The 57671-nt window shown below is 70.4% G+C and carries 40 protein-coding genes and 1 pseudogene (2 of these 41 only partly in view); 15 read left to right on the top strand and 26 right to left on the bottom strand.

Annotated features, from left to right (window positions below):
- The 3 genes and pseudogenes from nbrcactino_RS17265 to nbrcactino_RS17255 all read right to left on the bottom strand — a co-directional run.
- Nucleotides 1-13586: pseudogene (locus tag nbrcactino_RS17265) on the bottom strand (amino acid adenylation domain-containing protein) (its annotated part extends 3178 nt beyond the left edge of the window); the annotation flags it as partial.
- A gap of 44 nt (nucleotides 13587-13630) precedes the next feature.
- Nucleotides 13631-23644 carry a non-ribosomal peptide synthetase gene (locus tag nbrcactino_RS17260; RefSeq protein WP_161928686.1) on the bottom strand — a complete coding sequence of 3338 codons (10014 nt, stop codon included), beginning with the start codon at nucleotides 23642-23644 and terminating at the stop codon, nucleotides 13631-13633.
- A gap of 3 nt (nucleotides 23645-23647) precedes the next feature.
- Nucleotides 23648-28501, bottom strand: a complete 4854-nt coding sequence (locus tag nbrcactino_RS17255) for a non-ribosomal peptide synthetase (RefSeq protein ID WP_161928685.1) — start codon at nucleotides 28499-28501, stop codon at nucleotides 23648-23650.
- A gap of 224 nt (nucleotides 28502-28725) precedes the next feature.
- On the opposite strand from nbrcactino_RS17255, the gene nbrcactino_RS17250 reads away from it, so the two are divergent.
- The 4 genes from nbrcactino_RS17250 to nbrcactino_RS17235 all read left to right on the top strand — a co-directional run bounded on the left by nbrcactino_RS17250 (nucleotide 28726) and on the right by nbrcactino_RS17235 (nucleotide 31917).
- Nucleotides 28726-29109, top strand: coding sequence for a PPOX class F420-dependent oxidoreductase (locus nbrcactino_RS17250; protein WP_161928684.1), 384 nt, complete (start codon nucleotides 28726-28728; stop codon nucleotides 29107-29109).
- 46 nt (nucleotides 29110-29155) lie between these two features.
- Complete coding sequence (locus nbrcactino_RS17245) at nucleotides 29156-29755, top strand: TIGR00645 family protein (RefSeq protein ID WP_161928683.1); 600 nt, start codon at nucleotides 29156-29158, stop codon at nucleotides 29753-29755.
- A gap of 75 nt (nucleotides 29756-29830) precedes the next feature.
- A complete protein-coding gene (locus nbrcactino_RS17240; RefSeq protein ID WP_186343417.1) occupies nucleotides 29831-31030 on the top strand; it encodes a CaiB/BaiF CoA transferase family protein in 1200 nt (399 codons plus the stop codon).
- The gene (locus nbrcactino_RS17235) at nucleotides 31027-31917 is read left to right on the top strand and encodes a hydroxymethylglutaryl-CoA lyase (RefSeq protein ID WP_161928681.1); all 891 of its coding nucleotides are present in this window, start codon (nucleotides 31027-31029) and stop codon (nucleotides 31915-31917) included. Before nbrcactino_RS17240 ends, nbrcactino_RS17235 begins: the two co-directional genes overlap by 4 nt.
- A 100-nt stretch (nucleotides 31918-32017) precedes the next feature.
- On the opposite strand, the gene rpsQ is transcribed toward nbrcactino_RS17235, so the two are convergent.
- From rpsQ to rpsJ, 11 genes are read right to left on the bottom strand one after another with little or no spacing between them, the layout of a single operon-like run.
- Entirely contained in the window at nucleotides 32018-32305 is a 288-nt protein-coding gene (gene rpsQ / locus nbrcactino_RS17230; RefSeq protein ID WP_161928680.1) for a 30S ribosomal protein S17, read from the bottom strand.
- A complete protein-coding gene (rpmC, locus tag nbrcactino_RS17225; protein WP_161928679.1) occupies nucleotides 32302-32532 on the bottom strand; it encodes a 50S ribosomal protein L29 in 231 nt (76 codons plus the stop codon). Before rpmC ends, rpsQ begins: the two co-directional genes overlap by 4 nt.
- Nucleotides 32532-32948 (bottom strand): 50S ribosomal protein L16, encoded by a 417-nt coding sequence (gene rplP / locus nbrcactino_RS17220; RefSeq protein ID WP_007320503.1) that lies wholly within the window; start codon nucleotides 32946-32948, stop codon nucleotides 32532-32534. Before rplP ends, rpmC begins: the two co-directional genes overlap by 1 nt.
- A 2-nt stretch (nucleotides 32949-32950) precedes the next feature.
- Nucleotides 32951-33793: a 30S ribosomal protein S3 gene (gene rpsC / locus nbrcactino_RS17215; RefSeq protein WP_161928678.1), complete on the bottom strand. Its 843-nt coding sequence runs from the start codon at nucleotides 33791-33793 to the stop codon at nucleotides 32951-32953.
- Nucleotides 33793-34206: a 50S ribosomal protein L22 gene (gene rplV, locus nbrcactino_RS17210; RefSeq protein ID WP_161928677.1), complete on the bottom strand. Its 414-nt coding sequence runs from the start codon at nucleotides 34204-34206 to the stop codon at nucleotides 33793-33795. The genes rpsC and rplV overlap by 1 nt, the downstream gene beginning before the upstream one ends.
- A 2-nt stretch (nucleotides 34207-34208) precedes the next feature.
- Nucleotides 34209-34490 (bottom strand): 30S ribosomal protein S19, encoded by a 282-nt coding sequence (rpsS, locus tag nbrcactino_RS17205; RefSeq protein ID WP_006367915.1) that lies wholly within the window; start codon nucleotides 34488-34490, stop codon nucleotides 34209-34211.
- Between the two features lie 18 nt (nucleotides 34491-34508).
- Nucleotides 34509-35345: a 50S ribosomal protein L2 gene (rplB, locus tag nbrcactino_RS17200; RefSeq protein ID WP_161928676.1), complete on the bottom strand. Its 837-nt coding sequence runs from the start codon at nucleotides 35343-35345 to the stop codon at nucleotides 34509-34511.
- Nucleotides 35346-35381: 36 nt separating this feature from the next.
- Nucleotides 35382-35687, bottom strand: coding sequence for a 50S ribosomal protein L23 (gene rplW, locus nbrcactino_RS17195; protein ID WP_161928675.1), 306 nt, complete (start codon nucleotides 35685-35687; stop codon nucleotides 35382-35384).
- Between the two features lie 2 nt (nucleotides 35688-35689).
- Nucleotides 35690-36355, bottom strand: a complete 666-nt coding sequence (rplD, locus tag nbrcactino_RS17190; protein ID WP_161928674.1) for a 50S ribosomal protein L4 — start codon at nucleotides 36353-36355, stop codon at nucleotides 35690-35692.
- Nucleotides 36352-37011: a 50S ribosomal protein L3 gene (gene rplC / locus nbrcactino_RS17185; protein WP_161928673.1), complete on the bottom strand. Its 660-nt coding sequence runs from the start codon at nucleotides 37009-37011 to the stop codon at nucleotides 36352-36354. The genes rplD and rplC overlap by 4 nt, the downstream gene beginning before the upstream one ends.
- Nucleotides 37012-37028: 17 nt before the next feature.
- Nucleotides 37029-37334 (bottom strand): 30S ribosomal protein S10, encoded by a 306-nt coding sequence (gene rpsJ / locus nbrcactino_RS17180; protein WP_007318892.1) that lies wholly within the window; start codon nucleotides 37332-37334, stop codon nucleotides 37029-37031.
- Between the two features lie 540 nt (nucleotides 37335-37874).
- Between rpsJ and nbrcactino_RS17175 the strand changes: the two genes are divergently transcribed.
- From nbrcactino_RS17175 to nbrcactino_RS17165, 3 genes are all read left to right on the top strand, one after another.
- The gene (locus tag nbrcactino_RS17175) at nucleotides 37875-38558 is read left to right on the top strand and encodes a tyrosine-protein phosphatase (RefSeq protein ID WP_308470349.1); all 684 of its coding nucleotides are present in this window, start codon (nucleotides 37875-37877) and stop codon (nucleotides 38556-38558) included.
- A 409-nt stretch (nucleotides 38559-38967) separates the two neighbouring features.
- Nucleotides 38968-40413: a DUF4153 domain-containing protein gene (locus tag nbrcactino_RS17170; protein ID WP_161928672.1), complete on the top strand. Its 1446-nt coding sequence runs from the start codon at nucleotides 38968-38970 to the stop codon at nucleotides 40411-40413.
- An 81-nt stretch (nucleotides 40414-40494) separates the two neighbouring features.
- On the top strand, nucleotides 40495-40983 hold the full coding sequence (locus tag nbrcactino_RS17165) for a hotdog fold domain-containing protein (protein ID WP_161928671.1): 489 nt from the start codon (nucleotides 40495-40497) through the stop codon (nucleotides 40981-40983).
- 7 nt (nucleotides 40984-40990) lie between these two features.
- Here the strand turns inward: nbrcactino_RS17165 and mftG are convergent, their stop codons facing one another.
- From mftG to mftE, 3 genes are read right to left on the bottom strand one after another with little or no spacing between them, the layout of a single operon-like run.
- A complete protein-coding gene (mftG, locus tag nbrcactino_RS17160) occupies nucleotides 40991-42241 on the bottom strand; it encodes a mycofactocin system GMC family oxidoreductase MftG (protein ID WP_161928670.1) in 1251 nt (416 codons plus the stop codon).
- Nucleotides 42241-43677, bottom strand: a complete 1437-nt coding sequence (gene mftF / locus nbrcactino_RS17155) for a mycofactocin biosynthesis glycosyltransferase MftF (RefSeq protein WP_161928669.1) — start codon at nucleotides 43675-43677, stop codon at nucleotides 42241-42243. Before mftF ends, mftG begins: the two co-directional genes overlap by 1 nt.
- On the bottom strand, nucleotides 43674-44372 hold the full coding sequence (gene mftE / locus nbrcactino_RS17150) for a mycofactocin biosynthesis peptidyl-dipeptidase MftE (protein ID WP_161928668.1): 699 nt from the start codon (nucleotides 44370-44372) through the stop codon (nucleotides 43674-43676). The genes mftF and mftE overlap by 4 nt, the downstream gene beginning before the upstream one ends.
- A gap of 161 nt (nucleotides 44373-44533) precedes the next feature.
- On the opposite strand from mftE, the gene nbrcactino_RS17145 reads away from it, so the two are divergent.
- On the top strand, nucleotides 44534-45637 hold the full coding sequence (locus nbrcactino_RS17145; protein WP_161928667.1) for a CaiB/BaiF CoA transferase family protein: 1104 nt from the start codon (nucleotides 44534-44536) through the stop codon (nucleotides 45635-45637).
- On the opposite strand, the gene nbrcactino_RS17140 is transcribed toward nbrcactino_RS17145, so the two are convergent.
- Entirely contained in the window at nucleotides 45638-46234 is a 597-nt protein-coding gene (locus nbrcactino_RS17140; RefSeq protein ID WP_228460996.1) for a TetR/AcrR family transcriptional regulator, read from the bottom strand.
- 82 nt (nucleotides 46235-46316) lie between these two features.
- Between nbrcactino_RS17140 and nbrcactino_RS17135 the strand changes: the two genes are divergently transcribed.
- Nucleotides 46317-47237 carry an SMP-30/gluconolactonase/LRE family protein gene (locus nbrcactino_RS17135; protein WP_161928666.1) on the top strand — a complete coding sequence of 307 codons (921 nt, stop codon included), beginning with the start codon at nucleotides 46317-46319 and terminating at the stop codon, nucleotides 47235-47237.
- A gap of 35 nt (nucleotides 47238-47272) precedes the next feature.
- On the opposite strand, the gene nbrcactino_RS17130 is transcribed toward nbrcactino_RS17135, so the two are convergent.
- On the bottom strand, nucleotides 47273-47965 hold the full coding sequence (locus nbrcactino_RS17130) for a TetR/AcrR family transcriptional regulator (RefSeq protein WP_161928665.1): 693 nt from the start codon (nucleotides 47963-47965) through the stop codon (nucleotides 47273-47275).
- A gap of 63 nt (nucleotides 47966-48028) precedes the next feature.
- On the opposite strand from nbrcactino_RS17130, the gene nbrcactino_RS17125 reads away from it, so the two are divergent.
- The gene (locus nbrcactino_RS17125; RefSeq protein ID WP_161928664.1) at nucleotides 48029-48784 is read left to right on the top strand and encodes an SDR family oxidoreductase; all 756 of its coding nucleotides are present in this window, start codon (nucleotides 48029-48031) and stop codon (nucleotides 48782-48784) included.
- Between the two features lie 56 nt (nucleotides 48785-48840).
- Nucleotides 48841-49167: a nuclear transport factor 2 family protein gene (locus nbrcactino_RS17120; protein WP_161928663.1), complete on the top strand. Its 327-nt coding sequence runs from the start codon at nucleotides 48841-48843 to the stop codon at nucleotides 49165-49167.
- Between the two features lie 15 nt (nucleotides 49168-49182).
- On the opposite strand, the gene nbrcactino_RS17115 is transcribed toward nbrcactino_RS17120, so the two are convergent.
- Nucleotides 49183-49983 (bottom strand): mycofactocin-coupled SDR family oxidoreductase, encoded by an 801-nt coding sequence (locus nbrcactino_RS17115; protein ID WP_161928662.1) that lies wholly within the window; start codon nucleotides 49981-49983, stop codon nucleotides 49183-49185.
- Between the two features lie 168 nt (nucleotides 49984-50151).
- On the opposite strand from nbrcactino_RS17115, the gene nbrcactino_RS17110 reads away from it, so the two are divergent.
- Nucleotides 50152-50577: a hypothetical protein gene (locus nbrcactino_RS17110; protein WP_161928661.1), complete on the top strand. Its 426-nt coding sequence runs from the start codon at nucleotides 50152-50154 to the stop codon at nucleotides 50575-50577.
- A gap of 22 nt (nucleotides 50578-50599) precedes the next feature.
- Here nbrcactino_RS17110 and nbrcactino_RS17105 read toward each other — a convergent pair whose 3' ends face one another.
- From nbrcactino_RS17105 to mftA, 6 genes are all read right to left on the bottom strand, one after another.
- On the bottom strand, nucleotides 50600-51100 hold the full coding sequence (locus nbrcactino_RS17105) for an SRPBCC family protein (RefSeq protein WP_161928660.1): 501 nt from the start codon (nucleotides 51098-51100) through the stop codon (nucleotides 50600-50602).
- A gap of 229 nt (nucleotides 51101-51329) precedes the next feature.
- The gene (locus nbrcactino_RS17100) at nucleotides 51330-52712 is read right to left on the bottom strand and encodes an LLM class flavin-dependent oxidoreductase (protein ID WP_161928659.1); all 1383 of its coding nucleotides are present in this window, start codon (nucleotides 52710-52712) and stop codon (nucleotides 51330-51332) included.
- A gap of 96 nt (nucleotides 52713-52808) precedes the next feature.
- Nucleotides 52809-54026 carry a pre-mycofactocin synthase MftD gene (gene mftD / locus nbrcactino_RS17095; protein WP_161928658.1) on the bottom strand — a complete coding sequence of 406 codons (1218 nt, stop codon included), beginning with the start codon at nucleotides 54024-54026 and terminating at the stop codon, nucleotides 52809-52811.
- 56 nt (nucleotides 54027-54082) lie between these two features.
- The gene (mftC, locus tag nbrcactino_RS17090) at nucleotides 54083-55333 is read right to left on the bottom strand and encodes a mycofactocin radical SAM maturase (RefSeq protein WP_161928657.1); all 1251 of its coding nucleotides are present in this window, start codon (nucleotides 55331-55333) and stop codon (nucleotides 54083-54085) included.
- Nucleotides 55330-55722, bottom strand: a complete 393-nt coding sequence (gene mftB / locus nbrcactino_RS17085; RefSeq protein WP_161928656.1) for a mycofactocin biosynthesis chaperone MftB — start codon at nucleotides 55720-55722, stop codon at nucleotides 55330-55332. The genes mftC and mftB overlap by 4 nt, the downstream gene beginning before the upstream one ends.
- Nucleotides 55722-55814 carry a mycofactocin precursor MftA gene (gene mftA, locus nbrcactino_RS17080; protein WP_161928655.1) on the bottom strand — a complete coding sequence of 31 codons (93 nt, stop codon included), beginning with the start codon at nucleotides 55812-55814 and terminating at the stop codon, nucleotides 55722-55724. Before mftA ends, mftB begins: the two co-directional genes overlap by 1 nt.
- A 109-nt stretch (nucleotides 55815-55923) precedes the next feature.
- Here mftA and mftR point away from each other — a divergent pair, with 109 nt between their 5' ends.
- The 3 genes in view from mftR to nbrcactino_RS17065 are tightly spaced (at most 34 nt apart) and all read left to right on the top strand, a layout consistent with a single transcriptional unit that may run on beyond the window.
- A complete protein-coding gene (gene mftR, locus nbrcactino_RS17075; RefSeq protein ID WP_161928654.1) occupies nucleotides 55924-56538 on the top strand; it encodes a mycofactocin system transcriptional regulator MftR in 615 nt (204 codons plus the stop codon).
- 34 nt (nucleotides 56539-56572) lie between these two features.
- The gene (locus tag nbrcactino_RS17070) at nucleotides 56573-57631 is read left to right on the top strand and encodes a ferredoxin--NADP reductase (protein WP_161928653.1); all 1059 of its coding nucleotides are present in this window, start codon (nucleotides 56573-56575) and stop codon (nucleotides 57629-57631) included.
- Nucleotides 57632-57647: 16 nt separating this feature from the next.
- Nucleotides 57648-57671: the beginning of a DoxX family protein gene (locus nbrcactino_RS17065; protein ID WP_161928652.1), read on the top strand. It continues 342 nt past the right edge of the window; 24 of the gene's 366 nt are visible here — the first part of the coding sequence; it begins with the start codon at nucleotides 57648-57650; its stop codon lies beyond the right edge, outside the window.

Genomic DNA, 57671 nt, shown 5'->3' with positions numbered 1-57671 from the left:
GCCGCCTGCAGCAGAGTCGAGACGGTGACGCCGGCGGTGCGCGCGGCCCGGTCGACGGCCGCGGCGAGTGCGGCGGGCACCGGTACGCGCAGTGATGCGGGCAGGGCGTCGGCCTCAACCCGCGCACCGGGGGCGATGAGGGTGGGACCCGAGGCGGGATCCAACACGCGGCGCCAGACGTCCAGGCCGCGCCGGGTGTCGCGCCGCGCGATCGACCGCAGGTAGTCCTTGAACCCGGCCCGCCCGGCGCCGCTCGGAGTGAAGGTCGAACCCGTCGTGTAGAGCGCCAGCAGGTCGGCGAAGACCAGCGGCGTCGACCACCCGTCGAGGACGAGGTGGTGGGCGACGAACAGGACGTCGGTGGCCTCGCCGCGCCGCATGACGACGAAACGGAGCAGCGGCGCGTCGGCCAGATCGAAGGGATCGGCGAGTTCCCGGTCGACCAGGGCGTGGACCGCCTCGTCGTGGGCACCGGCACCGAGGTCGACGACCCGCCACGGCACGCCGACCCGCGGCGCCACGACCCCGACCTGCGCGCCCGAACCGGTGGTCACGAAAGCCGAGCGCAGCACCGGGTGCGCGTCGAGGAGGCCGGCCGCCGCCGCGTGCAACCGGTCCAGGTCGAGCTCCCCGGCCAGCCGCAGCAGCGCCGAGACCACGTACACGTCCGGCGCCCCGGTGGACGCCGCGACGACCGAATGGAAGTACAGGCCCCGCTGCAGGGGCGAGAGTCCCCACACGTCGGCGCCGGGGTGGCCGGCGGCGATCGCGTCGAGGTCGGCCTGGGTGACCAGGGCGCCGGGCACGTCCGACGGCGACAACCCCGGATCGGCTGCAGCCACCGCCTCGACCAGTTGCCGCAGTTCGGCGGTCCACCGCGCGACCAGGTCGCGCACCTCCTCGACGCCCAGCATCGACACCGGGTAGCGGATGTCGGCGGTCAGCATCGGCCCGTCCGCGCCCGCGCCGGCCACCGCGTTGATCGTGAGCGGGCTCATCATGTCCAGCTCGCCCGCGATGCTTCCCGGCAGCGCGGGGGCGTGCGGGTCGGGCATCATCGCCACCACGGTGTCGGCGTCGGCCGCCGCGGCGGTGCGGGCCCCGAGGTAGTTGAAAGTGATCGCCGGCAACGGCCGCTCGGCCAGCGGCGAGTCGTCGGCGTAGCGGAGCAGCCCGTAGCCCAGCCCATCTGCGGTCCGCCCGAGCCGCTCCTCCTTGGCCGTCTTGACCGCGTGGACGACGTCGCGGCCGGGGTCCAGCCGCAGCGGGGCGATGCTGGTGAACCACCCGACGGTGCGCGACAGGTCGGCGCGCCGCGGATCGGCACCAGTCTCCAGCACGTCCTCGTAACGTCCGTGCCCCTCGGAGAGCACGGTGATCGGCGCCTCGTCGTCGATCCCGCGCGCGGCCTGCCAGGAACGCACCGCCCGCGCCAACGCACCCAGGAGCACATCGGCGGTGTTGGCCTGCCCGAATGCGGCCGGAACGCTGGTGAGCAGCGGACCGACGAGGTCGCCCGGAAGGCTTGTTTCGAGTGCCGCGGTCGACCGCCAGCGGACCGTCCCGCCGTCGTCGCCGACGGCCAGGACGGTTCCGCGTTGCGGGGACCGCGCCAGCCAATAGTCGAGCTCGGCGGCCACCTCGTCGCGCCGCTCGTCGAGGGCGGTGAACCAGGACCGCGCCGAGGTGTGCTCCGCGGTGATCGGCACCGGCTGCCCGCTGGACACGCGCGCCCACTGTGCGGCCAGGTCGCCCACCAGCATCGGCCAGCTGACCGCGTCAACCGCGAGGTGGTGGGCCACGACCACGAGTCGGGCGCCGTCGAGGCCGCGCACGAGTGCGGTCTGCACCAGCGCCCCGCGGGCCGGCGCCAGGCGCCGCGCGGCCTGCGCATGCGCGTCGACCAGCGCCTGCTCGAAGGCCGGTGTCCCCACGGCGGCCTCGACCACGGTCTCCCCCGCCCGGTCGGGGACGGCGTCGGCACCGGTGGTGAGGCGCCAACCGCCCGCGGAATCGTCGAGCCGGGCGCTGAGCATGGGGTGTACCCGGATCAGCGCCGACACCATCTCGTCGAGGTGGTCCGGGGTCAGCGCATCCGGGGCGATCAGCACGATCGACTGGTTGAAGTCGTCGAAGGATCCATCGGCGGCGGCGTCGATCATCCACCGCACCACCGGTGGCAGCGGGGTGAGACCGGCCGGGCCGCCCGGCGGTTCGGCGAGCATCGGGGCGCGGTCGAGGCCGGCGTCGACCGCCCGGGCCATCGCCCGGACCGTCCGGTGCTCGAAGATGTCGCGCGGCGTCAGCACCACGCCGGCGCCACGCGCGGCCGAGGCCAGCTGGATGGACATGATCGAGTCGCCGCCGAGGGCGAAGAACGAATCGGTGACGCTGACCCGGTCGACGCCGAGAAGCCCGGCGATCGCCGCGGCCAGCGCCTGCTCGGTGGAGGTTTCCGGTGCCGCGTACTCGCCGCCGAGGGAGGTGAAGTCCGGTTCGGGGAGGGCCTTGCGGTCCAGCTTGCCCGCCGAGCCGAGGACCACGTCGTCGAGTGGGACCCACACACTGGGCCGCATGTACTCCGGGACGCGGGCGGCGACGACGGCGGCCACCTCGTCCAGGTCCACATCGGCCGGGGCCACATACCCGACGAGGAACTCGCCGCCGCCCGGCGCCGTCGCCACCGTCGCGGCGACGTGCACGACGCCCGGCGCGGCGCTCATCGCCGCCTCGATCTCGCCGAGTTCGACGCGCTGGCCGCGCAGCTTCACCTGGAAGTCGGTGCGCCCGAGGTATTCGACCTCGCCGTCGACGGTGCGCCGCACCAGGTCGCCGGTGCGGTACAACCGGGATCCCGGTTCGCCGAACGGGTCGGCAACGAAGCGTTCCGCGGTCAATCCGGGCCGATCGGCGTAGCCGCGGGCCACCTGCACGCCGCCCAGGTACAGCTCGCCGGGGACACCGACCGGGACCGGCCGCAGCCGGGCGTCGAGGACCATCAGCGTCGTGTTCCACACCGGCCGCCCGATGGTGACCGGGTCGGGGACGCGCGACACGTCGCTCCAACTGACCTCGACCGCGGCCTCGGTCGGTCCGAACAGGTTGTGGACCGAGGTCTGCGGGAGGGCGGTCCGGGCGGCCCGGACCTGCGCCGAGGTGAGGGCCTCACCGGAGGCGAACAGCCACTTCACCGACGTCAGCCGGGCGAGTTGCCGGTCGTCGATGACCTCGAGGAAGACCGACAGCATCGACGGCACGAAATGGACCGAGGTGGCCCGCGACGATTCGATGAGGTCGGCGATGTATTCCGGGTCGCGGTGGCCGTCGGGCCGGGCGATGACGACGGTGGCACCGCTCATCACCGGGCCCATCAGTTCGGGCACCGAGACGTCGAAGGTGTACGGGGTCTTGAGGATCACGCGGTCGCCGGCCGACCACGCGAAGGCGTCGAGTCCCCAGCGCAGCCGGTTGAGCACCGACCGGTGCGACACGGTCACGCCCTTCGGTTCCCCGGTCGATCCGGAGGTGAACAGCGTGTACGCGGCATTGTCGGGGTGCTGGCGGGCCCGTCGCCGCACGGCACCCGCCGATACCTCCGGAGCCTCGGCGGACTCGGACGCGGCGGACACATCGGGCGCGGCGGACGCGTCGACGGTGATCCGGCGTACCGCCGGGTCGAGGCCGGCCAACGGCGCGGGCGGATCGCCCACCGGCACCAGGAGCACCGCGACGCCTGCGGTCGCGACCATGGTCGCGGCGCGGTCGGCGGGTGCCGCGGTGTCGATCGGCACGTACTGTCCGCCGGCCGCCAGCACCGCGTGCACAGCGATCATCAGTTCGGGCCCCCGGGGCAGGCAGAGCCCGACGGCGCGTTCGGGTCCGACTCCGGCGTCGACGAGCCGGTCGGCCAGCTCGCCGATGCGGTCGCCGAACTCCCGATAGGTCATGTCGCGGCCCTCGTAGGCGAGCGCGACCGCGTCGGGGGTTGCCGCGATCTGTGCCGCCACCGCGTCGGCGATCGTCGCGTCGGCGACGGCCACCGCGGCTCCAGCCGAATCGGCCAGGATCGCGCTCTGCTCGGCCGGCGACGCCAGTGCGGCATCGCCGACCGCGGCCGTCAGATCGCCGGTCAACTCGCCGAGGGCGCGGACGAACCGCTGCGCGAACCGCGATGCGGTCGACTCGTCGAACAGGTCGGTGGCATACACCAATGAGCCGCTCCAGGCGCGGTCATCCGAGGTGGAGACGGCCAGCAACAGATCCTGCTGGGCCGGCGTCGAATCGACGTCGACCGGCTCGATCCCCAACCCGCCGGTCTCCAGCGCGGCCGTCCCCGCCGCCGGGTCGAAGGACAGCATGACCTGTGCCAACGGCGCGAAGGCCTCGCTGCGCACCGGGTCAACCGCGTCGACGACGGCTTCGAAGGGCACGTCGGCATGGGCAAAGGCGTCCAGATCGGTGTCGCGGATCTGGCGGACGAGGTCGCCGAAGGACATCGACGGTGACACTCGGGCGCGCAGCACCAGCGTGTTGACGAACATGCCGACGAGGGGTTCGAGGTCGCGCTGGCCGCGTCCAGCGACCGGCGTGGCGACGGCGATGTCGTCGGTGGCCGACAACCGTGCCAGGACGACGGCGAGCGCCGCGTGGGCGACTATGAACGGCGTTGCACCCAGCTGCGCGGCCACGTCGGCGACGCGCCGTCCGATCGCCGGGTCGATCTCGAAATCGAATCGTCGGCCGCGGCCGGAGGCGACCGGCGGACGGGGCCGGTCGCCGGGCAGGTCCAGCACGTCGGGCAACCCGGCCAGAGCCTTGGTCCAGTACTCGAGTTGGCGGCCGATGACCGTCTCGGGGGTGCCCGGGACGGGGGCGCCGGTGGCCGGGTCGAAGCCCGCCCCCAACGCGTCGTGCTGCCAGATCGCGAAGTCGGCGAACTGCACGGCCGGCGCGGCGGTGCCGGGTTCGGTGCCGGCGGCCCGGGCGTCGTAGGCGGTGAGGAGGTCGGTCAGCAGCGGCGCCATCGACTCGCCGTCGGCGGCGATGTGGTGCACCACGATCGCGACGAGGTGTTCGCGCGGGCCGACGGCCAGGACCCGCGCCCGGATCGGCCACTGCGCGGCCACGTCGAATCCGGCCATCGCGGCGGCGTCGAATTCGTCGCGAGAGGCGACAACCGCCCAGTCGAGGTTCCCCTCGACCGCACCCGCGTCGGCGATCCGCTGGTAGGGCGTACCGTTCTCGGCTTCGACCGTGGTGCGCAGCACCTCGTGGCGGCGCACCACGTCGGCGACCGCGGCCCTCAGCGCGGGCACGTCGAGATCACCGGTGAGCCGCAGCACCAGCGGGATGTTGTAGGCCGGCGAGGCGGGGTCGAGGGTGTTGATGAACCACATCCGCCGCTGCGCGAAGGAGAGCGGGATGCGCACCGGGCGCGGGGACACCGCGGCCACCGGCCGCACCGCTTGACCGCGGCCGCCGAGCGCGGCGGCGAGTTGGCGCACCGTCGGGGCCTCGAAGACGTCGCGGATCGACACCTCGACGCCGAGGTCGTCGGCAATCCGGTTGACCAGGCGCATCGCCGACAGCGAGTTGCCCCCGACGTCGAAGAAGGCGTCGTCGGCCCCGACGCGGTCCAGTCCGAGGATCTCGGCGACCGCGGCCGCGATCACCGTCTCCGCGCGTCCGCGGGGTTCGACATATTCGCCGGCGGTGGGCACCGGCACGGGTAGTGCCGCGACGTCGAGTTTTCCGACCGGGGTGCGCGGCAGGTGGTCGATGACGGTGAGGGTGGCGGGCACCATGAACGCCGGCAGCCGGGTCCCGGCGAAGGCCTTCAGTGCGGCTGTGTCCAGGCCGGGGTCGGCCACGACGAAACCGGCCAGGGCCGTCACCGGCTGCGACCCGAGGCCCTCGGCCCCGGTGCCGAACACCGCCGCCGATTCGACCCCCGGGTAGTCGGCGAGGACCGATTCGATCTCCCCGGTCTCGATGCGCAGGCCGCGCATCTTCACCTGGCCGTCGCCGCGTCCGGCATACTCCACGACGTAGTCGTCGCCGACGCGCACCCACCGCACCAGGTCGCCGGTGCGGTACATCCGGGCCCCCGGTGCGCCGAGCCCGCTCGGGGCGGCGACGAAGCGCGACGCCGTGAGTCCGGGGTCGCCGGTGTAGCCGCGCGAGAGGGCCGAACCCAGGACGTACAACTCGCCCAGCGCACCGACCGGGGCGGGGGCCAGGTTCGCGTCGAGGACGACCAGTCCGACGCCGCCGATCGGCGGACCCAGGCGCACCGGTTGTCCGGGCGCCATCGGCGCGCTGATCGTGATGCCGATGGTGGTCTCGGTCGGGCCGTACAGGTTGTGTACCGCGGTGTGCGGGGCCCAACGCTGCACCACCGACCCGGGGACGGCTTCGCCGCCGACGGCGAGTCCGGCCAGGTCGGGGACCGCCTCGGGGTCCAGGGTGGACAGCACCGTCGGGGTCAGGAACGTGTGGGTGACCCGGTGGGCCGCCATGAAGCCGGCGAGTCGGGTGCCGCCCACCGCGTCGACCGGCCGGTAGGCCAGCGTGCCCCCGTTGCGCACCGCCAGCAGGTATTCCAGCACCGAGGCGTCGAAGCTCGGCGAGGCGAAGCCGAGGACCACCGGCGCGTCGCCGGCGTCGAGGCGGGCCGACTCCTGGGCTGCGAAGTTCGCCAACCCCGTATGGGTGACCGCCACCCCCTTGGGCCGCCCGGTCGAGCCGGAGGTGAAGATCAGGTAGGCGAGGTTGTCCGCGGCCACCGGTACCGACTCGGCGGTGGTCAGCGGGGCCTCGTCGAGGGCGGCAAGCTCGTCGCCGAGCTCCGCCGGCACCGACCAGTCGACCACGCCGGCCGGCAGGCCCGGGCGCGCCGCACCGGTCGTCAGGCCCAGCATCGCGCCGCAGTCGGCGACCATGCCGGCCACCCGGTCGGCCGGGTAGTCGGGGTCGATGGGGACGTAGGCGGCGCCGGTCTTCGCCACCGCCCAGATTGCGACGAGCAACTCAGCCGACCGCGGCAGGGCCAGCGCGACCGCGGTCTCCGGCACGGCACCGCGCGCCGCCAACCACCGCGCCAGCCGGTTCGACCGGCGGTCGAGCTCGGCATAGGTCAGGGCCGTCCCGGTGCCGTCGACGACGGCGGTGCGGTCCGGCCAGCGCCGCGCCGCGTCGGCGAACACCTCGCGCAGCACCACCGGTTCGACGGCCGGTCCGCCGGTCGCGGGGACCAACCGGGCCGATTCGTCGGCGGTCAGCACACCGACCCGCGCCACCGGTGTGTCCGGCTCGTCGGCCAGCGCCGCGAGCAGGCGGATCAGCCCGTCGGCGAGGCGCTCGACGGTGGCCGGCTCGAACAGGTCGACGGCGTAGTCGATCCACCCGGACCAGCCGCCGGTCCCCGTACCGGCCGTTCCCGTGTCTTCGGTCCCCGCTTGCGTGACGCCGACGAGGAGGTCGACCTTGGCCGGGACGTCGCCGGTGTCAACGGGGGTCGCACTCACCCCGGCACCCAACGGCAGGGATCCGACCGCGCCGCCGGGGTCGGCGACGAAACTCAACCACACCTGGGTGAAGGGTTCGAAGGCCGTCGAACGCACCGGATCGAGCTCGTCGACAAGCATCTCGAACGGCACGTCGGCATGTGCGAAAGCGGCGGTGTCGACCTCGCGGACGTCGTCGAGGAGCTCGCCGAGGGTGGCACGGGCACGCACCGGCGTCCGCAGCACGAGGGTGTTGACGAACATCCCGACGAGGGGTTCGAGGACTTCCTGACCGCGGCCGGCGACCGGGGTGCCGATGGCGATGTCTGCGGTTCCCGACATCCGGGCCAGCAGGGCCGCCAACGCGGTGTGGACGACCATGAACGGGGTGGCCCCGCGGCTGCGGGCCAACCGCGCCACCGATGCGGCCACCGGCGCCGGAACGGTGAAGTCGATCCGCGCCCCCCGACCCGACGACGCCGCCGGCCGCGGGTGGTCGGTCGGCAGTTCGAGGAGTTCGGGGAGTCCTGCCAGTTGCTCGGACCAGTACGCCAGTTGGCGTCGGACCACCGACGTTTCATCCGACGGCGAACCGAGCACGCGGTGCTGCCAGATCGCGTAGTCGGCGAATTGGACGGGCAGCGGGCGCAACGGCGCCGATGCTCCCCCGGTGCGGGCGGTGTAGGCCGTGACGAGGTCGCCGACCAGCGGTGCAATCGATTCGCCGTCGGCGGCGATGTGGTGGAGGACGACGGCGAGCAGGTGCTCGTCGGCAGCCGCCGGGTCGCGCCACAGCCGGGCACGGATCGGCCACCCGGCGGCGAGGTCGAATCCCGTCGTCGCCGCGGCGATCACCTGGTCCTCGGTGTCGACGACGGCCCAGTCCAGGCGGTCGCCGACCTCTGCGGCGGCGTCGATGCGCTGGTAGGCCGTGCCGTCCACGTCGGGGAAGGTGGTGCGCAAGACTTCGTGCCGGGTCACGACGTCGACCAGCGCGCCGCGCAGCGCCTCGACGTCGAGCGGCCCGGTCAACCGGAGCACCGCGGGAATGTTGTAGGCCGGCGAATCCGCGTCGAGCCGGTTGATGAACCACATCCGCTGCTGGGCGAACGACAGCGGGATCCGCTGCGGCCGCGGCGACACGGCTTCGATCGCGCCGAGGGCCGGTACGCGGTCGGCCGAGAGCTTGACCAGGTCGCGCACCGTCGGGGCGTCGAACAGGTCGCGGGCGGAGAAGTCGACGTCGAGGGCGGCGCCGGCGCGGGCGACGATGCGCATGGCCGACAGGGAGTTGCCACCGACGTCGAAGAAGGATTCGGTCACCGACACCTGGTCCACGCCGAGAACCTCGGCGAAGACGGCGGCAACGGCCTCCTCGGCCGGCGTCGCCGGCGCTTCGTACTCGGTGGGCGCCGTGTTGAAGTCGGCCTTCGGCAGGGCTTTGCGGTCGAGTTTCCCGTTCCCGGTCAGCGGCAGCCGGTCCACGACCATCACCAGGTCGGGAACCATGTAGCGGGGAACCGCGGCGGCGGCGGCCTCGCGCACCTGGGCCGGGTCGACCGGCGCGCCGGGATCGACGGTGACATATCCGACCAGCAGGTCGCCGCGGTGGGGGTCGACGACGACCGACGCCGCGGCGCCGCGCACGCCGGGCGCGGCGAGCAGGGCGGCCTCGACCTCGCCGTACTCGATGCGGAACCCGCGCAGCTGTACCTGGCCGTCGGCCCGACCGAGGTATTCGACGTCGTCGCCGCGACGACGGGCGAGGTCCCCGGTCCGGTAGAGCCGCGACGCGGCGCCGCCGCCGGCGAACGGGTTGGCGACGAACCGCGTCGACGTCAGGCCCGGCCGCCTCAGATATCCCTGCGCCAATTGTTCGCCGGCGACATACATCTCGCCGACCACGCCGTCGGGTACCGGGCGCAACCGATCGTCGAGGAGGTGGATCGCCAGCGACGACAACGGCCGGCCGATGAACGACGGGTCGGCGGCACTCACCGAAGTGCGGTCGATGGGCCGGAAGCTGACGTGCACCGTGGTCTCGGTGATGCCGTACATGTTCACCAGTTGCGGGTCGTCGTCGCCGCGCGCCGGGAACTCGTCGAACCAGCGGCGCACCTGTTCGAAGCGCAGTTCCTCGCCGCCGAAGACCAGGTAGCGCAACGCCAATGCCCGGTCGGGGTGGTCGCGGCGCGCATCGATGAACTGGTAGAAGGCCGAGGGTGTCAGGCTCAACACGGTGACCTGCTCGTCGGCGAGCAACCCGACGAAGGCGTCGGCGTCGCGGGCGATCTCCCGGTCGACGATGACGACCGAGGCCCCCGACGCCAGCGCCCCCCACATCTCCCACACCGCGAAGTCGAAGGCGTAGGAGTGGAACAGGGTCCACACGTCGTCGGACCGGAGGTCGAAGTCGTCGGCGCAGGCCGCCATCAGGGCGACCACGTCACCGTGGGTGACCTCCACACCCTTGGGTTCGCCGGTGGATCCCGACGTGTAGATGACGTAGGCGCGGGACTGCTCGGGCACGGCGACGGGCTGGCGCACCGCCCCGGCGTGCTCGGCGACGAGGTCGTCGACGTCCAGGGTCCGGGCCGCCACCGCCGAGTCGGCCCACAGCGGGTGGTGCGCCGTCGAGGCGTCGACCAAGACCACCGGGACGGCGGCGTCACCGAGGATGAAACCCAATCGGTCGACGGGGTTGGTGAGGTCCAGGGGAAGGTAGCCGGCCCCGGATTTGAGAATGCCCAGGATCGACGACACGAGATCGGCCGACCGCGCCGTCGCGAGGCCGACGAGGTCGCCGCGGCGCACCCCCGCGGCCTCGAGCCCGGCGGCGATCGCCTCCGAGCGCGCATCCACCTCGGCGTAGGTCAGTGCCGTCCCGCCTGCGCGCACCGCGACCGAATCGGGGTGGGCGGCGGCCGACGCGGCGAACACGTCGACCAGCGTCCCGGTGGCCGCGGCGGGGCGCACCGGGGCCGGCAGGCCCGCGAGCCAGGCCTTCTCCTCGTCGGCGAGCAGGTCCACGTCGCCGACCGGTGCGGCCGGGTCGGCGGTCACCGCGTCGAGCAGGGTGACCAACCGGCGGGCGAAGGCGGCGACGCGGTCGGCGTCGAACAGGTCGGTGGCATAGACCAGCGTGCCCCGCCACGGCGCCGAACCGTCGTCGGCGACGTCGACGTAGACGCCCAGGTCGTAGGGCGCCGGCACCTCGTCGAGTTCGACCTCGCCCAGTACGAGGTCGCCGAGGTCGACCGACAGCCGGTCGCCGGCGGCCTCGGTCACCGCGAGTACCACTTGCGCCAGCGGGCCGAAAGCCTCGCTGCGGACCGGGTCGACGGCTTCCACCACGGCTTCGAACGGCGCATCGGCGTGGGCGAACGCATCCAGATCGCCGCGTTTGACCCGGTCGAGCACCTCGTCGAAAGACTCCCCCGAGTCGGTGCGGGTCCGCAGCACGACGGTGTTGACGAACATGCCGACCAGCGGGTCGAGCACCGCCTGGCCGCGACCGGCGACCGGCGTCGCCACGCTCACGTCATCGGTTCCGCCAAGTCGGGACAACAGGACCGCGACCGCGGCATGGGCGACCATGAACGGCGTGGCACTGCGGGACCGGGCGAACGCGGCGATCCGCTGTGCCAGCGGCCCCGGGATGTCGAAGCCCAGGGTCGCCCCCCGGTGTGAGGCCACCGTCGGCCGGACACGGTCGGCGGGCAGGTCGAGGACGTCGGGCGCCCCGTCGAGGCGGGTTCGCCAGTACTGCAGCTGGCGGCCGATGACGCTGTCGGGGTCGTCGGGCGATCCCAGTGTCTGATGCTGCCAGAGCGCGAAGTCGGCCACCTGGACCGGTAGCGGCGCGAACGCGGGTGCGGCGCCGGCGTGGCGCGCCTCGTAAGCGACGACCAGGTCGCCGATGAGCGGCCGCATGGATTCGCCGTCGGCACCGATGTGGTGGGCGACGACGGCGAGGACGAACTCGTCGGAGTCGACGCGCCACAGCCGGACCCGCAGCGGGGTGTGGTGGGCCACGTCGAATCCGGTGGTCGCCGCCGACAGCAGCTCCGTCTCGGTGGTGACCACCGCCCAGTCCAGCCCCGCGGCGGCCTCGTCGGCGGGGATGATGCGCTGGTAGGGCACGCCGTCGTCGGCGGGGAACGTGGTGCGCAGCACCTCGTGGCGGGTGACGACGTCGACCAGCGCGGCGTGCAGCGCCGCCTCGTCGAGTCGCCCGCGCCCGCGCAGCACTGCGGCGATGTTGTAGGTCGGCGCGGCCGGATCGAGCTGGTTGATGAACCACATCCGCTGTTGGGCGAAGGTCAGCGGGATCCGCGCCGGGCGCGGCTCCGCGCGGACGATCGGCGCCAGTGCGGTATCGGCGCTACCGGCGGCGCGGACCAGGTCGCGCACCGTCGGGGCGGCGAACAGGTCGCGCACCGACAGCTCGACGCCCAGGGCCTCCCCCGCCCGCGCGACCGCGCGCATCGCCGAGAGCGACGTCCCGCCGATGTCGAAGAAGACGTCGGTGACTCCGATCCGGTCGACGCCGAGGACCTCGGCGAAAACCTCGGCGACGGCGCGTTCAGCATCGGTCTGCGGGGCCACGTACTCCCCCGCCAATGCGTCGAAGTCCGGTTCCGGCAACGCTTTTCGATCCAGCTTGCCGGCACTGCCCAGGGTGACATCGGTCAGCAGCGTCCACAGGCTCGGACGCATGTACTCGGGCAGCGCGGCGGCGGTGTGGGCCTTCACCGCGTCGAGGTCGACGGTCGCGGGCGCGACGTAGGCAACCAGGAAGTCACCGCCGCCGGGTGCCTCGGTGACGGTGGCCGCCGCGTGGACGACGCCGGGGGCGCCGGCGATCGCCGACTCGATCTCACCGAGTTCGATCCGCTGGCCGCGCAGCTTCACCTGGAAGTCGGTGCGTCCGAGGTATTCAATCTGCCCGGCACCGGTCCACCGCACCAGGTCCCCGGTCCGGTAGAGCCGCGCGCCCGGTTCGCCGAACGGGTCGGCGATGAACCGTTCGGCGGTCAGGGCCGGCTGGCGGGCGTAGCCGCGGGCGATCTGCACCCCGCCCAGGTACAGCTCGCCCGGGGTGCCCGGCGGGACCCACTGGAGGTAGTCGTCGAGGATGTAGGCGCTCGTGCCCGGCACCGGCGCACCGATCGGCACGGTGGCGTCGCCGGGACGCACCTGGGCCACGATATCTTCCACGGCGGCCTCGGTCGGGCCGTAAAGGTTGAACAGTTGCGCCCCCGCGAAACGCCGCAGCAGTTCCTGGGCGACCGGCGGGGGCAGCGCCTCGCCCGAGGCGAACAGCATCCGCACCGAGGTCAACTCGCCGATCCGTTCGCCGAGGACGTCGAGGAAGGCCGCCGCCATCGAGGGCACGAAATGGACGACGGTGATCTGCTCGCGGCGGATCAACTCGTGCAGGTAGCCCGGGTCGCCGTGGCGTCCGGGTTCGGCGATCACCAGGGTGGCCCGCAGGATGGCCGGCAGGAAGAGTTCGGGCACCGACACGTCGAAGGTGATCGGCGTCTTCTGCACGAAGACGTCGGAACCGTCGAGCGAGCGCCAATCGCGCATCCAGGCCAAGCGATTGACGATCGCGGCATGCTCGACCGTCACCCCCTTGGGTTCGCCGGTGGAACCGGAGGTGAACAGCGTGTAGGCGGCATCGGTCGGGCGCAGCGGGCGGCGGCGATCGGCGTCGGTGACCGGTGCCGCGGTGAGGTCGGCCGGCTCGTCGGTCCGCACGGCCTGCACCTCGAGGCCCTCGATACCGGCCAGCGCGGGGGGCACCGGCCCGTCGGGGACCAGGGCCAGCGCGACCTGCGCGGTGGCCAGCATCTTGGCCGTGCGATCGGCGGGCGCATCGCCGGCGATCGGGACGAACTGGCCGCCGGCGGCGACGACCGCGTGCAGCGCGACGAGCAGTTCCACCGACCGCGGGATCACGACGGCGACCGCGACCTCGGGTCCGACGCCGCGCCCGATCAGTTCCCGGGCAAGGACCGCCACCCGCGCGTCGAATTCCGGGTACGACACCCGCCGGTCGCCGAAGACCAGGGCGGGCGGCGCTACGGGCTGGCTCACCGATTCCCCCTCCTGTGCCGTCACTCGATGATCTCCGGGATGGTCGTGGCCCCACATGGGCGCACCGGGCCGGCCGACCACTCGGCGAGCCGTGCGCGTTGCCCATCGTCGACGAGCGGGGCGAGCGCCACCGGCCGGTCGGGCGCACCGGTCACGGCGTCGAGGACGGCCGCGAACCGACCACCCAGTGTAGAGATGGTCGCCTCGTCGTAGAGGTCGGTGGCGTAGGCGATTGCCACCGACCACGGCTGCCCGTCACGGATGCGCACGTCAAATGTCAGATCCACCTGGGCGGGAACGACGGGCGGGTCGATCGGCGTGACCGTCAATCCCTCCACGCCCAGCCCGACCTCGTCGGTGGGTGCGTAGTCGACGGTCAGCATCACCTGGGTGAGCGGGGTGAAAGATTGCGATCGGGTCGGGTTGAGCCGCTCCACGAGGGCCTCGAACGGCACATCGGCATGCGCGAAGGCCTCCAGGTCCGTCTCGCGCACCGTGTCGAGGAGCTCGTCGAAGCTCATTCCCGACTCGACCGCGGTCCGCAGCACCAGCGTGTTGACGAACATGCCGATGATCGGGTCGAGGATGCGCTGGCCGCGCCCGGCGGTCGGCGTCGCGATCGCCACGTCGGATGTCGCGCTGCGCCGGGCGACCAGGACCGCGAGGGCGGCGTGGACGACCATGAACGGGGTGACCCCGCGGGCCCGCGCCACCGCGACGATCCGGGCGCCGAGATCGGCCGGCAGTTCCTGCGCCACGATCGCCCCGCGGTGGGAGGCGACCGGTGGCCGCGGCCGATCGGTCGGGATCTCGACCAGTTCGGGCAGGTCGCGCAGGACGGTCTCCCAGCGCGCGAGCTGTCCGCCGACGAGGGAGTCGGGATCGGCCGGGTCGCCGAGGACCCGGTGCTGCCAGAGTGCGTAGTCGGCGAACTGGACCGCCAGCGGCGCGAATGCCGGGGGCAGCCCCGCGGCGCGGGCGCCATAGGCGGTGATCATGTCGGCCAGCAGCGGGGTCATCGATTCGCCGTCGCCGATGATGTGGTGGATCACCGCGACCAGGACCCATTCGTCGTCGCCGGCGCGCCACAGGCGGACCCGGAACGGCGGCGCGGTCCGGACGTCGAATCCGGTCCCGGCGGCGACGGCGAGCTGCGCCTCGTCGCCGACGACCGCGAAGTCGGGTTCGGCCTGCACCGACTCGGCATCGTGGATGATCTGAACCGCTCGGCCGTCCCGGTCGTCGAAGGTGGTCCGCAGGCTTTCGTGGCGGGCCACCACGTCGCCGACCGCCGCCCGCAGGGCGTCGACGTCCACCGCTCCGGTCATGCGCAGCGCAATCGGGATGTTGTAGGTCGGCAGCTCCGGTTCCAGCTGGTTGATGAACCACATGCGCTGCTGGGCGTAGGACAGCGGGACCGACTCCGGCCGCGGCACCACCGCGCTCACCGGCTCGAGCGACGCGGGGCGATGGGCGGACGCGGCCAATTCGCGGACCGTCGGGGCGTCGAAGAGTTCGCGCACCGACACCTCGACGCCCAGCGCGGCCCCGGCCCGTGCGGCGAGGCGCATCGCCGAGAGCGAGTTGCCGCCGAGGTCGAAGAAGGATTCGGTCACCGACACGCGGTCGACGCCGAGGACCTCGGCGAACACCGCGGCCACCGCCGCCTCGTCGTCGCCGACCGGCGCCACATACTCGCCGGCGAGTGCCTCGAAATCCGGTTCCGGCAAGGCCCTGCGGTTGATCTTGCCGGCCGAGCCGAGCGGCATCTGGGCGACCTCGACCCACACCGTCGGGCACATGTAGGCCATGAGCCGCTGCGCCGCGAACGCCTTGACCGCGGGGAGGTCCAGCGGCGCCGCACCACCGGAGAGGTACGCGACGAGGACGTCGCCGCCGGGACCGTCGACGACTGCGGCCGCCGCGAGTACCACCCCGGGCGCCTGCGAGAGCACTTCCTCGATCTCGCCGAGTTCGATGCGTTGTCCGCGCAGCTTCACCTGGTAGTCCACGCGGCCCACGTAGTCGATCGCACCGGAGGAGGTGCGTCGCACCAGGTCGCCGGTCCGGTACAGCCGCGATCCCGGTTCGCCGTACGGGTCGGCGACGAACCGTTCCGCGGTGAGCCGGGATTGCGCGGTGTAGCCGCGGGCCAACTGCGCCCCGCCCAGGTACAGCTCTCCGACGACGCCGTCGGGGACCAGCCCGAGCCGGGCGTCGAGGACCAGTGCGGTGGTGTTCCACACCGGGTGGCCGATGAACGGCTCGGCCGGATTGGTGACCAGGTGGTCGATGACGAAGTTGGTGGCCTCGGTGGGCCCGTACTGGTTGACCAGCCGGACGCCGGGGAGTTCGGCGACGACCCGCTCGGCCATCGCGACCGGCAGCGCCTCGCCACCGGTGAGCATCCCGCGCAGCTGCGATTGGGCCAGCACCTCGGTCAACTCGGGGTCGTCCAGCATCATCGACCAGACCACCGGCACCGCGTCGACGGCTTCGACGGCCTCGTCGCGGATCAGCCGGGCGAGGTAGCCGACGTCGCGGTGACCGCCCGGGGCGGCGATGGTGACGCGGGCCCCGACCGACGGTCCCCAGAAGATCTCGACGACGCTCGGGTCGAAGGTGTAGGGGGTCTTCACCAGCGTGCGCTCGGCCGATCCCTGGACGCGGGTCGAGCTGATGTAGGCCATGTGGGCGACCAGGGCCCGGTGGGTGACGGTGACCCCCTTGGGCTGACCGGTCGAACCCGACGTGAACATGGTGTAGATCGCGTGGTCGGGGTGCAGCGGCGAGCGCCGCTGCGCCTGGGTGATCGGACCGGCGGCCGGGTCGGCCGGGGCGGCGGTGTCCGCGCGCACGATCCGCATCCGACCGGCGATCGCCTCGGCGGCCGGCGGGAGGTCGCCGGGGCCGACGAGCAGGACCTCCGCCGACGCGATCGAGGTCATGTATTCGACGCGCTCGGCGGGGGTCTCCAGGTCGATCGGCACGTATTGGCCGCCGGCGGCGACGACCGCGTGCAGCGCCACCATCAGCTCCGGGGAGCGTTCGATGCAGACCGCGACGGCCGACTCCGGCCCGACTCCGGCGGCGATGAGCTCGCGACCCAAGGCGGCCACCCGCGCGCCGAACTCGCGGTAGGACATGGCGCGACCGGAGAAGCTGATCGCAGTCGCGTCGGGTGTCCGCTCGATCTGCTCGACGACCTGGTCGGCGACGGTGGTGTCGGGGATCGGCGCGGTCGTGCCCTGGGAGGCGTCGAGCACCGCGGTCCGCTCCCCTCCGACGACGAGGGGCACGGCGCCGACGGCGAGTGCCGGGTCGGCGGTCCAGGTGTCGAGCAGCGTGACGAAGCGCCGGCCGATCGCCGCCGCGGTGGAGTCGTCGAACAGGTCGACCGCGTAGGACAGCCCGACCGCCCAATCGCCGTCCTCGGCGGTGGTCACGGTGACCGTGAGGTCGAGTTGCTCGGGCAGGTCCACGGCCTCCACACCGGAGACCGAGAGTCCGGCGGCGGTCACCGACAGCGCGTCCACCGCGGCACCCGGGTCGAAGGAGAGCATCACCTGCGACAGCGTCGCGAAGGCCTCGGACCGCACCGGGTTGACCGCGTCGATCACCGCTTCGAACGGGATGTCGGCGTGGCCGAAGGCTTCCAGGTCGACCCGTCGGACCCGCTCGACCAGCGACTCGAAAGCCTCGGCCCCGTCGACGGGGGTCCGCAGCAGCAGGGTGTTGACGAACATCCCGACCAGCGGATCGAGGACCTCCTGGCCGCGGCCGGCGATCGGGGTGGACACCACGATGTCGTCGGCACCGGCCAGGCGGTGCAGGAGCGCGGCCAGCGCCGCGTGCGTGACCATGAACGGGGTGGCCCCGGTGCGCCGCGCCAGGGCCCGCACCTGCGCGCCGACGCGGGCCGGGATGGCCAGCCGGATCTGCGCGCCGCGCTGCGAGGCGACCGGCGGCCGGGGCCGATCGGTCGGCAGTTCCAGCAGGGGCGGCGCACCGTTGAGCTTGTCGCGCCAGAACCGGGCCTGGGCGCCGACGACCGACGACTCGTCGTCGGGGGATCCCAGGACGTCGTGCTGCCAGATCGCCACGTCGGCGAACTGCACCGCCAGTGGCGCGAAGGCCGGTGCGCGGCCGCCCGTGCGCGCCTCGTAGGCGGTGACGAGGTCGGCGACCAACGGCACCAACGATTCGCCGTCGGCGGCGATGTGCTGGACGACCAGCGCCAGCAGGTGGTCGGCCGGGCCCGCGGAAAGCAGCCGGACGCGCAACGGCCGCGCCACGGTGAGGTCGAAGCCGGCGGCGACGGCGGCGTCGAGTTCCTCCCGCGTCGCGACGACCGCCCAGTCCAACCCCTCGTCGGCCGAGTCGGCCGGGCCGACGAGCTGGAACGGGGTTCCATCCTCGTCGGCGGGGAAGGTGGTGCGCAGGACCTCGTGGCGCGCCACGACGTCGACCAGGGCGGCGTGCAGCGCATCGACGTCCAGCGGCCCGGACAGGCGCAGCAGCGTCGGGATGTTGTACGGCGCCGGGAGCGCCCGCGAGCGGGCCGAATCAACCCTGGCCGCCGAACCGCCCTCAAACCGGTTGATGAACCAGATCCGCTGCTGGGCGAAGGACAGCGGCACCCGGTCGGGGCGCGGCGCGACCGCGGTGATCGGGGGCAGCGCCGGGGCGCGGTCGCCGGCCAGGGCCGCGAGCTCGCGCACCGTCGGGGCGTCGAAGACGTCGCGGACGGTGATCGCGGCGCCGAGCGCCGCCCCGGCGCGGGCGGCCAGGCGGGTGGCCAACAGCGAGTTGCCGCCGAGGTCGAAGAAACCGGCCGTCGCCGACACCTCGTCGAGGTCGAGGATCTCGCCGATCACGGCGGCGACCGCACGCTCGCCCGGGGTGGCCGGTTCGACGTACTCGCCGAGGTCGACGACCGGTTCGGGCAGCGCGCGGCGGTCGGTCTTGCCGGCCGGGGTCATCGGCAGTTCGTCCAGGATCACCACGTGCGTCGGCACCATGTGCGCGGCCAGCATCGCCGCGGCGCCGGCGACCACCGCGTCCCGGTCGATCGTCTCGCCGGACTCGGCGACCAGGTAGGCGACGACCTGGGTGTGCTCGCGTCCACCTTGGTCTGTCTTGCGGCCGATGACGACCGCCTGCGCAACCGAGGGCTGCGCGACGAAGACGGCTTCGATCTCGCCGAGCTCGACGCGCTGGCCGTTGATCTTGACCTGGTGGTCGGCGCGCCCCGCGAACTCGAGGTCGCCGGCCGCGGTGATGCGCACCATGTCCCCGGTGGCGTACATCCGGGCGCCGGGGGCCCCGGCGGGGTCGGCCACGAAGGTGGTCGCGGTCAATGTGGCCCGGTGCAGGTAGCCGCGGGCCAGGCCGGCCGCGCTCAGGTACAGCTCGCCCACCACGCCGCGGGGCACCTCGTGCAGCCGCGGGTCGAGCACGCGGGCGGTGAAGCCACCGACGGCCTTGCCGATGGTGACCGGCTTGCCCGGCATCATGCGGGCGCGGGTGGCCCACACCGTCGTCTCGGACGGCCCGTACAGGTTCACCAGCCGGCGCCCCCGTGCGGTCCACCGCTCGACCAGGTCGGGTGGGCACGCCTCCCCCGCCGTCGCCAGGGTGCGCACGAACTCGGCCCGGTCGGGGTCGAGGGTGGCCAGCACCGACGGGGTGATGACCATGTCGGTGACCTCGCCGTGCTCAAGGACCGCGTCGAGGGCGTCGCCGGCGAAGTCCGCGTGCGGGGCGATGACGAGGGTGTGCCCCGCGGTGATCGCCCAGGCCATCTCGAAGAAGGAGGCGTCGAAGCTGGGCGAGGCGACGTGCAGCACCCGGGTGTCCGGATCGTCCTCGCGCGAACCGGTCATCTTTTGGTAGTTCTCGGTGAGGTCGACGATCCCCGCGTTGGATACCGCGACACCCTTGGGCTGCCCGGTGGAGCCGGAGGTGTAGATGACGTAGGCCAGGTTGTCCAGGCGCACCGGGCCGTTGCGCTCGGCATCGGTGATGGGCGAATCGTCGCCGGCCTCGGCGAGCAACTCGTCGAGGTCGAGCCACCGGCACTGCGCCTCCGGCAGCGCGCCGTGGGTGTTGGACGCGGTGATGCCGAGGGCGGTGATGCCGAGGGCGACGGCCGAGTCGGTCAGCATGTGCGCGATGCGTTTGCGCGGGTAGGCCGGGTCGATCGACAGGTAAGCGGCCCCGGACTTGATGATGCCCCACACCGCGACCACCGACGCCACCGAGCGTTCCAGCCCGACGGCGACGACGTCGTCGGGGCGCACCCCGCGGCGCAACAGTGCCCGGGCGACGGCATTGGTCCGCGCCTCGAACTCGGCGTAGGACAGCACCTCGTCGCCGTAGACCAAGGCCGGATGGTCGGGGTCGAGGTCGCGGCGGGCCAGGACGTCGATCAGCGTGCCGGTCCCGGCCTCGCCGCCGCGCACGGGTCCGCGATCGGCGACTTCGAGCTCCTCGACCGGCCCGGCCGCATCGGTCGGTGCGGGTGCATCGGTCGGCGCGGCGGCCCCGACGATGTCGATGTCGCCGATGGCCACCGACTGGTCGGCCACCAACTGGTCGAGGATCGTCCGGTAGACGGCGGCGAACCGCTCGACGGTGGCCCGGTCGTACAACGCGGTGGCGTACAGGAAGTCGATGTGCAGCGGTGCGGTATCGGTTCGGCCGTGCGCGAGCACCATCAGGTCGAACTTCGCCTCGTGCCCGGTGACGTCGATGGGCTCCACCCGCATCCCGGCGACGTCGATGGGCTGGTCGGCGGGCCCGGCCTCGGCGTAGGTGAAGGCGATTTGGGCCAGCGGGGAGTAGGCGTTCGACCGTGGCGGGGACAACGCCTCCACGAGGTCGTCGAACTGGACCGCCACATTGTCGAACGCGTCGAGGACATCGCCGCGCACGGCATGCAGCAATTCGTCGACTGTGCGTCCCGGCGAGGTGTCGGCGCGCAACACCAGGGTGTTGACGAACATGCCGACGAGGTCGTCGACGGCCGGTGACAACCGGCCGGCGGCCGGGCTGGCGATGACCGCATCCGAGGTGGCGCCCAACCGCGCCACCAGGATCGCCAGCGCGGCATAGGTGACCATGAACGGGGTGACCTCGTAGGTCCGGCAGATGTCGGCGATGCGCTCGGTCAGCGCGTCCTCGATCTCGATCCGGACCAGGTCGCCGGTGCTGTCGAACGCCGGTGGGCGCGGGCGGTCCATCGGCAGTTCGGTCAGGACGGGCATGCCGTCGAGCTTGATGCGCCAATACTCGAGTTGGCGGCCCAGGACGGTGGTGGGGTCGGCGGTGCTGCCGAGTTCGGCCCGCTGCCACATCGCGTAGTCGGCATACTGCACCGCCGGCCCCGGGCGGCCCGCCGCCCCGTCGACGCCGGTCCGAACCGAATACGCCGCCAGGACGTCGGACAGCAGCACCCCGATGGATTCACCGTCGAAGGCGACATGGTGGACCACCAGGAGCAGTTCGACGGTTCCGTCGTCGACGGCGCGGAGCCGACCGCGCAGCGGCAGGTCCGCGGCGACGTCGAAGCCGCCGTCGGCCGCGGCAGTGAGATCGGCGAAGGTCGCCGCGGGCGCCCAATCGAGCATCGCCACGGCCTCGTCGACCGGCAGGATCCGCTGGTACGGCACACCGTCGAGGGCCGGATAGACCGTCCGCAGGACTTCGTGACGGGCGATCACGTCGTCGACCGCGCCGCGCAGCGCGCCCGTGTCCACCGCGCCGGTCAGGCGGACCGCCATGACGATGTTGTAGATCGCCGAGTCGGGATCGAACTGGTTGAGGAACCACATCCCCTGCTGCGCGAAAGACAGCGGGATGCGGTCGGGGCGCGGCTGCACCGGCACGATCGGCGGGAGTCCGGGGGCGTGGTGGGCGGCCCGCTCGGCGAGGTCGCGCACCGACGGCGCCTCGAAGAGGTCGCGCATGGTCAGGTCGACCTGCAGCGCGGCGCCGGCGCGGGCGACGACCCGCGCGGCGAGCAACGAGTTGCCGCCGAAGTCGAAGAACGACTCGACGACGCTGATCTCGTCGACACCGACGACATCGGCGAAGATCTCGGCCAACACCCGCTCGGTGTCGGTGGCCGGCGCCACGTACTCGACGGTGGCGGTCAACACCGGTTCCGGCAGCCGCGGGCGGTCCAGCTTGCTGTTCACGTTGAGCGGGAGGTGCTCGATCGCCATGATCACGTCGGGGACCATGTAATCGGGCACCTTGGTGGCGACGACGCGCTTGATCTCGGCGACGTCGAGGGCGGTGCCGTCGGCGCGGGCGCCCACCACGTATCCGACGAGCACGTCGCCGATCCCGGGGCGCGCCTTGACCGCGGCGGCCGCCTCGTTGACGCCGTCCGCGGCGAGCAGGGCCGCCTCGACCTCGCCGAGTTCGATCCGGAACCCGCGCAGTTTGACCTGGTTGTCGGCGCGCCCCAAGAACTCCAGGCTGCCGTTGCGGAAGACGGCGACGTCGCCGGACTGATACATCCGTTCGCCGGGCCCGCCGAACGGGTTGGCGACGAACCGGGTGGCGTTGAGCTCGAAGCGCCCGGCATAGCCGCGGGCCAGTTGCTCGCCGGCGAGGTACAGGTCGCCGGGGATGCCGTCCTCGACCGGCGCCAACCGGGAGTTCAGCACGTACAGCGCGGAGCCGGTCAGCGCCGTGCCGACATCGCTGGCCTGGGTGGCGGCCACGAACTCCGGGGTCAGGTGACGGCGGGTGAGGTACACCGTGGCCTCGGTCGGGCCGTACATGTTGTTGAGTTGCGGACCGTCGTTGCCGTCGAACTCGCGCCGGTCGGCGAACCAGCGCCGCGTCTGCTCGAAGTCGAGGGCCTCGCCGACGAGGATGATCGACCGGACGCTGGGGGCCAGGCGCCCGTGGGCGGGCGGACGGACCGCGCCGGCGAGCTGGTAGAAGGCCGACGGGGTCAGGTTGACGATGGTGACGCGCTGCTCGTCGAGGACCTCGGCGAACCGGACCGGCTCGCGCGTGGTCAGGTAGTCCAGCACGTGCAGCCGCCCGGCGAACGCGAGCGCCACCCAGATCTCGCCGACGGACACGTCGAACGCATAGGACTGGAACATGGTCCAGACGTCCTGCGCGGTGTAGTCATACTCCTGCCCCATCGCGGCGAACAGGGTGATCACGTCGGCGTGGGTGACGACGACGCCCTTGGGTTTGCCGGTGGACCCCGAGGTGTACATCACGTAGGCCGGGTGGCGATCGTCGATACGGGCCGGGATCGCGTCGGTCGGCGCACCGCTCGCCTCGCACGCCGCCACGGTGGTGAAGGACGTGTCCAGATCGACCCACGCCGCCGCCGTCTGCTCGTCGGCGATGACGACGACCGGGCGCGCATCGTCGATGATGGACGCGAGGCGGTTCACCGGGTGCGACCGGTCCAGCGGCAGGTAGGCCGCCCCCGTCTTGGCAACGCCGAGGAGTGCGACGATCAACTCGGCATCGCGGTCGAGTGCGACGCCGACAAGGCGTTCGGGGCCGGCGCCGGCCGCGAGCAGGGCGGCGGCGACGGCGTCCGAGCGGGCGTCGAGCTCCCGATAGGTCAGACTGGCGCCGGCGGTGTCGGTGACGGCCACACGGTCGGCGAAGTGGGTCACCGACACCCGGAACAGCCCGGGCAGCGACCCGAGGTCGGCCGACCCGATGAGGTCGAGGGCGGCGGCCCGGATCCGTTCGACGGCGGTTCCCGCGGCCGCGGCCAGTTCCTGGGCGGGCACTCCGGGCGCACGCAATGCCCCGGCCACCGCGGCCCCCACCGCCGCCTCGGCGTCGACGCCCTGGGCGGCCAGGGCCCGGGCCATGACCTGGACCTGGGAGTTCAGCGCGCCGACGGTGATCGGTCCGGCGGCACCGGCGAGCACCTCGCGGTCCGGGTCGACGACGGCGGCCAGCGCCACCAGATCCGCGGTGCCGGGGCGGGCCGACCACACGCGCGAGACAGCAGCGGCGAACTGGATTGGGTCGACCATCAATCAGGCCTCCGCCGATCCGATGGTCATTCCGTCCCGGGCGCGCACCCGGATTCCCGCGAGGACCTCGCCCAGCGCCTCCGGACCTGCCGCCGGCAAGTCCGGGACCAAGGCGAACAGGGCCGTGATCAGCGCCGAATCCGCGTCGGGGATGGTGATCGCCATTGCCGCGGCGGTGCCGGCGAGTTCGCCGAACGCGACCGACGCGCCGTGACCGTCCACGGCGAGCACGTCCGGGATGTCGCGACCGGCGGTGTCGACGAGTTCGGGCAGCGGTACCTCGACCGGGGACTCGACGACCGAGAGGCCCTCGGTGCCCGACGAGATCGACAGGTCGGCGACCGCCTTCTCCGGTGCGTCGACGACGGCCTCGAGCAACCGCTGCAGCCGGTCGGCGAACACCTCGACGCTGTGCCGCTCGAACAAGGCCGTCGAGTAGATGAATTCGGCGCGCATCCCGTCGGAGTCGCGGCCGGTGAACGGGTGCCCGTTGGGGAAGACGGTCAGTTGCAGGTCGACCTTGGCCGGGTTCACCCCGGGATCGACCGGTTCCACCGTCAGGCCGTCCAGGTCGACGTCGGGGAAGTCGATGTTCTGGAACCAGAGCATCGTCTGGAAGACCGGGTTGGTTCCGGCACGGCGCCGGGTCCCGGTGGCGTCGACCACCGATTCGAAGGCGACGTCGGCGTTCGCCATGTCGGCGAGGTCTTCCTCGCGCACCCGCTCCAGCAGGTCCACGAAGCGCTCCCCCGGGTCTACCGTCGTGCGCAGCGCCAAGGAGTTCACGAACATGCCGACGACGCCTTCGAGGTCGCGCGCCGTGCGCCCCGCGAAGGGGATGCCGACGACGACGTCGTGCTGCCCGCTCAGCCGGGTGAGCAGCGCCGCGTAGGCGGCGTGCACGACCATGAACAGCGTCGCCTGGTGGGCGTGGGCCAGTGCCTCCAACCGCTCGACGACTCCGCGCGGGATGTCGAAGGCGACGACCTCGCCGTCGAACGAGGTGGTCAGCCGCCGGGGGAAGTCGGTGGGCAACCCGAGGACCGCCGGCGCCCCGGCCAACCGGTCGGCCCAGTAGGCCAGCTGACGCTCGCGTTCGGCGTTCTCCAGGCGCCGCTGCTGCCAGAGGGCGAAGTCGGCGTAGGCGACGCCCAACGGCTGCCAATCCGGGGCCGCTCCCCGGGCCCGGGCCGCGTAGGCGGTCATGAAGTCCGCCGCCAGGGGCAACAGGGAGACACCGTCGGCGTTGATGTGGTGGACGACGATCACGAGCACGTGCTCATCGGGCGCAGTGGCGAACACCGCGAAGCGGAAGGGCGGCGCCTCGGTGACGTCGAAGCCCTGGGCGGCCGCCGACACGACCGCCTCGGCCGCCGCGCCGGCCACCGGCTGCGGAGCCATCGACAACCGCGCCAACACGTCCTCGACGCCGCTGACCGTCTGGACGGGGTCGCCGTCGGCCATCGGGTAATAGGTTCGCAATGCCTCCTGCCGCTCCAACAGGTCGGCGACCGCGCGCTGCAGCGCCGACAGGTCGAGCGCGCCGGTGATGCGGAAGGCGAACGGCATGTTGTAGACCGGCGACTGCGGATCGGCCTGGTTGAGCAGCCACATGCCGCGTTGGACTTCCGAGACCGGGACGACGGCGGGACGGGGCTCCACCTTGACCAGCGGCTGCGCATCCGAGCCCATCGCGTCGGCGGCGGCGACCAGGTCGCGCACCGAAGGATGGGCGAACAGGTCGCGGACCGTTAGATTCACGCCGAGCGCGTCGCCGAGCCGGGTCACCGCGCGCATCGCCGAGAGCGAGTCGCCCCCGGCGTCGAAGAACGACTCGGTCACCCCGACGCGCTCGAGCCCCAGCACGTGGGCGAACACCTCGGCGGTCGCGAGTTCGGCGGCCGTAGTGGGCGCGACGTACTCCGGCGCGAACTCCTCGAGATCGGGTTCGGGCAGTGCGGCCCGGTCCAGTTTGCCGGCCGAGTTCGTCGGGAACTCCTCGACCAGCACGATCGCGACCGGCACCATGTGGGCCGGCAGGGTCCGGCGGCTTTCATCGAGGAGCCGCTTGGCGAATTCATCGTCGTTGCCGCGGGTGTCCGCTTTCGCGGTGTCTGCTTTCACGTACGCGACCAGGAGGGGGGCGGGCCCGTCGGTGCGGACGACGACGACGGCGCCGTCGACGTCGGGCTGGTCGAGGAGCACCGCCTCGATCTCGCCCAGTTCGACCCGCTGCCCGCGGATCTTCACCTGGTGGTCGGTGCGACCCAGGTATTCCAGATCGCCCTCGGCATTCCACCGCACGACGTCGCCGGTGCGGTACATCCGCTCGGAGCGGCCGAACGGGTCGGCGACGAAGCGGTGCGAGGTGCGCCCGGTGGCACTGAAGTAGCCATACGCCAATTGCCGTCCCACGAGGTACAGCTCGCCGGCCACGCCGACCGGCACCCGCCGCAGGCGGGAGTCGAGAACGCGCACGGACATGCCCGGTACCGGGTGGCCGATGGGGATCGACCGGTCGCCGCGCTTGGCGACGTACTCGGTGACCTCGACCGCGGCCTCGGTCGGGCCGTACAGGTTGACCATCTCGGCTTTCGTGTTGTCCACGACCTGCGCGGCGGTGGTCGCCGGCAGCGCCTCCCCCGACGCGACGACGCGGCGCACGCTGGGAGCCAAGACCGGGTTGCCGTGGGCCGTCTCGGTCGCGATGAAGACGTCGAGCATGGACGGCACGAAGTGCACGCTGGTGACCGAGGCGGCCTCGATGGCCTCGCGCAGGTAGGCCGGGTCGCGGTGCCCGTCGGAGCGGGCCACGAACATCCGGGCGCCCACCTGCAGCGGGGCCACCAGTTCCGGCAGGGAGACGTCGAAGGTGAACGGCGTCTTGTACATGACCACGTCGTCGGGGGTCAGCGGATACCGCTGCTGCCCCCAGGCCATCCGGCGGCTGATGGCCTCGTGGCTGACCTCGACCCCCTTGGGGGTGCCGGTCGACCCGGAGGTGAACAGCACGTAGGCCGGCATCGCCGGCGACGGCGGGGCCGGCAGCGGCAGCAACTCGTCGTCGACGGCCGCTGTGGCCGAGAAGCCGACTCCGCGCAGGTATTCCTCGTCGACGACCAGCCTCGGGCGCGACACCGACAAGATGTGTTCGCGGCGCAGCGCCGGCAGCTCGACGTCGATCGGCACGTACGCCGCACCGACGGTCCACACCGCATAGATGGCGAGGACCTGGTCGACCGAGCGCGGCAGTGCGATCGCGACGCGATGACCCGGCGCGACCCCGTCGTCGACGAGGCGGCGGGCCAGGACCCGGCGCAACCGGTCGACGTCGCGGTAGGTCCAGGAGTGCTCGTCGTCGACGAGCGCCACCGCGTCGGGGTGCTCCTGCGCCGCGGCGGTGAACGGCGCGAGCACGTGGTCGGCGACCGGCACGGTCAGTTCGGGTCCGCGCTCGAGTGCGCCGAGCTGCGACTCCTCGCCGGCGTTCAGCAGATCGACGTCGCTCACGCGCTGGTCCAGATCGGCCAGGAGTCGCTCGGTGAAGACCAGCAGGCGGTCGATGTGCTCGTCGACCTCCTCGCGGGTGTACAGGCTCGCGTTGGCGAGGATGTCCAGCGACACCGGCGCACCGGGCACCGACTGGTACAGGTTCACCGCGAGATCCTCGATGATGCCGGTGGTCAGCACCTCGTAGTCGAGTTGCGCACCCTCGATCACCAGCTCGCGGAAGAACATCATGTTGATCAGCGGGCCGAAATAGAGCTTGCGCGGGTCCAACCCGGCCTCACGGCGGATGTCCTCGGAGCGGTACCGCTGATGGGCCAGCGCCCCGAGGAGTTCGTCTTTGGCCTGGCCGGCCAGGTCGCGCACCGTCAGACTGTCGATCCGTCGGATGCGGACCGGCACGATGTTCGACAACATCCCGGCGGTGCGCCGGATCGCCGTCGTCGTCCGGGCGTGCACGGGCAGGCTGAGCACGATGTCGTCCGAGCCGGTCATGCGCGCCACGAAGGCCGCAACCGCCGCGGTCAGCAAGGCCGGCGGCAGCGTGCCCAATTCCTCGGACAGCTTGTCGAGCCGCCGCTGCAGCCCCGGCCCCAGCGGCCGCCGCGCATGCAGGGTCGCCGCCGAGGCGCTGCCGCCGCCCGAGACGCGGGACAGGCTCGCCGCCTCGGGCATGTCGGTGATACGGGTCGACCAGTGGTCCCGGTCCAACTCGTACAGCTCGCTGCCGACGTAGTCCGCGTCGTAGGCGACGACCTCGTCGAGCGTCGCCCCGGCCGTGTCGTCGACCTCGTCGCCGGCACGCAATGCCGCATAGCGGGCCAGAGCGCGCCGCATCGACGTGTTGGCGGCGAGGCCGTCGCAGAGGATGTGGTGCCCGCGCTGGTACCAGATGGTGCGCTCGTCGGAGATCCGCAGGCAGGCGACGATCAGCAGCGGATCGGCCAGGATGTCTACCGGCCGCCGGTAGTCGGCTTCCATCCACGCGCGCGCGGCGGCATCGGCGTCGTCGCGGTCGCGGAAGTCGTGGACGACCGTCACCGGCGGATAGTCGGGATCTGCGTACTGCATCGGCACGCCGTCGACCAGGGTGAAGCGGACCTTGAACGCGCCCATCAGGTCGATCACGTCCTGCGAGCATTCGAGGAGCAGATCGATGTCGAGGTCTCCGGGGCCGTGGTGGATATCGACGAAGTGCGCGATGTTGACCGAATAGTCCGAGGTCAGGTCCTCGGCGAACCAGATTCCGCGCTGGGGGGCGGTCAGCGGCAAGAGCGCGTCAGGCTGCGGCACGGCGCGACTCCCGGCGGCACCGCCGAAGCGGTTCGCCGCGCTGTTCTCCCGACCCAACTTGACTTCCTCGCTCCCTCCCGCCGATCGCGCGCTGAACCCAACGTCTCATTCTCCTACAGGCGCGTCCACTGGCGGTGTGTTGCGCATGCCGGAAGGGCACAGAACATCCCGCTCCGGGTTGTGGTGCGCCCTTGGTTCTATCGTTTCGATTGTGTCATGCCGTTACTGGTGTTTCGAATCGGTGACGGCCGGTTGACGGCCGGTTCCGGTATAAACGGAGCATGAACGCGTTCGCCGATGTCGCCCGTTCGGACTACATCAGTCTGACCACCTTCACCAAGGACGGCCGACCCAAGCCGACCCCGGTGTGGGCGGCCCCCTCGCCGGCCGGCGACGGGACGCTGTGGGTGATCTCGCAGTCGTCGGCGTGGAAGGTCAAGCGGATCCGCAACACCCCGGGCGTGACGATCGCGCCGTGCGACGTCCGGGGCAACGTCAAGGGCGACGCGGTCCCGGCCACCGCACGCCTCCTCGACCCGGCCCAGACCGGTGATGTCTATGCGGCGATCAACCGCCGGTACGGACTCCTCGGCCGCGGCTTCACCTTCTTCTCGAAACTGCGCGGCGGGATGGCCAACAACATAGGGATTGAACTGCACGGATGACGTCCCCGGGCCGCTCGGCCCGTCGTCGGTTAATCTGGTCGACATTATGGAATCAGCTACTCGCCAGATCTCCCCGCGGCATCCCGCGCAGGAGACATTTGTCCGATTCGTCGGCTCGTCGATCTTCGTCAGCCGCTGGCTGCAGGCCCCGCTCTACATCGGGCTGATCGCCGCGCAGGCCGTCTATGTGGTGGTGTTCTGGAAGGAATTGGTCCACCTCATCCGCGACTTCGGCGAGCTCTCCGAAGAAGACGTCATGCTGATCGTCCTCGGCCTCGTCGACGTCGTGATGATCGCCAACCTGTTGATCATGGTGATCATCGGCGGCTATGAGACCTTCGTTTCACGGATCGGGATGGAGAGCCATCCGGACAAGCCGGAATGGCTGTCGCATGTTAACCCGAACGTGCTAAAGGTGAAGCTGGCGATGTCGATCATCGGCATCTCGTCGATCCACCTGCTCAAGTCGTTCATCGAGGCGGGTGCGACGGTCAACCAACCCAACGGCGCCGACAAGCTGATGTGGCAGACCCTGATCCACATGGCGTTCATCGCGTCGGCGATCGGCTTGGCCTACGTCGACTGGATCTCGGCGAAGGCCGCAGCGCTCAACCACCAGTCCACCGGGACCGGCGACCAGCTCTAGCGCGCGGTCCGTGGCCGCCGGCACGCCCGGCAAGGGATAATCGTCGACTGTGACATCGATGAAGATGGTGGCGTGGTGACCGGCGCCCTCGACGGGATCCGCGTACTCGAAATCGGCACGCTGATCTCCGGCCCGTTCGCCGGTCGACTGCTCGGCGACATGGGTGCCGAGGTGATCAAGATCGAGCCGCCCGGACACCCCGACCCGATCCGGGGGTGGGGCCAGGTCGACGTGGACGGGCACCGTCTGCTGTGGACCGTCCACGCCCGCAACAAGTCCGCGGTGACGCTCGACCTGCGCCGGCCCGAGGGCCGGGAGGTCTTCCTGGACCTGGTCGGGCGCTCGGACATCATCGTCGAGAACTTCCGGCCGGGCACGTTGGAGAAGTGGGGCTTGGGCTACGAGGTGCTGTCGGCGGCCAACCCCGGCATCATCCTGGTCCGGGTGTCCGGCTACGGGCAGACCGGACCCGACGCGGGCAAGGCGGGCTATGCGTCGGTCGCCGAGGCGGCCAGCGGGTTGCGCCACATGAACGGCTTCCCCGGCGGGCCGCCGCCGCGATTGGCGATCTCGCTCGGCGACAGCCTGGCGGGCATGTTCGCCGCACAGGGGGCGTTGGCGGCGCTGTACCGGCGCACCGTCACCGGCCGCGGGCAGGTCGTCGACGCCGCCCTGATCGAGGCCTGCCTGGCCGTCCAAGAGTCCACCATCCCCGACTACGACGTCGGCGGTGTCGTCCGCGGACCGTCGGGCACCCGACTCGACGGGCTCGCACCGTCCAACATCTACCAGGCCTCCGACGGCACCTGGCTGGTCATCGCCGCCAACCAGGACACCGTGTTCGCACGGCTGTGCGCGGCGATGGGCCGCCCCGAACTGGCACACGACCCCGACTACGCCGACCACAACGCCCGGGGTGCCCACCAAGACGAACTCGACGCGATCATCGGCGCGTGGGCGGCGCAGCTCTCCCCCGGCGAGATCACCGACCGGTTGACCGAGGCCGGCGTGGTGTGCGGGCCGATCAACACCGTCGCCCAGGTGGTGCGCGACCCCCAGTTGCTGGCGCGCGACATGATCGTCGATCACTACGACGAACGGATCGGACGGGCGGTGAAGGGACCGGGGATCGTCCCGAAACTCTCCGAGACACCGGGATCGATCCGCCGCGCCGGCCCTGCGCGGCCGGGCCAGGACAACGCGCAGGTGTTCGGCGAGTTGCTCGGCTACCCCGACGAGAAGATCGCCGAACTGCGCGACAGGGGAATCCTATGACGCATGTGACCATCCGCGACGTCGCGATGCGCGACGGCTTGCAGATCGAGGTACCGATCCCCCTCGACGCGAAGCTCGCCCTGCTCGAGGCGATCGTCGCCACCGGCGTCACCGAGGTCGAGGCGACCGCTTTCGTGTCCCCGACCAAGGTGCCGGCGCTCGCCGACGCCCCCGACCTCGCCGCCGAGCTGGCCCGCTACCCCGGGGTCGCGTTCTCCGCCCTGGTCGCCAGTCCCAACGGGGCCAAGCGGGCCGTGGCGGCCGGGATCGATTCCATCGAGTACGTCGTGGCGGCGTCCGACGGGTTCAGCCGCGCCAACGTCGGCCGTGGCACTGCCGAGGCGGTCGGCCTCATCCCGGAGATCGTGTCGATTGCGGCCGACGGCGGGGCGACGGTCGAAATCGCCGTCGCCACCGTGTGGGACTGCCCCTTCGACGGCCCCACCCCGGTCGATCGGGTGCGCTCGGTGGTCGACGCGGCCGTCGCCGCCGGCGTCGACCGGATCATGGTCGCCGACACCATCGGGACCGCCGTGCCCGCGCGCGTGACCACGGTGCTGGACCGGATCCGTCCGCTGATCGGCGACCTACCGCTGAGCTGCCACTTCCACAACACCCGCGGCGCCGGGCTGGCCAGCGCCTATGCCGCCGTCGAGGCGGGCGTGACCCGGCTGGACTCGTCGGCCGGCGGGCTGGGCGGCTGCCCGTTCGCACCGGGCGCCACCGGCAACATCGCCACCGAAGACCTCGTCTACCTGTTGCGCGACAGCGGGATCGACGTCGACGTCGACGTCGACCGGGCGATCGAGGCCGCCCGCGTCGCCCGGCGGGTCGTCGGGCATGAGCTGCCCAGCGCCCTGCTCGCCGCCGGCGACCGCACCCGCTAGACCCGTCGCGGCACGCGGCGTTGTCGGACCCGACCGACGACGGCCCGCCTCCCTGTCGGGAAGCGGGCCGTCGTGGTCTCGGCGGAGCCGGAGGGGCCGATTACTTGGCCTTCTCCAGCACCTCCACCAGGCGCCAGCGCTTGGTGGCGCTGGTCGGGCGGGTCTCCATGAGGAGAACGCGGTCGCCAATGCCGGCGTCGCCATTCTCGTCGTGGGCCTTCACCTTGCTGGTGGTGCGGATGATCTTGCCGTACAGCGGGTGGCTCTTGCGATCCTCCAGCTCGACGACGATCGTCTTCTGCATCTTGTCGCTGACCACATAGCCGATCCGCTCCTTGCGGCGGCCACGGGTCTCCTCGGTCGTGCTCACGTTCTTGTCCTCACTCATGCGTCAGCCTCCGGCCCACCCGCGAGGCCGAGCTCGCGCTCGCGCATCACGGTGTAGATACGGGCGATCTCGCGACGCACGACGCGCAGCCGCCGGTTGTTGTCCAGCGAACCGGTCGCCGTCTGGAAGCGAAGGTTGAACAGCTCTTCCTTCGATTCCTTCAGGCGAGCGATCAACTCGTCGTCGCCGAGCTCGCGCAGCTCTGTAGCAGCAACTCCCAGTGCCATCAGAAGCGCTCCTCTCGCGTCACGATCCGGGTCTTGATCGGGAGCTTGTGCTGCGCGCGGCGCAGGGCCTCGCGAGCAATCTCCTCGTTGGGGTAGGTCATCTCGAACAGCACGCGGCCCGGCTTCACCGGGGCCACCCACCACTCCGGCGAACCCTTGCCGGAACCCATGCGGGTCTCGGCGGGCTTCTTCGTCAGCGGACGGTCCGGGAAGATGTTGATCCACACCTTGCCGCCACGCTTGATGTGCCGGTTGATGGCGATACGAGCGGACTCGATCTGCCGGTTGGTGATGTAGGCACCCTCGAGCGCCTGGATGCCGTAGTCACCGAAGGTCACCTTGGTGCCACCGGACGCCCGGCCCTTCAGGCTGGGGTGGTGCTGCTTGCGGTGTTTAACCCGACGTGGGATCAACATGGCTAGCTCTCCTGGTTCTCCTGCGCGGACGCAGGCTCGGTCGCGGGCGCAGCCTCGACCGCCACCGCACCGGTGTCGGCGGCGGCGTCAGCCGCACGACCTGCCTCGGTGCTGGTCGCCGTGGTGCCCGAGGCACCACTGCGACGCGGACGGCTGGGGCGGCGCGAACGACGGTCGTCACCGGCGGGAGCGGCAACAGCTGCCTGCTCGCGGCGGCCACCGACGACGTCGCCCTTGTAAATCCAGACCTTCACGCCGATACGGCCGAAGGTGGTCTTGGCCTCGTACAGGCCGTAGTCGATGTCGGCGCGCAGCGTGTGCAGGGGCACGCGGCCCTCGCGGTAGAACTCGCTGCGGCTCATCTCGGCCCCGCCCAGACGACCCGAGCACTGGACCCGGATTCCCTTGACGTTCGGCTGCCGCATGGCCGACTGGATCGCCTTGCGCATCGCGCGGCGGAACGCCACACGGTTACTCAACTGCTCGGCGATGCCCTGGGCCACCAGCTGCGCCGACGACTCGGCGTTCTTGACCTCGAGGATGTTCAGCTGCACCTGCTTACCGGTGAGCTTCTCCAGGTCGCCGCGGATGCGGTCGGCCTCGGCGCCACGCCGGCCGATGACGATGCCCGGTCGCGCGGTGTGGATGTCGACGCGGACGCGGTCACGCGTGCGCTCGATCTCCACCTTGGCGATGCCGGCGCGCTCCAGCCCCTGCGAGAGGAGCTTGCGGATGGCGACATCCTCTTTCACGTAGTCCGCGTACTGCTTGTCGGCGTACCACCGCGAACTCCAGTCCGTGGTGATGCCCAGACGGAAGCCGTGCGGGTTGATTTTCTGACCCACTACTGGGCTCCCTTCTTAGCCTGGCGCGACCGGCCGCGGCCCCGCTCGGCCGACGCGTCGGCGACGCTCTCGACGATCACGGTGATGTGGCTGGTGCGCTTGCGGATGCGGAACGCACGGCCCTGGGCACGCGGCTGGAACCGCTTCATGGTCGGGCCCTCATCGGCGAACGCCTCGGCGACGACCAGGGTCCGGCGATCCAGATCCAGGTTGTTCTCCGCGTTGGCGATGGCCGACTGGAGAACCTTGTACACCGGCTCGCTCGCGGCCTGGGGCGCGAAGCGCAGGATGTCCAGCGCCTCGTCGACCTTCTTGCCGCGAACCAGCGCGAGCACGCGACGGGCCTTCATCGGCGTCGTGCGCACGAACCGGGCGGTGGCCCGGGCCTGCGGGTTGTCAGTCTTAGTACTCATGATTACCGGCGCTTCGCTTTCCGGTCATCCTTGATGTGACCTTTGAACGTACGGGTCGGGGCGAACTCGCCCAGCTTGTGGCCGACCATGTTGTCCGAGACGAACACCGGCACGTGCTTGCGACCGTCGTGGACGGCGAAGGTGTGACCGATGAAGTCGGGGATGATGGTCGAGCGGCGCGACCAGGTCTTGATGACCTGCTTGGTGCCCTTTTCGTTCTGAGCGTCCACCTTCGCGAGGAGGTGGTCGTCGACGAACGGGCCCTTCTTGAGGCTGCGTGGCATTCTCTAACTCCCTCCTGTTTATCGCTTGTTCTTGCCGGTGCGGCGGCGTCGGACGATGAGCTTGTCGCTCGGCTTGTTCTTGCGGGTGCGGCCCTCGGGCTTGCCCCACGGGCTGACCGGGTGGCGACCACCGGAGGTCTTGCCCTCGCCACCACCGTGCGGGTGGTCGACCGGGTTCATGACCACACCGCGGACGGTCGGGCGCTTGCCCTTCCACCGCATGCGGCCGGCCTTGCCCCAGTTGATGTTGCTCTGCTCGGCGTTGCCGACCTCGCCGACGGAGGCGCGGCAGCGCACGTCGACGCGGCGGATTTCACCCGACGGCATGCGGAGGGTCGCGTACGTGCCCTCCTTGCCGAGGAGCTGGATCGACGCGCCGGCGCTGCGGGCCATCTTGGCACCGCCACCCGGACGGAGCTCCACCGCGTGGATGACCGTACCGGTCGGGATGTTGCGCAGCGGCAGGTTGTTGCCCGGCTTGATGTCGGCGTTGGGGCCGGTCTCGACGATGTCGCCCTGCGACAGCCCCTTCGGCGCGATGATGTATCGCTTCTCGCCGTCGAAGAAGTGCAGCAGCGCGATGCGCGCGGTGCGGTTGGGGTCGTACTCGATGTGAGCGACCTTGGCGTTGATGCCGTCCTTGTCGTTACGACGGAAGTCGATGACGCGGTAGGCGCGCTTGTGCCCGCCACCCTTGTGACGGGTGGTGATGCGTCCGTGCGCGTTGCGGCCGCCACGGCCGTGCAGCGGGCGGACCAGCGACTTCTCCGGGTGATCACGGGTGATCTCCGAGAAGTCCGAACCGCTCGCACCGCGACGACCCGGGGTCGTCGGCTTGTACTTACGAATTGCCATGAGTCAAAGTCCTCTACTCGTCTCCGGTGCCGGCGCTTACGCGCCCGGGTTCCCGAAGATCTCGATCGGCTTGCTGCCTTCGGCCAGGGTCACAATCGCGCGCTTGGTCGAGCGACGCTGCCCGAAACCACCGCGGGAGCGCTTGCGCTTGCCCTGGCGGTTGGCGGTGTTGACGCTCGCCACCTTCACGTCGAAGATCTTCTCGACCGCGATCTTGATCTCGGTCTTGTTCGACGACGGCGCCACGATGAACGTGTAGACGTTGTCCTCGATCAGCCCGTAGGCCTTCTCCGAGATCACCGGCGCCAGGATGATGTCACGCGGATCAGCGTGCGTAGCCATACCTAGGCCTCCTCTTTCTTGCTCTGATTGCCCTCGATGAAGGCGTTCAGCGTCTCGACGGTGAACACGACATCGTCGGAGTACAGAACGTCGTAGGTGTTCAGCTGGTCCGGCGCGATCGGGTTGACGTTGCCGAGGTTGGCCACACTGCGCCAAGCCGCCTCGTCCTCGCGCGAGAGCACGACGAGGAAGTTGCGACGGTCGCTGAGCAGCTCCAGGAACTTGCGCGCCGACTTGGTCGACGGGGTCTGCCCGGCAACCAGCTCGGTGACGACGTGGATGCGGTCGTTGCGCGCCCGGTCGGAGAGGGCTCCGCGCAGGGCGGCGGCCTTCATCTTCTTGGGGGTGCGCTGGCTGTAGTCGCGCGGCTGCGGGCCGTGGACGGTGCCACCACCGGTGAACTGCGGCGCACGGGTCGAGCCCTGACGTGCACGGCCGGTGCCCTTCTGGCGGTACGGCTTGGCGCCACCGCCGCGGACCTCGCCGCGGGTCTTGGTCGCGTGCGTGCCCTGGCGGGCCGCGGCCTGCTGGGCCACGACGACCTGGTGCAGGAGCGCGATGTTGGCCGGGGCGTCGAAGATCTCCGCGGGCAGCTCGACGGTTCCGTCGGTCTTGCCATCGGTGGTCTTGACGTCCAACTTCAAGTTGGTCTTCGTCTCGGTGCTCACTTGGTCGCACCACCCTTCACTGCGTCGCGCACGACCACGATGCCGCCCTTGCGGCCGGGGATCGCGCCCTTGATCAACAGCAGACCGGCCTCGGTGTCCACCTTGTGGACGGTGAGGTTCTGCGTGGTCACCTTGTCGTTACCCATGCGGCCGGCCATGCGCATGCCCTTGAACACGCGACCCGGGGTGGCACAGCCACCGATCGAGCCGGGTGCGCGGTGCACGCGGTGGGCACCGTGGCTGGCGCCCAGACCGGCGAAGCCGTGGCGCTTCATGACGCCGGCGAAGCCCTTGCCCTTGGAGGTGCCGGTCACGTCGACCAGCGCGCCCTCGGCGAAGAGCTCGGCGGTCAGCTCCTGGCCGACCTCGAACTCGCTGGTGTCCGCGACGCGGATCTCCGCGACGTGGCGGCGCGGCGTGACACCGGCCTTGGCGAACTGTCCGGTCACCGGCTTGTTGACCTTGCGGGGGTCGATGGCCCCGTAGGCGAGCTGGACGGCGGTGTAGCCGTCGCGCTCCGCGGTGCGGATCTGGGTGATGACGTTGGGTCCGGCCTGGACCACGGTCACCGGGACGACGCGGTTGTTCTCGTCGAACACCTGGGTCATGCCGAGCTTGGTGCCCAACAGGCCCTTCGTGCTGCTCTGGTTACTCATTGATTAGCCACCCCCGCTTACTGGATGTTCACGTCGACGCTCGCCGGCAGGTCGATGCGCATGAGCGCGTCAACCGTCTTCGGCGTCGGGTCGAGGATGTCGATGAGTCGCTTGTGGGTACGCATCTCGAAGTGCTCGCGGCTGTCCTTGTACTTGTGCGGCGAGCGGATGACGCAGTACACGTTCTTCTCGGTGGGCAACGGCACCGGGCCGACAATCCGTGCACCCGTACGGGTCACGGTCTCCACGATCTTGCGCGCCGAAGCGTCGATCGCCTCGTGGTCGTAGGCCTTGAGCCTGATGCGGATCTTCTGTCCCGCCACGCTGGTCCTCTTCCGTCAGTTGTTCTCGACAGACGAACGCACGCATGTGGGCACCGGCAACTCGGCGATCACTGTCCACGGACACGGCCGCGGATCGACGCTGTTCATCTGTCGTTGTACGTGCCGCCGGTGAGATCGGCGGCGGGTCTTGCCTCCGGTCCACGCGGTCGGGCGTGTCGAGTCCGTGGGGCTGATGCTCCACGCGGTACACGCGCGATCCCCGCGGGACGCGGGTGTCGGCTCCCAGGATCGGGCCGCACGAATCCGTGCCACCCGATCAAGGCAACCCGACAAGTATGCACCACCCGACCCGTGCAGTCCAAATCGCTCTACCACCTGCTCCGGAGCTTGCTGCGGACCACCGGATAGACCTGTCCGACGCCTCCTCTACCGTTGCTGACGTGCCGCAGACATCCCCCGGAGCGCTCAGCCCCTTCCCGTCGATCGCCAATTTCCGCGATCTCGGCTATTGGACCGGGCACGACGGCCTGATCATCCGCCCGTCCACGATCTACCGCGCCAACGACTTCGAGCGGATCAGTGACGGCCGACCGAACCGGTCTGGCCGATATCGGCCTGAAGACGATCGTCGACCTGCGCACCGATACCGAGCGCGAGGGCGCACCGGATCCCCAGTTCCCCGGCGTGACCGAGCTCGCCCTCGACGTCCTCGCCGACACGACGTCGATCGCACTGCCGGCCAATATTGCCGAACTGCTGGCCGACCCGGCCGTCGTCGCGCAGATGTCGGCGGAGCTGACCGTCGACAAGGCGCACTCGCTCATGGCTTCCACCTACCGCGACTTCGTCACCCTCGACAGCGCGAAACGGGGGTTCGGCGACTTCTACACCGGCCTGCTCGACGGCGGTCGCACGCCGGCGCTGTTCCACTGCACCAACGGCAAGGACCGCACCGGCTGGGCCGCTGCGACCTTCCTGAGCCTGATGGGTGTCCGCACCGAGGATGTCTACCGCGACTACCTGCTGACCAATGATCGACTGCTCCCCGCGATGCAGCCGATGGTTGACCGCTTCACCGCGGCCGGCGGCGATCGCCGGCTCTTACTCCCCCTGCTCGGCGTCGACACCGCGTATCTCGATGCCGCTTTCGATCAGGTCCGGGTGGAATACGGGACGCTGGAGCGGTACTTCGGCGAAGCCTTGGGCGTCGACGCCGAGGCCCAGCGAGAATTGCGCTCCCGCTTCCTCGTCACCCCCGTCTAACCGCCGACTGGGCCCTGATCTTCGCCGACTGGGCCCTGATCTTCGCCGACTGGGCCCTGATCTTCGCCGACTGGGCCCTCCCCTCAACCGGCTTACGCGGTGGATCGTGACCACATGATGCTGGCCACGATCCACCGCATAAGCGCAACGACGAAGGCGTGGTGCCCAGTCGACGGATTTAAGGGCCCACTCGGCGAGATTGAGGGCCCACTCGGCGAGATTGAGGGCCCACTCGGCGGGGGCGGGAACCAATCACGCCGGCCCATCGTTGTCCGAGTTCGGGCTTTTGAATGTTCTTTGATGAGAGGAACCCTCGATGTCTTTCACTTCAGCTCCGCCCGTGGGGCCCAACATCCCTGTCCACGCGCCGCCGCCGCGGCCGAATCCGGTCAGTGCACCACCACTGCCGGTGACGGCTTTGCTCGCCGCCGTCGTCGGGGGTGTCATCGGCGCAATCTTCTGGCGCATCGACGAGTCGGGTCTGGGCACGACGATCACCGGTTTGGCGGTCGTGGGGCTCATCATCGCCACGGCTCCGGATGACTTCCGCCGCCGGGATCGCGGCTATTGGATCCCGCTGACCGTCGGGATTGCCGGACTGCTCCTCGTCCCGACCGTCCTCGACGCCGACTGGGTGGGTGGCATCTGCGTCTTCGTCGCGACCTGCGCCACCCTGCTCCTGCTGGTGCGCGCCCACAATCTGGCCGAGGTGTGGATCGCGGCGATCGCGCCCTTGATCGCCCCGTTCTTCGCTCTCGCCGAGCCGTTCCGCAGGCGCCGGCCGGCCTCGCCGAAGCCGGTGACCGACGGGGCCGGTGCGGCACCGCGCGCCCGGATCGCGCTGGTGGCCACGGCCGTCGGCGCGGTGACCGTCCTGTTGCTCCTCGTCTTCGGCGCGCTCTTCGCCGGGGCCGACCCGACGTTCGGCAAGCTCTTCGACATCGACCTGTCCAACCCGTTATCCGCCGACGTCATGGCCGCCCTCGTCGCGGGCGTGTTCATCGCATGGGTGACCCTGACCGGATCCCTGTTGGCCAACGTCCGGATCAGCGCTTCGACGGCCGGCACGCGCCGCTATCCGCCGTCGTGGGCCTGGGCGGTCCCCATCGGTGCGCTCCTGGCGCTGTTCCTCTTGTTCCTGGCAATGCAGGCCCGGGCGCTGTTCGGCGGCGACGACTACGTCCAGCGCACCGCCAACCTCACCTACTCCCAGTACGCCGTGCAGGGATTCTGGCAGCTGCTCGTCGTCACCCTGCTCGTCATCCTCGTGGCCACGGCCGCCTGGTGGTTCATCGACGCCGACGATGCCGGCCAGCGACGCACCGCCCGCCTGCTCCTGGGTGGACTGTGTCTGGCGACCTTGCTCGTCGTCGTTTCCGCATTCGTGCGGATGGAGCGCTACATCAACGCCTACGGGGCCACGCGCGACCGCGTCTTCGGGCTCTACTTCGAGGTGTTCCTGGCCGCGGTGATCATCGCGATCATGGCGGTGGGACATCGCTTCGACGCGGGACCCCTGGTCCGCCGGGTCATCCTGTTGACGGTGTTCAGCGCGCTCGGCTTCGCGCTGCTCAACCCCGATGCCCTCATCGCCAAGACGAATGTCGACCGCTCCGCCGCCGCACCGGACAAGGTGGATTCCTGGTATCTGGGAAGTCTGTCCGCCGACGCCTACGGCCAACTGGACCGGCTTCCCGAACCCGGTCGGCAGTGCGCCCAGTGGCGGATCCGCTTCAACCGCGCCGCCGACGCCTCGTGGCGGGATGCCAACATCTCCCGCGCGCGCTTGCCCGCCGGCGCGGTGACCCAGGCCGACCGACCCGCCCACTGCGGTGAGTTCCGCTACGACCCCTAGCGACGAGGCCGCCTGGGGCGCGCCGGAATCACGAAACCGGCCCATGGCCAAGCTAACTTACTTTGCAGTAAGGTAAGTGGTATGTCAGATTCCACCGCGCGCCCCAGCGCGACCTACGCCCTGCGCAAGCGCCTGCCCCGCAACGCCCTCGGCAATGCCCTGTTCTCAGCGGGGATGGTCGCCAAGGTCCCCTACTTCGGCACCATCCTGCCGTTCGTCACCGAGATGGAGCCCGGCTTCTGCAAGGTGACCGCCCCCAAATGGATCGGCGTCCACAACCACCTCGGCACCTTCCATGCGATCGCCGCGTGCAACTTGGCCGAGACCGCCATGGGCATGTTGATGGAGGCCACCACCCCCACCTCGCACCGGTGGATCCCCAAGGCCATGACCACCCAGTACCTCACCAAGGCTACGACGCGGTTGACCGCCGAGGCACGTCTGGCCGAGCCGATCGAGTGGGACACCGTCACCGAGGGCCGCGACGTCGTGGTCAACGTGTCGATCCGCGACACCGAGGGCGTCGAGGTGGTCCACTGCGACATCACCACCTGGGTCACGCCGGCCTAGTTGCCAATCAGCGCAGCGCATCGGCGATGACGATCGCCGCCATCATGATGGTTGCGTGCGGCCCGCTGCTGACCTTCGGCAGGATCGACCCGTCGACGACGCGCAGGCCGGGCACGCCGTCAACGGCGCCGAGCCAATCGGTGCGTTGCCCCATCGGGAGACTCCCCCACGCATGCTGAGAGGTGCCGACGACGGGGTCGACCCGGACCGATCCGTCGACCACCAGGTCTGCCAACCCCGACGACGAGAGGGCCGCGACGACGCCGTCGACCGCGCCACCGACCTCTCCGATCGGTGCCAGCTCGACCTGCAGCCCACCATCGCCGAGACTCAGCGACCCGGCCTGCGCCGGCACCATCTCGGCCACCCCGACGGCCGGCCCCGTCGCCGCCAGACCGGTGATGAAGGCGGCGAAATCATCGGCGTAGCAACGAATTTCGACGTCGTCGTGGTGAACGACGCTCGGCAGCAGCACCGGGCAGTGGCTGTTCTCGCGCGCCGCATAGCGCACCAGCACCTCCCGGTGTTCGTACACCGGTAGCGGCGTGCGAACCACACCGGCGGCCATCAACAGCTCCGCGGTACCCAGCGTCCCGGCACACACGACGACCTCGCCGGCCCGCAATTCCTCACCGTCTGCCGCCACCACCCCGACGACCCTCCCCCGCTCGACGACCAGACCGGCGACGGGTGACTGCGCCCGAACCGTCAACGACGCCCGCCCACGGGCCGGCTCCAGATAGGCCTGTGCCGCGGTCCGACGCGTCACACCCCCGCCGTTCACCGGCACCCGCTGCGCCCCGATTCCCGGCCACGGATCCAAATCCACAGTGTCCCAATACGATTCCAGCGCGCACGTCACCGGCGGCACCTCCTCGTCGTCGAGCCGGCGCACCGTCATGGTGCCGCCGCGGGCACCGCCGTCGAGCTCGTCGTAGGCCGCCTCGATGGCTAACGCGGTAAACGGAGCGCCCCAGCCGTCGAAGTCGGAGCGCCGGGTCCGCAGAAAGTACCCGCCGTTGACCACCGACGACCCCCCGACCGCGCGGCCCCGCACCACCGGCGGTGCCGCGCCGTACCAGCGAGCCAGCCCCGACGGCGATCCCGGCGAGCCGAGAACCATCCGGTCGGCGCGCAGCGCGTCACCGGTCGGCCACCCGCCGGCCTCGAGCAGGACCACCGAACGATTGCGGGAGAGCCGTTCGGCCACAACACAGCCCGCACTGCCGGCCCCGACGACGAGGACGTCGGAAACCATCAGGCCAGGACCGGCATCAACGCAGTGGCGTCATGGTCGCGCAAAGCGCCCTGCCACAGGCCGGTGCCGTAGGCCAAGTCGTCCAGGCGCCTCAGGACGAAGAACGACATCGGGTCGACGTCGGGGATGCGCCGTTCGGCAAACGCCGTCCGCAACCAGGCCACCAGGGCATCGGCCACGGCCATCTGCAGCCACAGCAGCCGCAGCCGCCCCGACAGCAAGGCGGCGATCAGCGCCACCGGCCAGTAGTGCCGACACACCGCACCGCCGGCCTGGATCAGTCCGTGCCCCACCGATGCCGCGGTGAGTTCGGCGGCCACCCGTTCACGCTGAGGCATCGCCCCCAGCCGCTGCCGGACCGTCCACCCGGCGAAACCCGCACAGGCGACCGCGACGATCAAACCCAGCCGGGTGCGCGTCAACAGCGCCACGACGGCCAGCGCAGTCGGGATCCGCATCGCCAGCGGCGCCGCCTTGCGGTCGTGCCGGTCCGCCAGCAGTGCCGCCCCGGTGCCGTAGAAGCGGCGTCGCCCCAGCAGCGCGGGCAGCGTCGAGCGGTGCTCGTGGGCCACCCGCACAATCGGGTCGTAGCGCAACCGCCATCCGGCCGCCGACATCCGCCAGCACAAGTCGACGTCCTCGGCGACGCGAAGATCCTCGTCGAATCCGGGAAAAGCACTGCGCCGCACCACCATTGCCGCACTCGGGACGTAGGCGACCCGACTACCCGGCCGCACCGACGCCTCCCGCGGACCCATGTCGAGGGAGGAGAACCCGGCTTCATACCGTTCGACGACACTCGGCCGCGACACCGGCAGCCCGACGATGCGCGGCGCCACCAAACCGACGGCGGGATCGGAGAAGTGGGCCATCAACGCCGCCAGCCATTCGCCACACGGGCCCTGCTCGGCCGAGGCCGACTTCGGGTCTCCGGTGTGGTGGGGTACGACGTCGGAGTCGAGGAAGGCGACAAACTCCGATTCCACCAGTGCCGCACCATGATTGCGCGCTGCGGCTGGCCCCCGACTGGTCTCGAACCGGGCGACGACGACCCCTTCGGGCACGTGGACGGGAACCGCCGAACCGTCGTCGACGACCACCACCGGCACGTCGTCGGGCAGCGCCGCGAGCAGTCGGTCGATGCCAGACTGGTTGTCCCGCACCGGAATCACGACGGTGACCTCGTCGATGTGCGGGCCGAACATGGGCCTTGGGTGGGCCACGTCGGAGTCGAGGAGCTTGCGGGCCAGTGCCCCAGAGTCATTGTCGCGCACGGTGATCCGACCGTCTTCGTCGATCATCGAGACGGCGCGCGCCGACATCCGCAATAGGCGCGTCGGCGATCCGCCGACAATGTGCGTCCAGTCCCCGCGAGCGGACCGGCGGTCAATCTGTACCTGGAAACCGCTGGGCAGCACGGTATTCGGTTCGGTCACCGCACCCGACCTCTCTCGTCGGGAGTCCACCCAACCGCCGCCGCAGCGAGGTCGTCGACCAATGCCGCCATGATCTGCTCGCCGTCTTCGGCGGTGGCGGTGGTGGGGTCGCCGAGGATTCCGGTGGGAGACACCGCGACGGTTCCGCCCCGCCGCAGGTCGTCGATGATGTGGGGCAACGGCGCGGTGACCCCGGGAACGGCGGCGTCGGTGTCGACCGCCTGCGGCGCAAAGGACAGCAGCATCGAGGTCTCGGTGTGCCCGGCATGAGCGTCGCCGCCCGTCGGGGCGCAGGCGAACCAGGCCGCGTCGCGGCCCTCGTAGCGCAGAAGCGAAACCGCATCGGCAAGTGCGGACAGGTTGCCGCCATGGCCGTTGACGAACAAGATCCGCGGCGCCCACCGGCACGCGCTGCGGCCGAACTCGACCAACAGATCGCGCAGCACCTGCGAACCGATGGAGATGGTGCCGGGGAAGCCCTCGTGCTCGCCGCTGGCGCCGTACCCGATCGCGGGCGCCACCAGCGCATCGCACCGCTGCGCGGCACGGGTGGCCACCTCCACGGCGACCCGCGTGTCGGTGTCCAGCGGCAAGTGCGGCCCGTGCTGTTCGGTGGCACCGAGCGGCACCAAGACGAGGGCGGCGAGACCGTCGATCGCGGCCGACGTCTGCGCCCCCAACTGCGCCTGCGTCATTGCGCCGAGTGTAGTCGCGCGAGGGCTTCGGCGATACGGTGTCGGGCAAGGTCGGCCGGCCCTCTGCCGAGCGCTTGCTCGGTATGAAATGCTGGACGGCAGACATCAACTGAAAGCGCGCGTGCTCACACGCGCCAGCGACCCTGTGGAGGCACCCCGCCATGACGACTCACGACTCCGGCCGCCCCGGCCCTCTGAGCTCCGTCCGCGTCATCGAGTTCGCCGGCATCGGCCCCGGCCCGCACGCCGCGATGCTGCTCGCCGACCTCGGCGCCGACGTGATCCGCGTCCAGCGGCCGGGCGAACTCCCCAAGGAGGGTCGCAACGCCGACGCGCTGCTGCGCGGCCGGCGCGTCGTCGAGGCCAACCTGAAGAACCCGGCCGACCGCGAGACCATCCTCAACCTGGTCGCCAAGGCCGACGCGATCATCGAGGGCTTCCGCCCCGGCGTCATGGAGCGCCTCGGCTTCGGCCCCGAGGACCTCGCCGCGGTCAACCCCGGTCTGGTGTACGGCCGGATGACCGGCTGGGGCCAGGACGGACCGCGTGCCGAGTTGGCCGGGCACGACATGAACTACATCTCGCTGACCGGCATGCTGCACGCGATCGGCCGCGCCGACGAGAAGCCGACCCCGCCGTTGAACCTCGTCGGCGACTTCGGCGGCGGCTCGATGTTCCTCGTCATCGGCATCCTCTCGGCCCTGGTGGAGCGCAGCGTCTCCGGCAAGGGGCAGGTCATCGACGCGGCCATGGTGGACGGCGCCTCGGTCCTGGGCCAGATGATGTGGGCCTTCCGCGGCACGGGCCTGTGGCAGGACCGCCGCGGTGCCAACCTCCTCGACACCGGCGCCCCGTTCTACGAGGTGTACGAGACCTCCGACGGCAAGTGGATGGCCGTCGGCTCGATCGAGCCGCAGTTCTACGCCGAGCTCCTCAAGGGGCTGGGCCTCGAGGGCGAGGATCTGCCCCATCAGCTGGACATGGGCCGCTGGGGCGAGCTCAAGGACAAGTTCACCGAGGTCTTCAAGACCAAGACGCGCGACGAATGGGCCGCGGTCTTCGACGGCACCGACGCGTGTGTCTCGCCGATCCTCGACTTCCTCGAGGCCCCGCAGGACCCGCACCTCGCCGCCCGCGGCACCCTCGTCGAGATCGACGGGGTGATGCAGGCGCAGGTGGCCCCTCGCTTCTCGCGCACCCAGCCCGACACCCCGACCGGACCGCAGCGCACCGCCACGGATCCGGCGTCGCTCTGGAACGACTGATCAGGCGGGGGCAACCCCGCAGATCACCGCGCCGACGATGGTCGCGACCGTCTGGTCGTCGAGTGTCTGCTTGGGAATCAACCACCGGTAGAAGAGTGGGCCGATCAACAGGTCGCGCACGGCGCCGGCAGGGATTGCCCGGTCGATGGCGCCGTCGGCCTGGGCCCGCGCGATCATCTGGTCGAGGATCGCTCCGCGCGGGCGGAGGTACTCGGCGGTGAGCGCGGCGAGTTGGGGGTCGCGCAGCGCCAGCGCGTGCAATTCCATGACGACCGGCGTGTGGTCGCTGGCGGTGAACCGATGGACGAAGTCGGTGACCGACGCGACGAGGTCCGCCAGCGGCGCACCCGTGTCCACGTCGTGGACCTCCGGAACCACCGAGCTGATGGCGTGGACGGCGAGACTCGCCGTCGACTCGCCTCGCCGGTAGAGGGTCGACCGGGGGACGTCGGCACGCTTGGCGACTTCGCTGATCGACAGCCCGTGGTATCCCCGTTCGGCGAGCAGGCGCAGCACCGCCTCATCGACCCGGCGGCTGATGTCTCCCGCCAGGGGCCGGCCCAGCGGCGCCGTGGAGTTGTGGTTCATCCCGACCATCCACCCATTATGCAACAGTTTGTTGCGTAAGTCCGGTTGCGCGCCTACTCTGTTCCCCAACCACAAGAAGGGCGGCACCTGTATGCGAAAGACAATCAGTTGGGCGGTCGTCGCACTGTGCGCGACCGCGGCCTCCGCAGTCACGGCCACGCCGAGCAACGCCGCCACGATGTGCGCCCCGGTGCGCGTCACCCCTGTCACCGCACCGTCGACCCCGGCGGTCGACTGGTCGGAGAACCTCGGTTACGACGCCGATGGCCGCCTCTGGGTCTCCCGGATTGCGAAAAGCGTTGTGCAACAGCTTGACTCCCGCGGTCGCGTGGTCAAGAGCGTCGCCGTGCCCTTCCCCGGCGCCGTGCGGTCCGGGCCGGGCGATCAGATGTACGTCACCTCTTTCACCCGCGAGTTGACCACGCTGACGGGCAGCGGTGCGGTGTACCGCTTCGACCCCCGGGCGCCGAAGCCGACCGCCCGACCCTTCGCCCGCGCCTTGGGCCTGCCCAACGGCCTGGCCTTCGACGCCGCCGGCGCGGGACATGTCGGCGACACCTGGCGCGGGGTGGTGCGGCTGCGCCGGAACGGGACCGTCGACGCCGGCTGGTCGGCACGCGCGCCGCACAACCTCTCCCCAACGCTCACCGTCAACGGCACGAGCATCAACGGCGTCGCCGTCGTCGGCCGCAGTCTCTACGTCACGATGACGACCAGCCTGACCGGCCGCGTGTTGCGGGTGCCCCTCGACGCGCCGTCGCGGACGACGCCGGCGGCCGACCTCACCGCCCCGCTGCCCGGGCTCCTCGATGACCTGACGCCACTCGGGACCGACCGGCTCGCCGTCACGTCGACGACCGGAACGCTCTATTTCGTCGACATCCGCACCGGTGCGGCATGCGCCGCCCCGGTCGGCCAACCCGTCACCTCGGTTGCGGCCGATCCCCGGGATCGGCACAGCGTCGTCGTGGGCACCGAAACCGGGTACGTACTGCGGGTGCGACGCGGCTAGACGATATGAGGTGACGCCCGGCGCACCACGACCGGTCAGCGCTGGTCGTCGGCCAATCGTCGTAACCACTCGGCCAGCAACGACGTCTCGGTCGTGCCGAGGACGTCCGGATTGCGCACGGCATAGTCGAGCGCACCGAGCAGCGCTTCCCGCCGGGTATCGGCCGCGGCCACACCCGTCCCGGTGATCGCCCCGATCACCGCGTCGCGCACGGCCGCCGACAGCGCCGGGTCGGGTTGTTCGGCCACGATCTGGCGCAGGGTCACCCCGACGTTGGTCGCCAGGATGTGGCCCACCGCCTGCTCGGGGGGCACGACAAGGCGGTTCTGCTCGTCGGCGCGCCGCACCAGTGTGCGCAGCATCGCGGTCGGCGCAGCCTGGGCCGGCGAGGTGTCCCCCGGCCGCACCGCGCCGTACATGAGCGCGTAGACGCCCGGGTTCGCCAGCCCGAATGCGACGTGGGAATCCCACCCGTCGCGGATGTCCTGTATCGGATCGCCACTGGATTCCGCCTGGGCCTTCGCTGCGGCGTACTGCTCGAAACCGCGGGCGACGACGGCCTCGGTCAGCCCCTGCTTGTTGCCGAAGAAATGGTAGAGCGTCGGCATCTTCACTCCGGCCCGGTCACAGACCTCGCGCAACGAGAACTCCTCGCCCGGCGCAGCCGCGATCAACTCGGACGCGGCGTCCAGCAGGCGCGTCCGGGTATCACTCGACGTCTTCTCCACAGTCCGTTATAGTATCGCTGTATCGCTGATATAGCGATATGTATCGTCAATATAGGAGCATGGATGAGCACCCACACACTCGCTGGAAAGAACGTTCTCGTCGCCGGCGGAGCCAAGAATCTCGGCGGCCTGGTCAGCCGATTGGCCGCCGACCAGGGCGCCAACGTCGCCCTCCACTACAACTCGCCGCAATCGGCAGACCAGGCCGAGGAGACCGCCGACTACGTGCGGTCACAAGGCGGTGAGGCCGTCGTCCTGACCGGCGACCTGACCGTTCCGGAGAACGTCGAGCAGTTGTTCGCCGGCGCGGCGGCCGCCCTGGGCCCGGTCGACGTTGCGGTCAACACGGTCGGGAAAGTGCTGCGCAAGCCGATCGTCGAGACTTCGGAGGACGAATACGACTCGATGTTCGACATCAACAGCAAGGCCGCCTACTTCTTCATCAAGGAGGCCGGACGCAACCTCGCCGACGACGGCAAGGTCATCACCATCGTCACGTCCCTCCTCGGCGCCTTCACCGACGGCTACTCGACCTATGCCGGCGGCAAGAGTCCGGTCGAGCACTTCACCCGGGCCGCAGCGAAAGAGTTTGCGCCGCGCGGCATCTCGGTGACCGCGATCGCACCCGGCCCGATGGACACCCCGTTCTTCTACGGCCAGGAGACGCCCGAGCGCGTCGAGTTCCACAAGTCGCAGGCAATGGCGGGACAATTGACGCAGATCGAGGACATCGCGCCGATCGTCACCTTCCTGGCCACCGACGGATGGTGGATCACCGGCCAGACGATCTTCGCCAATGGCGGCTACACCACCCGCTGACCACCAGAATCGACACCAGAATCAACAATGACGACACCAACCGAAAGGACGATCCGATGAGCACCACCACTCCCCCGCCCGTCACCGCCTTCATCGACGCGGTCAACCGCCACGACGAGGCCGGGTTCCTCGACGCATTCACCGACGACGGCTTCGTCGACGACTGGGGCCGGATCTTCACCGGCCGCGACGCGATCAAGGGCTGGAGCGACAAAGAGTTCATCGGGGCCAAGGGCACCATGACGGTCACCGAGGCGACGACCACCGGCGATTCGACGGCAGTGGTCGCCGACTGGCGCAGCACCTGGGCCAACGGGCTGAGCAGGTTCACCTTCGCCGTCGTCGGGGACAAGATCGCCTCGATGACGATCCGCGAGGGCTGAGGCCGCCGACGGCGGTCAGACCTTCGACGACCCCATGTCGATCTGGAACTCCGCGCCGGTCACGGCCTGGGCGGTGGCCAGGTAGAGCACCGCGTCCGACAGGTCGTCGAGGGTCGCCACCGGGTAGTGGTTCATCATCGACGGGAAGTGTTCGCCGTAGGTCTCAAAGGCCTTGAACGCCTCCGGGTCTTCCACACCCATCGGCGTGTTGACCGCGTAGGGGTGCACGGTGTTGACCCGGATCCGCTTGGGGCCCAGCTCCTTTGCCGCCGACTGCGCCAAGCCGCGCAAGCCGAACTTTGACGCCGAGTAGGAGGCCTGGGCGGGCATCGCCTTCAACCCCGCCGTCGACGAGATGATCGTGATCGAGCCGCCGTTGCGGGCCTCGATCATCGGCGGGATGACCGCCTTGAGGGTCTTCCACGTACCGACGAGATTCACGTCGACGACGTCGGTGAACTGCGCCTCGGTCAGCTCCCACGTCAGGCCCCAGGTGAGGATGCCGGCGTTGGCGACGACGTGGTCGAGGCGCCCGAAGGCCTCGATCCCGTCGGCGACGAGCTGCTGCTGCACCGCAAGATCGCGGGTGTCGCCCTGGCGGGCCAGGATCTTGCCGCCGGCCTCCTCGACCAACCGGACGGTCTCGGCGAGATCGTCGGCCGTCGCCGTCGGGTAGGTCTGGTGATCGGCAACCCGGTCGGCGATGTCGAGGCCGATGATCGACGCGCCTTCGGCGGCGAAGCGCACAGCGTGGTTACGGCCCTGACCTCGGGCGATACCGGTGATGTAGACGACCTGGCCGTCGAACTGTCCCATATCGCAAACTGTAACACGTTCTAGTTTGCGGTCGGGGGCGTCGGCGCCCTCCCAACCTGGTGATCGGGTCGAGAGTTCGGCCCGTCGGAAAGTTCGAGTAGTCGTCTACTCGCGCCACCTCCTCGAGTCCGCGATGAGATCGACTCACCCCGACCAGAGGAGAAGACCATGCCCCCAACGACCGTCCGCCTCGGCATACTGGCTGCGGCGGCCCTCATTTCAGTCAGCCTTGGAAGCGGTGCCGCGAGCGCAGCACCGACCACCAAGGTGAGCGTCGCCGGAAACGTTGCGACCATCACCACGACGTTGTCGACCCCGTCGACGTTCTGGGTCTGCTTCCTCCGGAAGTATCGGACCAGCACCGACTTTCAGACGCTGTCGGACAACAAGTCATACAGTGCGGGGAACCTGACGGTGTCCTCACCGCCGTTGGCCGACGGCAAGTACCGCGTCGGTGTGCGTTGCTATGACCCCGCCCAGCAGGCGGCGACAGACTTCGTCTCGACACCGACGACGATCTATGTCGGCCCGATGGCCGGGATCTATCGGGCGCTTGACGGCGCCGGCAGCTCCAGCCTCGTTCCCTCCCCGTAGGCGACCGGCGACACGCCGAACGCTAGCCCGACGACTCGCACCGCCGTCGAACCTCGTCCAGGTTCGCCGTGATCGCCGCCCGGAAGCCGGCCAGGCGGCGGGAGATGATCCGCCCCTCTTTCTCCGGTGCGGCGTCGATCGCGGCCTTCAGTGGCGAGGGGGCCAGACCGATGCGCGCGAACTGGCGCACCACCGACCCGGTGCGCGAGGGATCGACCTCGAAGCCCCACTGCGCCCACGGCACCATGTCGCCGGTGGTGACCTCGTAGACCCAACGGCGCTCCGGTTCGACCTCGACGACGGTGCAGATCGTCTCGGTGCGGCCGACACCCTCAATGTTGTTGTGCCCGACGAACCGCGCGCCGACCACCGGTTCGGTCGCACCGTCGAGCCACTCGACCCGCTGCAACTCTCCCGGCAGGCCCACCGGGAGAGCGATGTCGGTGACCACCGGCCACACCGCTGACGGCTCGGCGCCGACGCTGATCTCGACCTCGACGGTGGGCTGATCTCGGTAGCGCATGTCGCCACCGTATCCGATCCCCACACCCCCACTACCTGGACCCGGTCGACGACGCCGGACGCCGCAGCGGTCGCCGGCCGCGGAATCGGGTAGTCCGCTACGCGTGGCCCGGATGATCCGCCGCAGTCTACTGATTGTGGCTCCATCAAGCCGACCGGACGCCGCAAACGCGGCACGGCGGCGGCAGATCATCCCCTCAGTCTGCCGCAGCTCCGCGGTCCGGCCAGCCTCAGTCGGCGGCGGCCACCGCCGGCGTGAACGCCCCCCGATAGGCGGCGGCCGGGTGCCGATCGGGCAGCAGATCGTCACCGGTCAGCTTGCGCCGCACCGTGCCGTCGGCGTAGTCGCGCTGCACCAATCCGCGCTCGCGCAGCACCGGTACCACGTGGTCGATGAACTCGACGTAGCTGCCCGGAATGGTGGAGTTCACCACGTTGATGCCGCCGACACCGGCATCCTGCCACCGCTCCAAGATGTCGGCGATCTGCTCGGGGGTGCCGACCACCCGCGACGACCGGCCGGTCAGCAGGCCGACGTCGCGCACCGTCGCCGGGCGGCCCTGGACGGCCTCCTCGACCCACTGCAGCAGGCTGCGTGACGCCTCCGACTCGATCTCGCCGATCGGGGTGTCGAGGTCCAGAAAGCCCAGGTCACGTCCCGTGCCGCCGGCGAGGTGGGCCACCATCGTGTCGATGTCGATGGACTCCTCGAGCTCGGCCTCCTTGCGGCGCGCCTCCTCCTCGGTCGACCCGATGACGAAGTTCAACCCCTGGAAGTACGTCACGTCACCGGCCCGGCGGCCGGCCTCGACGACGAGGCGGTCGGTGTCGGCGATCAACGGCGCGGCGGCCTCCGGCGACGGCGAGATGATGAACTGGGCCTCGGCGTTGCGCGCGGCGAACCGGCGCCCGGCTGGCGACGAGCCGGCCTGGAAGAGCACCGGGGTGCGCTGCGGCGACGGTGCCGCCAGGTGCGGCCCCTCGACGCGGTAACGCTTCCCCTCGTGGTTGATCTTGTGGATCTTGCTCGGGTCGCCGTGGCGCCCGGACGTCTTGTCCTGGATCAGCGCCCCGTCGTCCCAAGACCCCTCCCACAATTTGTAGACGACATCGACGTACTCGTCGGCCCACACATACCGCTCGTCGTGCGGGGTCAACCCGGGCAGGCCGAAGTTGCGCGACGGGTTCTGGCTGGGGCTGGTCACGATGTTCCAGGCGATCCGGCCGTTCGACGCGTGGTCGAGCGTGGAGATGCGGCGGGCGAAGCTGAACGGGTGGTCTTGCAGCACCGAGCTGGTAATCGCGATGCCCAGGTTCTCGGTGTTGTAGGCAATGGCCGACGCGATCACCGAGGGGTCGTTGCTGGGGATCTGCAACCCGGTCTCGACGAACTTGTCCCAGCCGCCGCGGTAGTCGTCGTAGAGGCCCACCACGTCGGCGAAGAAGATGAAGTCGAACTTGCCCTCTTCGAGCTTGCGGGCCAAGGAAACCCAGTGCTCGAGCGAGTTGAAGTTGTGCTGCTGGGCCTCCGGCCGCCGCCACGCCCCGTGCAGGATGTGCGACGTGGTGTTCATGACGAACGCGGACAGGCGGAGGAGTGGACGAGACGACATGGCGGCCAAAGCCTTTCAACGGGAGCTGGATTCCGCCTCAGGCTAGGGCCGCCCGCCCCGCTACCCCAGTGTTGCGATCACGGGTATTGCAACGGCTCAGTCGCCGAAGACCCGTTCGAAGCCCTCGGGGATGATCAGGTCCTTGCGCGACAGGTCGGCGACGTCGTCGCGCCCCAGTCCCATCAGGGCCGAGTCGATACCCATGCGCAGCAGGTCCAGCACGTTCTCGACACCGGCCTGGCCGTTGGCCGCGAGCCCCCAGAGGTAGGCGCGGCCGATCATCACGGCCTTGGCACCCAGGGCGAGTGCCTTCACGACGTCGCTGCCCCGGCGGATCCCGCCGTCGAGGAGCACGTCGACGTCCTTGCCGACCTCGTCGGCGATCGGCCCGAGAACGCGGATCGTCGCCGGGGTGCCGTCGAGGTTGTTGCCGCCGTGATTGGAGACCGAGATCGCCGTCGCACCGATGTCGACGGCCCGCTTTGCGTCGTCGATGCGGGTGATGCCCTTGACCATGAACGGGCCGTCCCACTGCTCGCGCAGCCACTTGAGGTCCTCCCAGGTGGGCGGCGGGGTGTTCATCCAGGTGCCGTACACGTCGAAGAAGGTGGGGCCCGGCTCGTCCTTGTGGGCGATGTTCGGGGCGGAGAGGTCCGGGATGATCAGCTTGCCGTCGCGGAACCAGCTCAAAGCGTAGCGCGGCTTGGTGATCATCTCCGGCGCCAGCTTGGCCACCGCTCGCAGATCCACCTGCTCGGGGATCTCCGGGCTGCCCCAGTCGCGGCCGATGTTGAACACCCAGTCGGTGGTGACGATCAGGCCCTTGCAGCCCGCCTCCTTGGCGCGCTGCGCGCGGGCGAGGATCTCCTCGCGGCTGCCGAGCCAGTAGATCTGGAAGAAGATCTTGTCGTTGACCGCGGTGACCTCTTCGACCGGCTTGCTCGCAAAGCTCGACAGTCCCATCGCCGTTCCGCGGGCGGCGGCGGCCCGCGCGACGGCGACCTCGCCGTCGGGGTCGACGGCCTGCACGCCGGTCGGCGAGATCATGACCGGGAACGAGATCTCCTGCCCCATCACCGTGGTGGTGAGGTTGCGCTCCGGCGTCGCACCGACGACGTGCGGCGCGAAGCCGATCTCCTTGAAGGCCTCGACGTTGTCGGTCACGGTGATGCCGGCCTGGGTCCCCGCGACCAGCGACGAGTAGACCGTCTTGGGCAGCCGCTTCTGGGCCCGTCGCTGCGCCTCCCCGATGGTCTCGAACCACGGGTTGCGGCGCCACGGATTGCGCTCCATCAGCTCGGCGAATTTCGACATGGGTATCTCCTCGAATGGGGGGTGGAACAGGGTGGCCGAAGCCGGGTCGGACGGTCTCAGCAGGTGGAACAGCCCGACGACGAGCAGCCGGTCGCCGTGGTGGGCAGGAAGCCCGCGAGCGGGTTTTCGTCGCAGTCGCGCGACGGCGGCCGGGTCATGAGCTGCAGCGGAACACCGCGGGAGTGGTCCTTGTTGGCGGTCGGTTTGGTGCGGTCGCCGGCCAGCAGCGACTCGCCATAGCCCTGGACGCACTCGGGGTCCGGGCCGTCCATCGGCAGACCGGTGAAGAACTTCGCCGCCATGCAGCCGCCGCGGCAGGCATCGAAGTGGTTGCACGACGCACACGCCCCCGCACTCTGCGGCTCGCGCAGCGAGGTGAACAGGTCCGAGCGCTGCCAGATCTCCTGGAACCCGCCGTCGGTGCTGATGTTGCCGGCCAGGAAGTTTTCATGGATCGCAAACGGGCACGCGTACACGTCGCCGATCGGGTCGATGAGGCAGACGACGCGCCCGGCACCGCACAGATTCAGTCCTGGCAGGCCGCTGCCACCGCCTGACGAAAACGCCGACAAGTGGAAGAAGGAGTCGCCGGTGAGCACACGGTCGCCGTGGGCGACGAGCCAGTCATAAAGCTCGCGCTGCTGCTCGGGCAGCGGGTGCAGGTCGTCCCACACGTCGGCGCCGCGGCCCGACGGGCGCAGCCGGGTGATGCGCAGCGTCGCGTTGTAGCGGTCGGCGAGCGCCTTGAACTCGTCGAGCTGGGCGACGTTCTCGCGGGTCATGACGACGCTGATCTTGGCGTCGCCGAACCCCGCGTCGCGCAGGTTCTCCAGGGCGCGCACCGCCATGTCGAAGGAGCCGGGGCCGCGCACCGCGTCGTTGACCTCCGCGGTCGCGCCGTCGAGCGAGATCTGCACGTCGACGTAGTCCGACGCGGCCAGCCGCTGCGCCACCTCGGGGGTGATGCGCAAGCCGTTGGTGGAGAACTTCACGCCGACCTGATGGCTGGTCGCGTAGTCGACGAGCTCCCAGAAGTCCGGCCGCACGGTCGGCTCGCCGCCGCCGATGTTGACGTAGAAGACCTGCATGCGCTGCAGCTCGTCGATGATGCCCTTGCACTGCTCGGTCGACAGTTCGCGCGGATCGCGCTTGCCCGACGACGAGAGGCAGTGCACGCATGCCAGGTTGCAGGCGTAGGTCAGCTCCCAGGTGAGGCAGATGGGGGCGTCGAGGCCGCGCTCGAACTGGTCGACCAGGCGGCCGACGGCCGGTGGTGCGGCGACCCGGGGCTGTTCCAGTGTCGTCATGACGGAGTCTCCTGTCGCGGGATGATCATGCCGGATTCGGCGAGCGCGCCCAGCGCTTGGACGTAAAGCGGGCGCGACGCACGGTCGATTCCGGCGGCGGTGAGGGCGGTGTCGGCGTCGGGGTAGTCGTGCAGCGATTGCACGATCCCGACGACGGTCCGGTTCTTGAGGAACGAAAGCTTGCGGGTGCCGAAGTGGTAGAGCAGCGCGCCGAACGGCTCGGGGCGCACGGCGACCTTCGGGTTGAGCACCCACGCGGCATCGAGCCGGAAGGCCGGCTCGGCGTCGGCGCGCGGGCCGTCGATCGGAGTACTGGCGGGGGTGGCGGCACCCGCCCCGGTGACCGATGCGCGGTCACCGGGACTGGTTGCCGAAGCGGGGGCACTCATCAGTAGACCCCGCACATCCCGTCGATCGAGACCTCCTCGACCAGCGATTCGCTGACGAGCTCGGTGTCGGTGACAGTTTCCTGATCAGCCATGATCCAACCTCCTATGGGCTAGTGATGCGGATCACGTTTGACTATAATGACACCGAGTGCAGAAACACAACGGGTCTGCGCAAAACCTGACCAAAAGGAGAGGTGACCAGTGAGCCGTCGGCCCGTGACGACCAAGACGCGCATCTGCGACCTCGCCATCGACCTCTTCGACCGCAACGGCTTCGACGAGACCAGCGTCGACGACATCGCCGCGGCGGCCGGCATCGCCCGCCGCACCCTGTTCCGCTACTACCCGTCGAAGAACGCCATCGCCTGGGGCGACTTCGACGTCCACCTCGAGGACATGCGCACCTTCCTCGACACCCTCCCCGGCGATATGCCGCTGACCGAGGCGCTCGCCGCCGCCCTCATCGACTTCAACGACGTCCCCGCGGCGCAGACCGCGCGCCACCGGCGCCGCATGCGCCTGCTGCTCACCATCCCGGCGCTGCAGGCGCACTCGATGATCATGTACGCCGACTGGCGCCACACGGTCGCCGGTTACATCGGCGCACGCCTGGGGGTGCCGGCCGACGGCTATCTGCCACAGCTGATCAGCTGGCTCACCCTCAGCACCGCACTGGCCGCCTACGAGCAATGGCTCGACGATTCCCACGACCCGTCGGCACAGCGTCTGCGCGACCTGCTCCTCGAGGGGAGCGGCGTGCTCGCCAACGGTATCGACGGCGCTCTCGCCCTGGCGCCGGTCGATACGCTAAATTAGAACACGTTCTAGTTGTTGGTTGAGAGGACGGCTGATGACCGACTTGGTCCCCCACGGCTCGCGCAGCGTCATCCTGACGGTGGCGCAGGTCGTCGACGAGACCCCTGACGCGCGCAGCATCGTCTTCGACGTCCCCGCGGCGATGGGTGAGAAGTTCACCGACTACCAGCCCGGGCAGTTCCTCACCCTGCGCATCCCCAGCGACCAGACCGGGTCGGTCGCGCGGTGCTACTCGCTGTCCTCGTCGCCGTCGACCGACGACAAGCCCAAGGTCACCGTCAAGCGCACCCCGGAGGGCTACGGCTCCAACTGGGTGTGCGACAACCTCGCCGCCGGATCCCAGATCGAGGCCCTCCCCCCGTCGGGCGTCTTCACCCCCGCCAACATCCACGCACCGCTGCTCCTCATCGCGGCCGGCTCCGGTGTCACCCCGGTCATGTCGATCCTCAAGACGGCACTGCGCATGGGCACCGGACCGATCACGTTCTTCTACGCCAACCGCGGCGAGAACGACGTCATCTTCGCCGACGAGCTGCGCGCCCTGCACGAAGCCAACCCCGGCCGGCTGACCCTCGTCCACTGGCTCGAGTCGCTGCAGGGGCTGCCCAGCATCCGCGCCCTCGCCACCTTCTTCAAGCCGATGGCCACCACCCACTCGGCTTACATCTGCGGGCCCGGACCGTTCATGGACGCCGTCCACGAGGGGTTGGCCAAGGCCAAGTTCGACCACCACAACGTGCACAGCGAGGTCTACAACTCACTCTCCGGCGACCCGTTCGTCGACGTCGAGCACGAGGAGGTCTCCGAGGAGGAGGCCGCCGACGCCGCACAGGTCGAAGTGGAGCTCGACGGCGAGACCCACACCCTCGTCTGGCCGCGCAACCGCACCCTCATCGACGTGATGTTGGCCGCCGGCCTGGACGCGCCGTACTCCTGCCTGGAGGGCGAGTGCGGGTCCTGTGCCTGCACGCTCTCGGAGGGCACCGTCGACATGGAGAACTCCGGGGCGCTCGACCCGGACGACATCGCCGACGGCTACATCCTCGGCTGCCAGTCGCGGCCCACCGCCGACAACCTCAAGATCGAGTTCTGACCTATACGCTGGTGGCATGTCGACGGACCGCCTGGCGAGA

Origin of the sequence: Gordonia crocea (assembly GCF_009932435.1) — a bacterium.
Lineage (GTDB): Bacteria > Actinomycetota > Actinomycetes > Mycobacteriales > Mycobacteriaceae > Gordonia > Gordonia crocea.
This window is presented reverse-complemented; position numbering and strand designations above follow the sequence as displayed.

Excerpts from the sequence above, each read along its gene's own strand:
- rpsS (WP_006367915.1), bottom strand. The coding sequence starts at position 34,490 with ATGCCACGCAGCCTCAAGAAGGGCCCGTTCGTCGACGACCACCTCCTC.
- mftC (WP_161928657.1), bottom strand. The coding sequence starts at position 55,333 with ATGACGACACTGGAACAGCCCCGGGTCGCCGCACCACCGGCCGTCGGC.
- rplB (WP_161928676.1), bottom strand. The coding sequence starts at position 35,345 with ATGGCAATTCGTAAGTACAAGCCGACGACCCCGGGTCGTCGCGGTGCG.
- nbrcactino_RS17100 (WP_161928659.1), bottom strand. The coding sequence starts at position 52,712 with ATGTCGTCTCGTCCACTCCTCCGCCTGTCCGCGTTCGTCATGAACACC.
- nbrcactino_RS17105 (WP_161928660.1), bottom strand. The coding sequence starts at position 51,100 with ATGCGCTACCGAGATCAGCCCACCGTCGAGGTCGAGATCAGCGTCGGC.
- rpsQ (WP_161928680.1), bottom strand. The coding sequence starts at position 32,305 with ATGAGTGAGGACAAGAACGTGAGCACGACCGAGGAGACCCGTGGCCGC.
- nbrcactino_RS17250 (WP_161928684.1), top strand. The coding sequence starts at position 28,726 with ATGAACGCGTTCGCCGATGTCGCCCGTTCGGACTACATCAGTCTGACC.
- nbrcactino_RS17125 (WP_161928664.1), top strand. The coding sequence starts at position 48,029 with ATGAGCACCCACACACTCGCTGGAAAGAACGTTCTCGTCGCCGGCGGA.
- mftD (WP_161928658.1), bottom strand. The coding sequence starts at position 54,026 with ATGTCGAAATTCGCCGAGCTGATGGAGCGCAATCCGTGGCGCCGCAAC.
- nbrcactino_RS17120 (WP_161928663.1), top strand. The coding sequence starts at position 48,841 with ATGAGCACCACCACTCCCCCGCCCGTCACCGCCTTCATCGACGCGGTC.
- rplP (WP_007320503.1), bottom strand. The coding sequence starts at position 32,948 with ATGTTGATCCCACGTCGGGTTAAACACCGCAAGCAGCACCACCCCAGC.
- mftG (WP_161928670.1), bottom strand. The coding sequence starts at position 42,241 with ATGGTTTCCGACGTCCTCGTCGTCGGGGCCGGCAGTGCGGGCTGTGTT.
- rplC (WP_161928673.1), bottom strand. The coding sequence starts at position 37,011 with ATGAGTAACCAGAGCAGCACGAAGGGCCTGTTGGGCACCAAGCTCGGC.
- nbrcactino_RS17070 (WP_161928653.1), top strand. The coding sequence starts at position 56,573 with ATGACCGACTTGGTCCCCCACGGCTCGCGCAGCGTCATCCTGACGGTG.
- rplW (WP_161928675.1), bottom strand. The coding sequence starts at position 35,687 with ATGGCTACGCACGCTGATCCGCGTGACATCATCCTGGCGCCGGTGATC.
- nbrcactino_RS17165 (WP_161928671.1), top strand. The coding sequence starts at position 40,495 with ATGTCAGATTCCACCGCGCGCCCCAGCGCGACCTACGCCCTGCGCAAG.
- mftE (WP_161928668.1), bottom strand. The coding sequence starts at position 44,372 with ATGACGCAGGCGCAGTTGGGGGCGCAGACGTCGGCCGCGATCGACGGT.
- nbrcactino_RS17260 (WP_161928686.1), bottom strand. The coding sequence starts at position 23,644 with ATGGTCGACCCAATCCAGTTCGCCGCTGCTGTCTCGCGCGTGTGGTCG.
- mftA (WP_161928655.1), bottom strand. The coding sequence starts at position 55,814 with ATGGCTGATCAGGAAACTGTCACCGACACCGAGCTCGTCAGCGAATCG.
- nbrcactino_RS17235 (WP_161928681.1), top strand. The coding sequence starts at position 31,027 with ATGACGCATGTGACCATCCGCGACGTCGCGATGCGCGACGGCTTGCAG.
- nbrcactino_RS17135 (WP_161928666.1), top strand. The coding sequence starts at position 46,317 with ATGCGAAAGACAATCAGTTGGGCGGTCGTCGCACTGTGCGCGACCGCG.
- nbrcactino_RS17115 (WP_161928662.1), bottom strand. The coding sequence starts at position 49,983 with ATGGGACAGTTCGACGGCCAGGTCGTCTACATCACCGGTATCGCCCGA.
- mftB (WP_161928656.1), bottom strand. The coding sequence starts at position 55,722 with ATGAGTGCCCCCGCTTCGGCAACCAGTCCCGGTGACCGCGCATCGGTC.
- nbrcactino_RS17110 (WP_161928661.1), top strand. The coding sequence starts at position 50,152 with ATGCCCCCAACGACCGTCCGCCTCGGCATACTGGCTGCGGCGGCCCTC.
- nbrcactino_RS17245 (WP_161928683.1), top strand. The coding sequence starts at position 29,156 with ATGGAATCAGCTACTCGCCAGATCTCCCCGCGGCATCCCGCGCAGGAG.
- nbrcactino_RS17145 (WP_161928667.1), top strand. The coding sequence starts at position 44,534 with ATGACGACTCACGACTCCGGCCGCCCCGGCCCTCTGAGCTCCGTCCGC.
- rplV (WP_161928677.1), bottom strand. The coding sequence starts at position 34,206 with ATGAGTACTAAGACTGACAACCCGCAGGCCCGGGCCACCGCCCGGTTC.
- rpmC (WP_161928679.1), bottom strand. The coding sequence starts at position 32,532 with ATGGCACTGGGAGTTGCTGCTACAGAGCTGCGCGAGCTCGGCGACGAC.
- nbrcactino_RS17140 (WP_228460996.1), bottom strand. The coding sequence starts at position 46,234 with ATGGTCGGGATGAACCACAACTCCACGGCGCCGCTGGGCCGGCCCCTG.